Origin of the sequence: Mycobacterium sp. ENV421 (genome assembly GCF_002887815.1) — a bacterium.
Lineage (GTDB): Bacteria > Actinomycetota > Actinomycetes > Mycobacteriales > Mycobacteriaceae > Mycobacterium.
Genome location: NZ_PDHO01000015.1, coordinates 56928 through 114598 on the forward strand (window position 1 = coordinate 56928; position 57671 = coordinate 114598).

Annotated in this window: 50 protein-coding genes (2 of these 50 cut by a window edge); 20 read left to right on the forward strand and 30 right to left on the reverse strand. The window is 67.1% G+C overall.

Going from position 1 to position 57671, the window contains the following annotated elements; translation table 11 throughout:
- Positions 1-248: the 5' portion of a hypothetical protein gene (locus CRM90_RS18215; protein WP_102808347.1), read on the reverse strand. 493 nt of this gene lie to the left of the window's left edge; the window shows 248 of its 741 coding nt (coding positions 1-248); it begins with the start codon at positions 246-248; the stop codon falls past the left edge of the window.
- A 138-nt stretch (positions 249-386) separates the two neighbouring features.
- On the opposite strand from CRM90_RS18215, the gene CRM90_RS18220 reads away from it, so the two are divergent.
- The 3 genes from CRM90_RS18220 to CRM90_RS18230 all read left to right on the forward strand — a co-directional run bounded on the left by CRM90_RS18220 (position 387) and on the right by CRM90_RS18230 (position 4574).
- Positions 387-1646 carry a multidrug effflux MFS transporter gene (locus CRM90_RS18220; protein ID WP_102808415.1) on the forward strand — a complete coding sequence of 420 codons (1260 nt, stop codon included), beginning with the start codon at positions 387-389 and terminating at the stop codon, positions 1644-1646.
- A gap of 268 nt (positions 1647-1914) precedes the next feature.
- Positions 1915-3657 (forward strand): MFS transporter, encoded by a 1743-nt coding sequence (locus CRM90_RS18225; RefSeq protein ID WP_233209388.1) that lies wholly within the window; start codon positions 1915-1917, stop codon positions 3655-3657.
- Between the two features lie 86 nt (positions 3658-3743).
- A complete protein-coding gene (locus CRM90_RS18230; protein WP_502693287.1) occupies positions 3744-4574 on the forward strand; it encodes an SDR family oxidoreductase in 831 nt (276 codons plus the stop codon).
- A gap of 4 nt (positions 4575-4578) precedes the next feature.
- On the opposite strand, the gene CRM90_RS18235 is transcribed toward CRM90_RS18230, so the two are convergent.
- The 6 genes from CRM90_RS18235 to CRM90_RS18260 are packed head-to-tail and all read right to left on the reverse strand — an operon-like array spanning position 4579 to position 10018.
- Positions 4579-5142: a hypothetical protein gene (locus tag CRM90_RS18235; RefSeq protein ID WP_102808350.1), complete on the reverse strand. Its 564-nt coding sequence runs from the start codon at positions 5140-5142 to the stop codon at positions 4579-4581.
- 38 nt (positions 5143-5180) lie between these two features.
- Positions 5181-6107: an alpha/beta hydrolase gene (locus tag CRM90_RS18240; RefSeq protein ID WP_102808351.1), complete on the reverse strand. Its 927-nt coding sequence runs from the start codon at positions 6105-6107 to the stop codon at positions 5181-5183.
- Between the two features lie 2 nt (positions 6108-6109).
- Positions 6110-7588 carry a flavin-containing monooxygenase gene (locus tag CRM90_RS18245; protein ID WP_102808352.1) on the reverse strand — a complete coding sequence of 493 codons (1479 nt, stop codon included), beginning with the start codon at positions 7586-7588 and terminating at the stop codon, positions 6110-6112.
- Positions 7570-8298 carry an SDR family NAD(P)-dependent oxidoreductase gene (locus tag CRM90_RS18250; RefSeq protein ID WP_102808353.1) on the reverse strand — a complete coding sequence of 243 codons (729 nt, stop codon included), beginning with the start codon at positions 8296-8298 and terminating at the stop codon, positions 7570-7572. The genes CRM90_RS18245 and CRM90_RS18250 overlap by 19 nt, the downstream gene beginning before the upstream one ends.
- The gene (locus CRM90_RS18255; RefSeq protein ID WP_102808354.1) at positions 8295-9050 is read right to left on the reverse strand and encodes an HpcH/HpaI aldolase family protein; all 756 of its coding nucleotides are present in this window, start codon (positions 9048-9050) and stop codon (positions 8295-8297) included. The genes CRM90_RS18250 and CRM90_RS18255 overlap by 4 nt, the downstream gene beginning before the upstream one ends.
- A complete protein-coding gene (locus CRM90_RS18260; protein WP_102808355.1) occupies positions 9047-10018 on the reverse strand; it encodes a zinc-binding dehydrogenase in 972 nt (323 codons plus the stop codon). Before CRM90_RS18260 ends, CRM90_RS18255 begins: the two co-directional genes overlap by 4 nt.
- A gap of 86 nt (positions 10019-10104) precedes the next feature.
- Between CRM90_RS18260 and CRM90_RS18265 the strand changes: the two genes are divergently transcribed.
- A complete protein-coding gene (locus tag CRM90_RS18265) occupies positions 10105-10953 on the forward strand; it encodes an SMP-30/gluconolactonase/LRE family protein (RefSeq protein WP_102808356.1) in 849 nt (282 codons plus the stop codon).
- 2 nt (positions 10954-10955) lie between these two features.
- A complete protein-coding gene (locus CRM90_RS18270; RefSeq protein ID WP_102808357.1) occupies positions 10956-11762 on the forward strand; it encodes a thioesterase family protein in 807 nt (268 codons plus the stop codon).
- A gap of 82 nt (positions 11763-11844) precedes the next feature.
- On the opposite strand, the gene CRM90_RS18275 is transcribed toward CRM90_RS18270, so the two are convergent.
- Complete coding sequence (locus CRM90_RS18275) at positions 11845-13197, reverse strand: FAD-binding oxidoreductase (RefSeq protein WP_102808358.1); 1353 nt, start codon at positions 13195-13197, stop codon at positions 11845-11847.
- Complete coding sequence (locus CRM90_RS18280) at positions 13194-16583, reverse strand: TM0106 family RecB-like putative nuclease (RefSeq protein WP_102808359.1); 3390 nt, start codon at positions 16581-16583, stop codon at positions 13194-13196. The genes CRM90_RS18275 and CRM90_RS18280 overlap by 4 nt, the downstream gene beginning before the upstream one ends.
- 158 nt (positions 16584-16741) lie before the next feature.
- Between CRM90_RS18280 and CRM90_RS18285 the strand changes: the two genes are divergently transcribed.
- Positions 16742-17143, forward strand: a complete 402-nt coding sequence (locus CRM90_RS18285; protein ID WP_102808416.1) for a cupredoxin domain-containing protein — start codon at positions 16742-16744, stop codon at positions 17141-17143.
- Positions 17144-17161: 18 nt separating this feature from the next.
- Here the strand turns inward: CRM90_RS18285 and CRM90_RS18290 are convergent, their stop codons facing one another.
- On the reverse strand, positions 17162-17710 hold the full coding sequence (locus CRM90_RS18290; protein ID WP_199189940.1) for an LppP/LprE family lipoprotein: 549 nt from the start codon (positions 17708-17710) through the stop codon (positions 17162-17164).
- A 71-nt stretch (positions 17711-17781) separates the two neighbouring features.
- Between CRM90_RS18290 and CRM90_RS18295 the strand changes: the two genes are divergently transcribed.
- Positions 17782-19476: a DEAD/DEAH box helicase gene (locus CRM90_RS18295; protein WP_102808360.1), complete on the forward strand. Its 1695-nt coding sequence runs from the start codon at positions 17782-17784 to the stop codon at positions 19474-19476.
- Positions 19473-20612, forward strand: coding sequence for an acyltransferase family protein (locus CRM90_RS18300; protein ID WP_102808361.1), 1140 nt, complete (start codon positions 19473-19475; stop codon positions 20610-20612). The genes CRM90_RS18295 and CRM90_RS18300 overlap by 4 nt, the downstream gene beginning before the upstream one ends.
- A 51-nt stretch (positions 20613-20663) precedes the next feature.
- Here the strand turns inward: CRM90_RS18300 and CRM90_RS18305 are convergent, their stop codons facing one another.
- From CRM90_RS18305 to CRM90_RS18325, 5 genes are all read right to left on the reverse strand, one after another.
- The gene (locus CRM90_RS18305; RefSeq protein WP_102808418.1) at positions 20664-21257 is read right to left on the reverse strand and encodes a TetR/AcrR family transcriptional regulator; all 594 of its coding nucleotides are present in this window, start codon (positions 21255-21257) and stop codon (positions 20664-20666) included.
- Complete coding sequence (locus tag CRM90_RS18310) at positions 21257-22486, reverse strand: cytochrome P450 (protein WP_102808362.1); 1230 nt, start codon at positions 22484-22486, stop codon at positions 21257-21259. The genes CRM90_RS18305 and CRM90_RS18310 overlap by 1 nt, the downstream gene beginning before the upstream one ends.
- A 189-nt stretch (positions 22487-22675) precedes the next feature.
- On the reverse strand, positions 22676-23203 hold the full coding sequence (locus CRM90_RS18315; protein WP_102808363.1) for a DUF8737 domain-containing protein: 528 nt from the start codon (positions 23201-23203) through the stop codon (positions 22676-22678).
- Complete coding sequence (locus tag CRM90_RS18320) at positions 23188-24369, reverse strand: oxidoreductase (RefSeq protein WP_102808364.1); 1182 nt, start codon at positions 24367-24369, stop codon at positions 23188-23190. The genes CRM90_RS18315 and CRM90_RS18320 overlap by 16 nt, the downstream gene beginning before the upstream one ends.
- 132 nt (positions 24370-24501) lie before the next feature.
- A complete protein-coding gene (locus CRM90_RS18325; RefSeq protein ID WP_199189941.1) occupies positions 24502-25008 on the reverse strand; it encodes a DoxX family protein in 507 nt (168 codons plus the stop codon).
- 320 nt (positions 25009-25328) lie between these two features.
- Between CRM90_RS18325 and CRM90_RS18330 the strand changes: the two genes are divergently transcribed.
- Positions 25329-25970 carry a TetR/AcrR family transcriptional regulator gene (locus CRM90_RS18330; RefSeq protein WP_199189942.1) on the forward strand — a complete coding sequence of 214 codons (642 nt, stop codon included), beginning with the start codon at positions 25329-25331 and terminating at the stop codon, positions 25968-25970.
- 200 nt (positions 25971-26170) lie between these two features.
- On the opposite strand, the gene CRM90_RS18335 is transcribed toward CRM90_RS18330, so the two are convergent.
- Together CRM90_RS18335 and CRM90_RS18340 are read right to left on the reverse strand one after the other, a co-directional pair.
- Positions 26171-26800, reverse strand: coding sequence for a TetR/AcrR family transcriptional regulator (locus CRM90_RS18335; protein WP_233209382.1), 630 nt, complete (start codon positions 26798-26800; stop codon positions 26171-26173).
- Positions 26784-28106, reverse strand: coding sequence for an aromatic ring-hydroxylating oxygenase subunit alpha (locus CRM90_RS18340; protein ID WP_102808366.1), 1323 nt, complete (start codon positions 28104-28106; stop codon positions 26784-26786). Before CRM90_RS18340 ends, CRM90_RS18335 begins: the two co-directional genes overlap by 17 nt.
- Before the next feature lie 103 nt (positions 28107-28209).
- Here CRM90_RS18340 and CRM90_RS18345 point away from each other — a divergent pair, with 103 nt between their 5' ends.
- The gene (locus tag CRM90_RS18345) at positions 28210-29970 is read left to right on the forward strand and encodes an N-acyl-D-amino-acid deacylase family protein (RefSeq protein WP_102808367.1); all 1761 of its coding nucleotides are present in this window, start codon (positions 28210-28212) and stop codon (positions 29968-29970) included.
- Positions 29971-29974: 4 nt separating this feature from the next.
- Here the strand turns inward: CRM90_RS18345 and CRM90_RS18350 are convergent, their stop codons facing one another.
- Genes CRM90_RS18350 through tap form a run of 3 tightly spaced genes read right to left on the reverse strand, consistent with a single transcriptional unit; the run spans position 29975 to position 33760 of the window.
- Positions 29975-31114, reverse strand: a complete 1140-nt coding sequence (locus tag CRM90_RS18350; RefSeq protein ID WP_102808420.1) for an epoxide hydrolase family protein — start codon at positions 31112-31114, stop codon at positions 29975-29977.
- Between the two features lie 46 nt (positions 31115-31160).
- The gene (locus CRM90_RS18355) at positions 31161-32528 is read right to left on the reverse strand and encodes an FAD-binding oxidoreductase (protein ID WP_102808368.1); all 1368 of its coding nucleotides are present in this window, start codon (positions 32526-32528) and stop codon (positions 31161-31163) included.
- On the reverse strand, positions 32519-33760 hold the full coding sequence (gene tap / locus CRM90_RS18360) for a multidrug efflux MFS transporter Tap (RefSeq protein ID WP_102808369.1): 1242 nt from the start codon (positions 33758-33760) through the stop codon (positions 32519-32521). The genes CRM90_RS18355 and tap overlap by 10 nt, the downstream gene beginning before the upstream one ends.
- 52 nt (positions 33761-33812) lie before the next feature.
- Here tap and CRM90_RS18365 point away from each other — a divergent pair, with 52 nt between their 5' ends.
- Together CRM90_RS18365 and CRM90_RS18375 are read left to right on the forward strand one after the other, a co-directional pair.
- The gene (locus CRM90_RS18365) at positions 33813-34640 is read left to right on the forward strand and encodes a uracil-DNA glycosylase (RefSeq protein WP_102808370.1); all 828 of its coding nucleotides are present in this window, start codon (positions 33813-33815) and stop codon (positions 34638-34640) included.
- Between the two features lie 255 nt (positions 34641-34895).
- Complete coding sequence (locus CRM90_RS18375) at positions 34896-35927, forward strand: LLM class flavin-dependent oxidoreductase (protein WP_102808371.1); 1032 nt, start codon at positions 34896-34898, stop codon at positions 35925-35927.
- A gap of 230 nt (positions 35928-36157) precedes the next feature.
- On the opposite strand, the gene CRM90_RS18380 is transcribed toward CRM90_RS18375, so the two are convergent.
- Together CRM90_RS18380 and CRM90_RS18385 are read right to left on the reverse strand one after the other, a co-directional pair.
- The gene (locus CRM90_RS18380; protein ID WP_102808372.1) at positions 36158-36586 is read right to left on the reverse strand and encodes a nitroreductase family deazaflavin-dependent oxidoreductase; all 429 of its coding nucleotides are present in this window, start codon (positions 36584-36586) and stop codon (positions 36158-36160) included.
- A gap of 7 nt (positions 36587-36593) precedes the next feature.
- Positions 36594-37025 carry an HIT family protein gene (locus CRM90_RS18385; protein WP_102808373.1) on the reverse strand — a complete coding sequence of 144 codons (432 nt, stop codon included), beginning with the start codon at positions 37023-37025 and terminating at the stop codon, positions 36594-36596.
- Between the two features lie 36 nt (positions 37026-37061).
- Here CRM90_RS18385 and CRM90_RS18390 point away from each other — a divergent pair, with 36 nt between their 5' ends.
- Entirely contained in the window at positions 37062-38453 is a 1392-nt protein-coding gene (locus CRM90_RS18390; protein WP_102808374.1) for an amidase, read from the forward strand.
- Here CRM90_RS18390 and CRM90_RS18395 read toward each other — a convergent pair.
- Positions 38450-38947: a DNA-deoxyinosine glycosylase gene (locus CRM90_RS18395; RefSeq protein ID WP_102808375.1), complete on the reverse strand. Its 498-nt coding sequence runs from the start codon at positions 38945-38947 to the stop codon at positions 38450-38452. The two genes, CRM90_RS18390 and CRM90_RS18395, sit on opposite strands and share 4 nt — an antisense overlap.
- A 26-nt stretch (positions 38948-38973) precedes the next feature.
- On the opposite strand from CRM90_RS18395, the gene CRM90_RS18400 reads away from it, so the two are divergent.
- On the forward strand, positions 38974-40098 hold the full coding sequence (locus CRM90_RS18400) for an adenylate/guanylate cyclase domain-containing protein (protein ID WP_102808376.1): 1125 nt from the start codon (positions 38974-38976) through the stop codon (positions 40096-40098).
- 196 nt (positions 40099-40294) lie between these two features.
- A complete protein-coding gene (gene abmR / locus CRM90_RS18405) occupies positions 40295-40867 on the forward strand; it encodes an ATP-binding transcription factor AbmR (RefSeq protein ID WP_102808377.1) in 573 nt (190 codons plus the stop codon).
- A 15-nt stretch (positions 40868-40882) separates the two neighbouring features.
- Here the strand turns inward: abmR and CRM90_RS18410 are convergent, their stop codons facing one another.
- The 3 genes from CRM90_RS18410 to CRM90_RS18420 all read right to left on the reverse strand — a co-directional run bounded on the left by CRM90_RS18410 (position 40883) and on the right by CRM90_RS18420 (position 45824).
- The gene (locus CRM90_RS18410; protein ID WP_102808378.1) at positions 40883-42049 is read right to left on the reverse strand and encodes a hypothetical protein; all 1167 of its coding nucleotides are present in this window, start codon (positions 42047-42049) and stop codon (positions 40883-40885) included.
- A gap of 116 nt (positions 42050-42165) precedes the next feature.
- Positions 42166-44073 (reverse strand): ABC transporter ATP-binding protein, encoded by a 1908-nt coding sequence (locus CRM90_RS18415; protein WP_102808379.1) that lies wholly within the window; start codon positions 44071-44073, stop codon positions 42166-42168.
- Entirely contained in the window at positions 44070-45824 is a 1755-nt protein-coding gene (locus tag CRM90_RS18420) for an ABC transporter ATP-binding protein (protein WP_102808380.1), read from the reverse strand. The genes CRM90_RS18415 and CRM90_RS18420 overlap by 4 nt, the downstream gene beginning before the upstream one ends.
- A gap of 163 nt (positions 45825-45987) precedes the next feature.
- On the opposite strand from CRM90_RS18420, the gene CRM90_RS18425 reads away from it, so the two are divergent.
- Both CRM90_RS18425 and CRM90_RS18430 read left to right on the forward strand, forming a co-directional pair.
- Complete coding sequence (locus tag CRM90_RS18425; RefSeq protein WP_102808381.1) at positions 45988-46545, forward strand: DUF3558 domain-containing protein; 558 nt, start codon at positions 45988-45990, stop codon at positions 46543-46545.
- Positions 46546-46595: 50 nt separating this feature from the next.
- Positions 46596-47090, forward strand: a complete 495-nt coding sequence (locus CRM90_RS18430; RefSeq protein WP_370506439.1) for a DUF3558 domain-containing protein — start codon at positions 46596-46598, stop codon at positions 47088-47090.
- On the opposite strand, the gene CRM90_RS18435 is transcribed toward CRM90_RS18430, so the two are convergent.
- The gene (locus CRM90_RS18435) at positions 47087-47563 is read right to left on the reverse strand and encodes a SixA phosphatase family protein (RefSeq protein WP_102808383.1); all 477 of its coding nucleotides are present in this window, start codon (positions 47561-47563) and stop codon (positions 47087-47089) included. The two genes, CRM90_RS18430 and CRM90_RS18435, sit on opposite strands and share 4 nt — an antisense overlap.
- Positions 47564-47704: 141 nt before the next feature.
- Here CRM90_RS18435 and CRM90_RS18440 point away from each other — a divergent pair, with 141 nt between their 5' ends.
- Complete coding sequence (locus CRM90_RS18440; RefSeq protein ID WP_102808384.1) at positions 47705-48856, forward strand: metallophosphoesterase family protein; 1152 nt, start codon at positions 47705-47707, stop codon at positions 48854-48856.
- Positions 48853-51474, forward strand: coding sequence for an AAA family ATPase (locus CRM90_RS18445; protein ID WP_102808385.1), 2622 nt, complete (start codon positions 48853-48855; stop codon positions 51472-51474). Before CRM90_RS18440 ends, CRM90_RS18445 begins: the two co-directional genes overlap by 4 nt.
- Positions 51475-51479: 5 nt before the next feature.
- Here the strand turns inward: CRM90_RS18445 and CRM90_RS18450 are convergent, their stop codons facing one another.
- Positions 51480-52844 (reverse strand): wax ester/triacylglycerol synthase domain-containing protein, encoded by a 1365-nt coding sequence (locus CRM90_RS18450; RefSeq protein WP_102808386.1) that lies wholly within the window; start codon positions 52842-52844, stop codon positions 51480-51482.
- 205 nt (positions 52845-53049) lie between these two features.
- Between CRM90_RS18450 and CRM90_RS18455 the strand changes: the two genes are divergently transcribed.
- Positions 53050-54321: an alpha/beta hydrolase gene (locus CRM90_RS18455; RefSeq protein ID WP_102808387.1), complete on the forward strand. Its 1272-nt coding sequence runs from the start codon at positions 53050-53052 to the stop codon at positions 54319-54321.
- Here CRM90_RS18455 and CRM90_RS18460 read toward each other — a convergent pair.
- Together CRM90_RS18460 and CRM90_RS18465 are read right to left on the reverse strand one after the other, a co-directional pair.
- On the reverse strand, positions 54311-55957 hold the full coding sequence (locus CRM90_RS18460) for an ABC transporter family substrate-binding protein (protein ID WP_502693290.1): 1647 nt from the start codon (positions 55955-55957) through the stop codon (positions 54311-54313). The two genes, CRM90_RS18455 and CRM90_RS18460, sit on opposite strands and share 11 nt — an antisense overlap.
- 49 nt (positions 55958-56006) lie before the next feature.
- Positions 56007-57671, reverse strand: partial view of a dipeptide ABC transporter ATP-binding protein gene (locus tag CRM90_RS18465; RefSeq protein WP_102808388.1) — the 3' portion only. 186 nt of this gene lie beyond the right edge of the window; only the last 1665 of its 1851 coding nucleotides appear in the window; the start codon falls outside the window, past its right edge — the gene reads right to left on this strand; it ends in the stop codon at positions 56007-56009.

Here is a 57671-nt window from a genome sequence, read left to right on the forward strand (position 1 = left end):
GGGAACGCCGCCGCCGATCCGACGGCGGCACCGCTGGCCATCACCGCGGCCAAGTAGCGCTTCTCGAGCTTGGTCACGATCTCGGCCGGGGTCGCTTCGGGGTTGGACCGGCGCAGCCGCGCAACGTAGGCGCGGACGGCGGGCGCCTGGGCGCGCGTGCTGCGCTCGAGGATCTGGGAGAGCACCCGCGCGGACATGGTCGCGTCGTCCTCGACCTTGGCCGGCAATTGCTCGCGACGGAGCTTCATGGGTGTGCCTTCCTGATAGGCGTAACACCAGGCTAACGAACGACTACCAGGGAAAGGTGCCTCGCGGTGATCCCGGTCACCGTGGGTCGGATAGCCGCAGGAGGAACAAACAATCGGCTGGGCGTGCTGTGGTTCGGCATGGCAACATCGCGAACTGTGACGGCCACCGATAACGCGACGTCCGACGTCGCGGAGGTGGCAGCGCCGAGCCGGCTGCGGATGATCGTGGTGTTGGGCGCGCTGGTCGCGCTGGGACCGCTGACCATCGACATGTATCTGCCCGCGCTTCCGCGGATTGCCGACGAGCTCGGGGTGTCCTCGTCGGTGGCGCAGTTGACGCTGACCGGAACGCTGGCCGGATTGGCTCTCGGGCAGCTGATCGTCGGTCCGCTGTCGGATTCGCTGGGCCGCCGCCGCCCGCTGATGGCCGGGATGGCGTTGCACATGCTGGCGTCACTGCTGTGCTTGTTCGCGCCCGACGTTGCCGTGCTGAGCCTGGCCCGCGGTCTGCAGGGGATGGGCGCGGCCGCCGCGATGGTGGTAGCGGTCGCCGTCGTGGGTGACCTGTTCGACGACAGCGCGGCGGCAACCGTGATGTCACGGCTGATGCTGATCCTCGGGGTTGCGCCGATCGTCGCGCCGTCGCTCGGGGCGGCGGTGCTGCTCAAGGCGTCCTGGCACTGGATATTCGCGGTGTTGATCGTGCTGGCGGGCGCACTGCTGGTGGTGGCCGCGCTCGCGCTGCCGGAGACCCTCCCGGTCGGCAGCCGTCGACCGCTGCGGATCCGCTCGATCGTCGCGACCTACGGAAGTCTGCTGCGCGACCTGAAGTTCGTCATCCTGGTGATCGTCGGCGCGCTCGGGATGGCCGGGCTGTTCGCCTATATCGCCGGTGCGGCCTTCGTCCTGCAGGGCCGTCACGGTTTGGATCAGCAGACCTTCGCGTTGGTGTTCGGGGCGGGGGCGATCGCGTTCGTCGTCGCCACCCAACTCAATGTCGTTCTGCTGCGCCGATTGTCCCCGCAACGCATCCTGGTGATCGCGCTGACCGTGGCGACCGGGGTCGGTGCGGTGTTCGTCGCGCTGTCGGTGACCCACACCGGCGGTATCTACGGCTTCCTGGTCCCGGTCTGGGCTGTGCTGGCGATGATGGGCTTCGTCATCCCCAACGCTCCCGCGGTCGCGCTGTCGCGCCACCATGAAGCGTCCGGAACCGCGGCCGCCCTGCTGGGTGCCGCCCAGTTCAGTGTCGGCGCAGTGATCGCACCCGTCGTCGGCTTGATGGGAAACGACGAGATCGCGCTGTCGGTGGTGATGACCGCCGGTGTGGCGATCGCATTGGTGGCGCTGCTGTTCGTGGGTGGCACCGACGAGTCAGGCGCCGAGTCAGACACCTGAGCGATGATTCCGGCCGCGGACTCGCTCTCAGGTCTGACTCGACGGGTCGATAGGCTCGATCCGGCGGCGTGACGGCATGAGGCGCGGGGGCCCACCAAACGTTCGGCGGGGGTTTGACGGGGGCGCGCGCCGACACCATCGCAGTAGCCGAAACGAGGTAGTGGATATGACCAGGAACATGGCCGGCCCGGCGCCGGACGTGGACTTGGACCCCGATCCGGTCGCGGTGCCCGACGTGCCGGCCAACCCGTGGCCCGCCCTGTGGGCCATGCTGGTCGGCTTCTTCATGATCCTGGTCGATTCGACGATCGTCGCCGTCGCGAATCCCAGCATCATGGACGGGCTGCAGATCACCGACTACGACACCGTGATCTGGGTGACCAGTGCGTACCTGCTGGCCTACGCCGTGCCGTTGCTGTTGGCCGGCCGCCTCGGCGACCGCTTCGGACCCAAGAACCTCTACATCGTCGGGTTGGCCATCTTCACCGCGTCGTCGTTGTGGTGCGGTCTGGCCGGGTCCATCGACACGCTGATCGCCGCCCGCGTGGTGCAAGGGCTCGGCGCCGCGCTGCTGACACCGCAGACCCTGTCGACGATCACCCGGATCTTCCCGCCCGAGCGCCGCGGCGTGGCGATGAGCCTGTGGGGTGCGACGGCCGGGGTGGCCACCCTGGTCGGTCCGCTGGCCGGCGGCGTGCTCGTCGGCCGGCTGGGCTGTGAGTGGATCTTCTTCGTCAACGTGCCCGTCGGCGTGATCGGCCTCGGGTTGGCGGTCTGGCTGATTCCGGCGCTGCCCACCTGCAAACACCGGTTCGACATCATCGGGGTGGCGCTGTCCGGGATCGGCATGTTCCTGGTGGTGTTCGGTCTGCAGGAGGGCCAAGGCCATCATTGGGCGGCGTGGATCTGGGCCGTGATCGTCGCCGGCATCGGGTTCTTCACGGCATTTGTGTACTGGCAGTCGATCAACCGCAACGAGCCGCTGATCCCGCTGCAGATGTTCGCCGACCGGGATTTCAGCCTGTCCAACATCGGTGTTGCCGTGATCGGTTTCGTCGTCACCGCGATGATGCTGCCGGTGATGTTCTACGCCCAGGTGGTGTGTGGGTTGTCGCCGACGCGTTCGGCGCTGCTGATCGCGCCGATGGCGGTGTCCAGCGGGGTTCTCGCCCCGTTCGTGGGCCAGTTGACCGATCGGGTTCACCCTCGCCCGATCCTCGGGTTCGGTTTCTCGGTGGTGGCGATCGCGCTGACGTGGCTGTCGATCGACATGACGCCGACGACGCCGATCTGGCGGCTGGTGCTGGCGCTGACCGCGATGGGGGTCGGGATGGCGTTCATCTGGGCGCCACTGGCCGCCACCGCCACCCGCAACCTGCCCGCGCACCTGGCCGGCGCCGGGTCAGGTGTGTACAACGCGACTCGTCAGGTGGGCTCGGTGCTGGGTAGCGCCGGGATGGCCGCGTTCATGGCGTCCCGGATCAGCGACGAGATGCCGGCCGCACCGGCCGATGCCGCACCGAGTGATCTTGCGGTGCTGCAGCTTCCGTCGTTCCTGCGGGAACCGTTCTCCGCCGCCCTGTCGCAGTCGATGCTGCTGCCGGCGTTCGGGGCGCTGTTCGGGATCGTGGCCGCCCTGTTCGTCGTCGGCGGTTTCGGTGCACCGCGCCCGGTCCGCGACGACGATGAGATCACCGACGAGATCCCCGTCTACGACGACGGCTATGACGACGACGATTACCTGGAGTACGTGGTGGACCGGGAACCGGTCACCCCGCCGGTGCGCGACGAGCGCGACGACGAGACCGAGGTGATCAGCTGGCAGCCGCCGATCGCGCCACCCGAGCCGGCTGTTGAGCCGATTGGCCCGGTGCACAACGGTTTCGCGCTGGATGGCGACGGGTCACGTCACCGCCTCAGCGAGCCGGGCGAGCCGCGTCGGGCCCGCCACTACCGCGACGAGCCCGCGGAGGTCCAGAGCTACGGCCGTCACTCGCGGCCGGGTGACTGACCCCGGTCGCGACCCTCCGATTCATTCTTCCCGACTGAGTACTATGCTCGCTGAAAAAGAGAATGCAATTTTCAGCGAGGAGAATGATGGCCGAGAAGCATTCGCTCACCGACCGCACGCTGGTCGTCTCGGGCGGTAGCCGGGGTATCGGTCTGGCCATCGCGCTGGGCGCGGCCCGGCACGGCGCCAACGTCGTCTTGCTGGCCAAAACCGCCGAGCCACACCCGAAGTTGCCGGGCACGGTCTACACCGCGGCGGCCGAGATCGAAGCGGCCGGGGGCAAGGCCATCGCCGTCGTCGGTGACGTACGCAGCGAAGAGGACGTCGCGCGCGCCGTCGACGCCGCGGTGACGGAGTTCGGCGGGGTCGACATCTGCGTCAACAACGCCAGCGCCATCGCCACCGACCCCACTGAGACGCTCTCGGCCAAAAAGTTCGATCTGATGCAGCAGATCAACATTCGCGGCACATTCCTGTTGACCAAGGCGTGCCTGCCACATCTGCGCACATCAACCAACGGCCACGTCGTCACCATCGCCCCGCCGCTCAACCTCAACCCGCACTGGCTGGGTGCGCACCCGGCCTATACGCTGTCCAAGTACGGGATGACGCTGCTGTCACTGGGTTGGGCGGCCGAATACGCCGACACCGGAATCGGTTTCACCTGCCTGTGGCCGGAGACCTATATCGCGACCTCTGCGGTGGCCAACTCGGCCGACTTCGAGGATGCGCTGGCGTCCTCGCGCAGTCCCGAGATCATGGCCGACGCGGCGGTCGAGATCATCACCTCGCCGGGTTCGAAGGTCAACGGCGGCTGCTTGATCGACTCCGAAGTCCTGCGTGCCGCCGGGGTCGAGGACCTGTCCCGCTACGGCGGTGGCGACAACCCCATCATCGACATCTTCGTCGACCGCTAGTCGCTCAGCCGACGGGCAGCAGGTCCGGGTACTCGGTGCGAACACCCCGGCCGTAGCTGCGGAACGCCTCGAAGGAGGCGACCTCAGCGTCCAGCCCGGCCGCGACCGCCGCCTGCGCCTTGAACACCGTTGCCGCAGCGCTCAGTTGGTGGCGGACCTCGAATCCGCGGCGACCCACGCTGGGCAGCCACACATCACCCCAGACGGTGACCTCGGTGCGTGCCGAGCGGACCGACGCCGCCAACGCGTCGCGGACCCGGTCGTCCTCCCCGCACATCGCGCCGGCCAGCGCGAGCGCGGTGGGCGCGTCTGCCCCGTCGAACATTGCGCGCAGCTCGATGGGCTGGACGCCGAGGATGCGAAGAGCGGCGAGGTCGCCGGCGTCGGCGACCGCGACTCGTACATCCCAGCCGGCCATCACCCGGTCGAACAGCCAGCCGCCGGCCGAGTCGACAACGTCGGCGACGTGGGCGCCGACGACATCGAGTTGGTAGCGGGCCAGCCGGGCTGTCCGCTGGCGCGACCTGGCCACCTCGTGCTGCCGGTCTCGTTGGTCGAGTTCATGCACGCCACACAGCGTGACACTTGAAGGCTAATCTGTAAAGGTCATTGCAGTTCGAAGAATCGCCTGAGTGCCGCGGCCTGCATGGCCAGCAACGTCTGACTGACCTCCCAGTCCGGACACAGCGAGTCGAAACCGTGACAGGTACCGCCGAAGACATGCAGATCGGTGCGGACGCCGGCGCTCATCAGCCTGCCGGCGTAGTCCAGCGCCTCGTCACGAAGCGGATCCAATTCCGAGCAGGTGATGAATGTGCTTGCCGCCCCGATTATTTGGTGACTGCGTGCAGGGACTGCGGCGGCGCTCGGGCCGGTCGCGCCGAGGTAGTGTCGCCACATCGCTTCGGTGGCGGCACCGTCGAATCCGGGCGTCGAGTCGAACTCCGTCTTCGATGCCGTGGGGCGATCGTCGAGCACCGGCTGGTGCAGCAACACGCCCGCGATCGGCGGAGTCTGGCCGGCCGCGGCTCGCTGCGCCAGACCTGCGGCCAGCGCCGCGCCCGCGCTGTTCCCCGCGAGCGCCAGGCGGTCGCGGTCGAGTCCGAGGTCCGGCCCGGCCGTCCAGGTCCACTGCAGCACGGTCATCGCGTCGTCCAGCGCGGCGGGGAAGGGGTGTTCAGGAGCCAGCCGGTAGTCGACGGACACCACTGTGCAACCGCCCCGCCGGGCCAGTTCGACGCATTGGCGGTGATCGGTGTCGAGATTGCCGAGCATGAATGCGCCTGCGTGGCAATAGATCACCGTGGGCGACGGAGACGGCGCACCGCGGTAGAAGCGCACCGGAACTCCCGCGGCATCGTCGTCGACGATATCGACTCCGGTCGCGTCGATCTCGGCGATGGCCTCGGCGCGCCGAACGTCGAGCGAGTCACGCACGGCGGCAAGGCTGTTCAGCGACAGGTCAGTGCGTGCGGCGGCGAACGGATGCAGAACGGGATCCAGCCGCCGGAGAAGCTCGGGGTCCGGTTCCATGGCTAGGCGCCCGGCGGGGCGAACGCGTAGTCGCGTGCGCGGAACCGGCGGGTCATGGCCCAGAACGCGCCTGCACTGCGCGGCCACTGGGTGACCACCCGGCCGTTGGGCGCCCGGAAATAGTTGCTGCACCGCGTCGTCCACACGGTGCCTTCCATCCACCGGTCGACGTCGGCCAAGAACGAAGACATGGTGTCGGGTCGCACCGCGATGTAGCGTCTCCCGTTGCGGCGCAGATGCTTCAGGGTTCGCACGATGTAGCGGGCCTGCGCCTCGAGCACGAAGATCACGCTGTTTGATCCGACGTTGGTGTTGGGCCCGTACAGCATGAAGAAGTTCGGGAAGCCCGGAACGGCCATGCCCAGGTACGCGAAGGCACCGTCGCGCCAGGTGTCGTGCAGCGATCGGCCATCCTCACCGCGGACCTCGATCTGGCCCAGATAGTCGGTGGCGGCGTACCCGGTGGCACACAGCACCACATCCACGTCCAGTTCCGAGCCGTCCTCGGTGACCAGTGTGCGCGTCCGCAGTGAGCGGGCCGGGCTGGACACCACCTCGACATGCGGTTGGGTCAACGTGGACAGGTAGTCGGCGGCAAACACCAGCCGCTTGCAGCCCAGCGGGTGGTCCGGGGTGAGCTTCGCCCGCAGTTCGGGGTCGGCGACCGAGGATTCCAGGTATCGCAGCGAAATATCCTTGAATTCTTGCGTTTTGTCGCTGCCGTTCTCGATCACGGAGATGTTGCGTTCGCTGCGCAGCCACAGCCGGGTCCGGTAGAACTTCTTGGCGAACGGAATCCACCGGAAGACCCAGCGCTCCCGGTCGCTGTAGGGGCGGTCCGGCTTGGGCAGGATCCAGGTGGGGGAGCGCTGCACCGAGTACACCTTGTCGGCAACCTTGGCGACTTCGGGCAGGAGCTGCGAGGCGGTGGAGCCGGTGCCCAGCACGGCCACCCGGGCGCCGGTGAGGTCCACCGAATGATCCCAGCGTGCCGTGTGCATCAGCGTCCCGGTGAACGGCTCCTGCTCACGCAACTCGGGCAGCAGTGGGCGGGTGAACATCCCTACCGCCGAGACCACGATGTCGAAGGTGTGCCGGGAGCCGGACGAGTCGCTCAGCGTCCAGGTCTGAGTGTCCGAATCCCACTGTGCCGAGGTGATTTCGGTGTTCAGTCTCAGGTGCGGTCGCAGGCCGTGGCGGTCGGTCGAGCGTTCGAAGTACTGCAGCAGTTCGGGCTGCCCGGGCCACATTCGGCTCCACTGCGAGTTCAGGTCGAACGAGTACGAGTACAAGTGCGATTTCACATCGCACGCCAGGCCCGGATAGGTGTTGATGCGCCAGGTGCCGCCGACACCGTCCTCGCGGTCGAAGATGGTGAAGTCCCGAAAGCCGGCCTTGGACAGGAAGATCCCGAGCGCCAGACCGCCTGGACCGGCGCCGATGATACCGACCGACAGGGTGGTCACCCGATCCGCAGACATTGGCCACCGTCGACGACGAGCTCTGCTCCGGTGATGAACGCCGCATGCTCGGACACCAGGAAGGCGACCGCATCCGCGACCTCCATCGGCTGACCGAGGCGGCCGCTGTAGGACCGTTCGATCAGTCGCTGCCGCGCGGTGTCGTCGAGCATCGGGGTGTCGATCGGCCCGGGGAACACCGCGTTGACCCGGATGCCGTCACCGGCGAGCTCGGCTGCCGCGATCTGGGTGAGGCCACGCAACGCCCATTTCGACGATCCGTACGCCGCGTGGAACGGGAACGGCCGGATCGCGCCGGTGCTGCACGTGTTGACGACCGCCGCGCCCTCGGCCTCCCGGAGATGGGGAAGCGACGCCCTGATACCCAGGAACGGGCCCAAAGTGTTGAACCGCCAGCTGCTTTCGAAACCCTCCGCGGTCTCCTCGGACAGCGGCGCGCGGTGCAGTACGCCGGCATTGTTCACCAGTGTGCTCAGCCCGCCGAACCGATCGACCACCTCGGCCACCGCTGCCGCCCACAGCTGCTCGGAGGTGACGTCCAGTTCGACGGCGATCACCCCCGGGTCGTCGAGCTCCTCGATCTGGTTGCGCAGATCGTCGATCAGCCGGTCAGCGGCGGCGACCTGGAAGCCGTCGGTGCGCAGCCGTCTGACCAGCGCTGCGCCCTGGCCGCGCGCGGCCCCGGTGACCAGTGCGACTTTGTCACTCATTCGTGCCCCTGAGCCTCGGCGAGGTGCGCGACCGCCCCGCGGCGTAAGGCCTGTGACTCCGGGGCCAAGGTGATCAGCTGAAAGCCCAACGCGGCCAGTTCCTTTCCTGTGGTTCCATCACCGGCGTGGATGCCCGCCACGATGCCCGCCGCGGTCGCGGCCTGCTGGACACGGATGACCGCATCCCTCACCCTGGGCCGGGTGGTCGCCTTGACCACCTCGTCGCCCAAGGAGATGGCCAGGTCCGCCGGACCGACGTAGACACCGGACAGACCGGGCACCGCACAGATGTCGGAAACCGCGTCCAGTCCGGCGGCGGTCTCGATCATCGCGAACACGCTGACTCGATCGGCCAGCGCGACGGGGTCGATCCCCAGGCTGGCGCGCAGTGGCCCGAAGCTCCGGATTCCGCTGGGCGCGTGGCGGGTTGCAGCCACCGCCTCAGCGGCCTGGTCGGGACGATCGACCATCGCGACGATGATCGCATCGGCGCCGGCGTCGAGCACCCGCCCGATCGGTGCGGCAGCGGCCGAGGGCACCCGCACCGCGGTGGCGATCGGGACGTGCTCCATTCGGCGCAGGACCTGCGCCACGTCAGCGTCGTCGAGGTAGCCGTGCTGGATGTCGAAACCGACGTAGTCGTAACCGGCGTGCGCGAATACGTCCGGACCGAGGAAACTGGGACCGGTGATCCAGCCACCCCACACCTGCGGTTTGTCGGCCAGCGCCTGCTGCAGTCTGCTGGCGGTCATGAGGCCACGATCGAAATCTTGACCCGTCCCGGGGTCGGGCGGCAGGCGAATTCGAACGCCTCCTGCACGTCGGCGATGTCGAAGGTGTGCGTGACGTAGTTGCCGAGCAGGTCGGGATGCTTGCGGGCGAACGCGTACGCGGCGTCGAGCACTCGCCGGCGCTCCAGTGTCACACCGGATTTCAGCGTGAGGTTGTTGCGCAACATGGTGCGCATACTGATCGGGTAGCTGTCGTCGTCGGGCACACCGAAATAGAACACGGTGCCGCCGAAGCCGGCCGCTTCGACCGCGTTGTTGAGGGTGGCGACCTGATGACCGACGGCCTCGATGACGACGTCGGGTTTGGCGTGCGGTGCCAGGTGCGCCACCCAGCGGTCGCTGGTGGACCGCACCACGGTGTCCACACCGAACGCCGCGCCGACGTCGTCGCGGTAGATCGGGTCTACCCCGGTGACATGCTCGGCGCCGGCGGCTTTGGCGGCAAACGAGAACAACAATCCGATCGATCCCTGCCCGATCACTGCCACCCGCTTGCCGTCCAGCGGTGGAAGTTGTTCGAGCGCATACAGAATGCAGGCCAGCGGCTGTAGGCCCACCGCGTGAGCCGGGCTCAGAGAGGGGTCGTAGGGGGCCAGCCCGTTGCCGTCGGAGATCACGAATTCCATCAGGCCGTCGAAGCCGGACGCCCAGCCGACCACGCGGTCACCGGGCTGATGCTCAGGGTGGTTGCTCGCCAGCACCTCGCCGACGATCTCGTGGACCGGGAAGCCCGCCATTTCGGCCGCGAGCGCTCCGGTGTCACCGGGCAGGCGGCCCTGCACGCCTTTGAATCCGGGGATGTCGCTGCCGCAGATGCCGGCGGCCAGGAACTTCAGTAGCACCTGTCCGTCGCGCAGACGGTCATGCGGCGGATCCGGCACCGTGAGCCGTTCGAACGTGTACGGCGCGACAAGCCGATAACACCACACAGCTTCAGGCCTCCGATAACGCGTGGGTCGTTGACAGTGCCACGTACGGAGCGTGACATTTGTGCGATGTTTTGTAAAGGTAGGGCATGACCGTTCTCGGCTCCTTGTCTCGCGCTCAGCTTGCCAGCGGATTCTGCTTCGGTGAAGGCCCACGCTGGTTTGAAGGCCTGCTGTGGCTCTCGGACATGCTCGGCGACGCCGTGCACACGATCAGCATCGACGGGTCGGTGACCACGGTGGAGCTGCCCGGCCACGCGCCCGCCGGTCTGGGGTTCCGTCCCGACGGCACGCTGTTGATCGTGTCCACCGAACGGCGGCTGCTGCTGGGCTATGACGGGGAAGCCGTCACCGAGATCGCCGACCTGTCCGGTATCGCACCGGCCGGTCTCGGCGACATGGTGGTCGACGCACACGGCCGGGCCTATATCGGATCGCAGGCCCGCGAGGGCGGCATCATCGCCCGGGTCGATCCCGACGATTCGGTGACCGTGGTAGCCGGTGACCTTGATTTCCCCAACGGGATGGCGATCACGCCGGATGGTGGCACGTTGATCGTCGCGGAATCGATCGGGCGACGGCTGACCGCTTACGACATCAACGCGGACGGGTCCCTGTCCGGGCGTCGGGTCTTCGCCGACGGGCTCGACGGTCCACCGGACGGAATCGCCCTGGACGAGGCCGGCGGGGTGTGGACGTCGATGACGTTGGCGCATCAGTTCGAGCGGGTGGTGGCCGGTGGCGAGGTCACCGATCGCATCGACATCGGCGACCGCGCGGCCATCGCCTGCATCCTGGGCGGTCCGGACCGGCGCACCCTGTTCCTGGTGTCGGCCCCCGACGCCTATCCACAGCGGCTCGTCGGCACCCGCGGGTCGGGCGTCGAGATGGTCAGGGTCGAGATCCCCGGCGCGGGCTTTCCGTCAATCGAGAGGTGACCATGACCGACAGCTACTACGAACTCGTCGACGCCGACGATCCCCGCGGGGAGAGGTTCCGGGCCACCGACATGGTTCGCAGCACCTGGACGTCGCACATCCAGCACGGCGGCCCGGTGTCGGCACTGTTGGTCCGCGCCGTGCAGCGTTGTCAGCGCCGCGACGACACGCGGCTCAGCAGGGTGGTCGTGGACCTACTGGGCCCGGTTCCCGCAGACGGTGATCTGTGGATGACCGCGACCGTCGAACGACGCGGCAAGCAAATCGAATTGGTGTCCGCCCAGATGCTCGGTACAGGTCCGGACGGGCAGCCCCGTCCGGTCGCCAGCGCGAGCGGATGGCGGATGCTGACGCTGGACACCGGAGCGCTGCTGTCGGCGCCGGTCGCTCCGCTGTCACCGCGCTCGGCGGGGGTGAACCGCAACCTTGCCGACAACTTCGACCCCAATTACGTGCACAGCCTGGAGTGGCTGTGGCTGACTGACCACATGGCACCGGGTCCGGGCGAATCGTGGCTGCGGCCCCAGGTCGATCTGGTGCAGGGCGAGGAGATCACGCCGCTAGAGCGGTTGTTCGCGGTCGCCGACTGCGCCAATGGCATCGGCTCGAAGATCGACATCAGGAAGTACACGTTCCTCAACACCGATCTGGTGGTGCATCTTCACCGGGTTCCGGTCGGCGAATGGACGGGTATTCGATCGGAGACGATGTACGGGCCTGACGGCGTGGGGACTACGGTCGGGACCCTGTTCGACGACGACGGGGCCGTCGGCGTCATCGCGCAGTCGGTGTTGGTGCGCCCGCGGTAGCTCCAGGCTTAGCTCGCCGAGCGTAACGTCACGGCGCCAGAAACCGGATTCTGCCGCCCTGGCGTTACGTTCGAGGCCATACCTAGTCGAACAGCACGGCGGGATTCAGGTAGCCCGTCGGGTCGAAGGCCGCCTTGATGATGCGCATCGCGGCGATGTCTTCCGCGGTGCGGGCCATCGACAGGTAGGCACGCTTGCGGCTGCCCACGCCGTGCTCCGAGCTGACGTTTCCGCCATGTGCGGCGATCAGATTCATCATCGCGGCGTACAGGTGGGCCTCCTGTTCGGCTCCGCAGCGCAGCACATTCAGGTGCAGATTGCCCTCACCGATATGGCCGAACAGCACCGGGATCGCGTCGGGCGCATGCTCGGCGACCAGCGCGGCGGAGTCTGCGGCAAAGGACGGGATCGCCGACAAGGGCAGGGAGACATCGAATTTCAGCGGTGGCCCGAACAGTCCGACCACCTCGGCGGTGGACTCCCGAACCAGCCAGAGCCGCTGCTGGGCGGTGCTGTCGACGCCGACGGCAGGCTCACCGGCCAGCTCGGCGTCCTCGAGCGCATCGGCCAGTCGCTCGGTCAGATCGGTCTCACCGGCCAGCTCGATCAGCAGCAGCCACCCGCCGCCGGTGGGCACCGGTACGTCGAGGTGCTCTGCCGCGAGTGCCGCCGTTCGTCCGTCGATGAGTTCAAGGGCCGCAATCGATTCGGTGTCACGCAGCGCGCGCCCCGCGCTCACCAAGGCCTCCAGGTCACGGAATCCGCATACCGCCGTCACACGATGCGCGGGCGCCGGGTGCAGCCGAAGGTCCAGCGCCGTGAGGACGCCCAAAGTGCCCTCGGCGCCGATGAACAGCGAGGCCAGGTCGTAACCGGTGTTGTCGGCTCGCACCTGGCTGTGCCGGTGTACCACCGATCCGTCGGGCAGTGCGATGTCCAGGCCGAGCACCTGTTCGCCCATGTTGCCGTAACGGACGGTGCGCAGGCCGCCGGCGTTGGTGGATGCCATCCCGCCGGCGGTGGCCGAATCCCGCGCGGCGAGGTCGACACCGAACAGCAGGCCGGCCGCAGCTGCCGCGCGCTGGACGGCCGCCGCGGTCACGCCGGCGCCGACCCGGATCCGCCGCTCGACGACGTCGACATCGCCGATCTGCGTGAGCCGTTCGGTGGACAGCAACACGTCGTCATGCTCGGGAACGGTTCCGGCCACCAGCGACGTGCGGCCGCCCTGGACCGTCACGCACACCCCGGACTCGCGGCACTCCCGCAGCACCGCGGCGACCTCGTCGGCCGAGCCGGGCCGCACCAGCGCGCTGGCCCTGCCGCGGTAACGCCCGGTGTAATCGACGCTGCGGCCGCCCAGGACGTCGGCGTCGGTGACGACGTGCGCCTCACCCACGATGGCCCGGAGCCGTTCGGCCAGCGAAGAACTCATGCCGTGGGTTTACCACACATGGCCAGGAATGCTCCCAACTCCACCAACCCCGCCGGCGTGGACGGCAGATAGTCGGTCAACAGTGCCGAACGCACAATCACCGCCGCATACTTGGCCCGGCTCACCGCGACGTTGAGCCGATTGCGGTTGAGCAGGAACGAGATTCCGCGTGGCACCTCGGCGATCGAGGAGGCCACCAGCGACACGAACACCACGGGGGCCTGCCGGCCCTGGAATTTGTCCACCGTCCCTGCCTGGACGTCCGAGAGCCCGGCCGCGTCGAGCAGCCGCCGCAGCAGCACCACCTGCGCGTTGTACGGCGTCACGATGAGCACGTCGGCGGCGGTCAGTGGCCGGGTGCCCTCTTCGTCGGTCCAGGCCGATCCCAGCATGTCCCCGATCGCGGCGACGATCGCCTCGGCCTCTTCGCGGCTGTCCGTCGAATTGCCGTCGTGGTCGACGGTCATTACCTGGACACCGGGCTCGACACCGTCGAGGTGGCGGGCCGCGGTGCGCTCCTCGACCGAGTGCAGTCGATTGTCGTAGGACAGCCGTGACACCGCGGCACACACCGTCGGATGCATTCGGTAGGAGCGATCCAGGAAGTAGCCGAGATCCTCAGGCAGCGTGTGCTGCCCGTCGACCAGCCAGCCGAGCGCCGAGGCGTCCACCGGTTCAGGGTGGGTGCCCTGGCTGACCTGGGGGAGTTGCTGTGGATCGCCGAGCAGCAGCAGGTTGGTCGCGGATTGCGCGACGGCGATCGTGTTGGCCAGGCAGAATTGGCCGGCCTCCTCGATGACCAGCAGGTCCAGGCTGGCCGGGGGTACCCGCGACGAGTTCGCGAAATCCCATGCCGTTCCGCCGATCACGCAGCCGTCGTTGTCGGTGATGAACGCGGGATAGGTCTTCTCGTCGATATCGGTCCACGGCCCCTCGCCGCTGGGTTTCTTGGCCACCAGGGCCGGGTCCACGCCGGCGCCGATGATGTCGCGAAACAGGTTCTCCACCACGGCATGTGACTGCGCGACAACGCCGATGCGCCAGTGGTGCTCGTTGACCAGGGCGGCGATGACCCGGGCGGCGGTGTGCGTCTTGCCGGTGCCGGGCGGCCCGTGCACCGCCACGTACGACGAATCCAGCGCCAGCAGCGCGGCGGTGATGTTCGCGACGCAGTCCTCGGAACGCGGCAGTGGCCCACCGGTACGGGGTGGGCGTCGCAGCAGGATATCGACCACCGCCGACTGCGGCAGCGCGGGCAGTCCGGCCGCGATCCGGCCGGCCGCCGCGTCGATCGATTCGCGCAGTGCCTTCGTCGGAAACGGCGGACCCGGCGTCAGCGCGAATGGGACAGCATCGAAAACGCCACCGCTCTTCGGTTCTCGTTCCATCACCAGCACCTCGGTCGGTGCGGCCGGGTCGTCGCACCCGAGCACGGTGACCGAGGAGTACGCCCGTCGCTCCGGGTCGTCGGACAGCCCGGGCGGGCTGGGCGGCTGGTACATGGCGTACATGTCGCGGTCGAGCTCGCCGGCCGCGATCGAGCCGGTCAATACCAGCCGGCGCTGCTGTTTGCGGGCCCGCGGCGGCACGTTCCAGTCGGTGTCGACAGTCACGCCCTCGGCGAGGAAAACGCCGGGGGTGTCCGACCATTCGTCGACGGGACTGTTGAGCCGGTCGAAGTGGCCCCACCAGAACGGCTTGTCCTCGCGGCGGTGATACCCGCGGGCCGCGGCGATCATCGCCACCGCCCGCTGCTCGGGACTGCGCGCGGTGACGTCGTCGCCGGCGAACGCGCCCAGTGCACGGGACAGATCATCGTCGACGTCGAGGTGCTCGCCGTCGGCCACCGGTTGTGCGCCCAGCGGCGGGACGCCGGCCTCAAAGGCGCGCTGCAGCAACCAGTCCCGCAATATCCGGGTGGACCGGCAGTCGTAGAGGTTGTAGTCCTCGATCTGCTTGAGTACCGTTGCGGCCTCGTCGGCTTGGCCGTCGGCAAGCAGTTCGCAGTAGCGGGCGTACTCGGTGATCGAGTCGGTGGCGGTGGTGACATCACCGGCCCGAAGCTCGGCTCCCATGTACAGCGGCTCGAGTGACTTCAGGCTGTAGTTCTCGGTGCCGACCCGAATGCTCTTGCGCACCAACGGATACAGGTCCACCAACACGCCGTTGCGTAACAGATCGTCGACCTCGTTCTCGCCCTCTCCGTAGCGTCCGGCCAGCCGCAGCAAGGCTGTCCGTTCGTATGCCGCGTAGTGGTAGATGTGCATCTTCGGGTACCGCTTGCGGCGCTTGCGCACCATGTCCAGGAAAGCCTTGAGCGCCTTGCGTTCTTCGCGTCGGTTATGGGCCCACAGCGGCCGGAAGTCCCCGCGCGCGCCGAGCACCCCGAACATGTACTCCAAACCCCAGTCGGTGCCGTCGGCCGTCCACAGCGGGTCGCCCTCGAAATCGAAGAACAGGTCACCCCTGTCCGGATCCGGAAGCAGCATCAGCGGCTGCGGATCGGCGATCTCGTACGGCGGTTTGCCGGCCGTCCGCGGGGCGCTCTGCAGCCGGGCTTGGCCTCTCAGAGTGTCGACCATCCGGGCCGGCATGTCCGGCACCGGACCGCTGTGCTGGGCCAGCTGGTGCAGCGTGGTGATGCCGGCCTCGAGCAGGCGTGCGCGCTGGCTGACCCGGATACCCGCCACCAGCAGCAGGTCGTCGGACTCGCGCACCTGCGTCTCGCATTCCGGACAGCGCATGCACGCTCGCACGGTGTCGTCGGACCAGCTGACCGCGGTATCGCCGGCCAGGTGGCGATCCAGCAGCCCCTGCAGCTCGGCGCGACGGGAACGGTAGACCGGCAGCAGTTCGTCGACGCGGTAGGAAGTCGTCGACCCGTTCCCCAGGACCAACTCGACCTCGTCGTGGACGGGCACGCCGGCCGCCGCGAGTGTCTCGGCGTACGCGGCGAGCTGCAGCAGCGCCTCGACCTTGACCGACCGGGCGAGTTTGGTGTCGCGCAACCGGTACCGGTCACCGTCGAGCACCAGGAAGTCCGCGAATCCGACGAAACGGCCGTCGAACATTGCGGCCTGGTAGATGACGGGTGCGCGCCGTTCGACCGCGCGCATCGTGGCCTCGGCGGCCGCGGTCAGTCCGGCGACCGAGTAGGACGGCCTGCCGATGACGGCGACATCGGCCAGTGAGCGCAGCTCGTCGAGATGGCGCTGCTCATGTTGGTCGCCGAGCTCCGCGGTGCGGGCCAGCAGCTCGTCTTCGACCGACACCGCGGGGCCGCGGCCGAGCTTGGCGTCGAAGGCGCGCAGCAGCGCGTACTCGCATCGCGCGGCGGCGGCGAGGTCGGAGGCGCTGTAGACGACCCGGTCGTCGGCGACGAACACAGACTCACTGTAGGCCTGGCGACCGACGGCCTCGGGCGTGGCGAGTATGAGCGTTTCAGAACCGTGCCGTGCGGGGACTCGTACCGTGTATTCGTGCGGCTGTTCGCGGATTTTGACGTTGACGGCCGGCCGGACGCATACCGGTGGGAGGAAAGATCATGGGGCGCACAGCGATACTGATGTCGACATCGCTGCTTGCCGCGGCGTTGCTGAGCGGGTGTGGCGGCAACTCGCAACCGGCGCCTCAGTCTGCGGAGCCGGTTACGTCGGCGGAGTCGGCACCAATCTCGTCGACCGTCGCCCCGGCCGCCGCGGGCGACATCGTCATCTCGAACATGAGCTACACGGTGCCGCCGTCAGTGAAACCGGGCCAACAGTTGACGATCGTCAACAACGACTCCGAGAACCACACCGTCACCGCCGACGCGAACGATCTCTTCGACGTCCGAATCTCGGGTGGCGGCGGCAGGGAGACTCTGACGGCCCCGACGACGCCGGGCACCTATCCCTTTCACTGCAAGTACCACGCCAACATGCAGGGCGTTCTGACCGTCGCGTAGTGGGAGCGCAACGACTGCTCAGCCGTTGCCGATGAGCTCCACGCCGTTGCCGTTCCAGCGGAATTTCACCACGCTCTGCATGCCCAAGCCGTTGACGTAGGACAGCGCGACGGTGTCGCCGGTGCTCTGCGTGGTGTCGACCCCGTTGAAGCCGTAGGTGTCGGGCACCCCGGTCGGGATGAACTTGCCGAGATGGAACATCACCGCCCGGGTGTTCGGATTGGCGGCGTTGGTGTTGGCCTTGATGATGATGGCCGACAGTTGCGCACACTCGTTGTAGTTGCCGGCGATCGGGACCGGGTACCAGCCCTGGTTGCTGTTCGGGTCGCGGGGGAGTTCGGAGACGGTCTGCGCGATGGCCGGCGCTGCCAGATTCACGGCGCACGGGTCCGGCGGCGGCGTTGTGGTCGTCGTCGGCGGTGGTGGCGGCGGGGGCGCCTCGGTGGTGGTCACCGCGCTCGTCGTCGGCTGCGGAGTCTTGGCCACCGTCGAGTCACCGGAGCTACAGCCCGCGAGTGCCGCGGTCAGCGCGACTGCCGCCGCAGCTATCGGTAGGCGATCCCACACACCGGCGACGGTACCGGCCTTCTGGAGCAGAAGCGGGTTACGGCACGCTGCGGCAGTAGACTGCAGATCCGATGACAACCCCGGACGACGCCCCCCAGACCTTCGCCGACCTGCAGATCCACCCCGCGGTGCTGCAGGCCGTTTCCGATGTCGGCTACGAAACCCCCTCCGCGATCCAAGCCGCCACCATCCCGGCATTGCTGGCCGGCTCCGACGTGGTGGGCCTGGCGCAGACCGGCACCGGCAAGACGGCGGCATTCGCGATCCCGATCCTGTCCAAGATCGACCCCGCCAGCCGCACCACTCAGGCGCTGGTGCTGGCGCCGACCCGTGAGCTGGCCCTGCAGGTGGCCGAGGCGTTCAGCCGCTACGGCGCCCATCTCAAGGTCAATGTGCTGCCGATTTACGGCGGCTCCTCCTACGTGCCGCAGCTGGCCGGCCTCAAACGCGGTGCACAGATCGTCGTCGGGACGCCGGGACGCGTCATCGACCACCTGGAGAAGGGCAGCCTCGACCTGTCGCACCTGGACTATCTGGTGCTCGACGAGGCCGACGAGATGCTGCAGATGGGGTTCGCCGAGGACGTCGAGCGCATCCTGGCCGACACCCCCGAGTACAAGCAGGTCGCGCTGTTCTCGGCGACCATGCCGCCGGGCATCAAGAAGATCACCACGAAATACCTGCACGATCCGGTCGAGGTCACGGTCAAGTCGAAGACCCAGACCGCCGAGAACATCACCCAGCGCTATTTCCAGGTGTCGTATCCGCGCAAGATGGACGCGCTGACCCGGCTGCTCGAGGTCGAGCAGGGTGACGGGATGATCGTCTTCGTCCGCACCAAGCAGGCCACCGAGGAGGTTGCCGAGAAGCTGCGGGCTCGCGGGTTCGCCGCGGCGGCCATCAACGGCGACATCCCGCAGGCCGTGCGTGAGCGCACGATCAGCCAGCTGAAGGACGGTTCGATCGACATCCTGGTCGCCACCGATGTGGCCGCCCGCGGATTGGACGTCGAGCGCATCTCGCATGTGGTGAATTTCGACATCCCGCACGACCCCGAGTCGTACGTGCACCGCATCGGCCGCACCGGCCGCGCCGGCCGCTCTGGCACGGCGCTGCTGTTCGTCACCCCGCGGGAACGCCACTTGCTGAGCTCGATCGAGCGGGTCACCCGGCAGAAGCTGGTCGAGGGCCAGTTGCCGTCGGTCGAAGACGTCAACGCCCAGCGGGTGGAGAAGTTCCGCGACTCGATCGCTGAGGCGCTGAACGCACCTGGGTTCGAAATGTTCCGCAGGCTGATCGAGGATTACGAACGCGACAACGACGTGCCGATGGTTGATATCGCCGCTGCGCTGGCGCTGCAGAGCCGCGACGGCGCGGAATTCCTGATGACCGAGCCGCCGCCGGAGAAGCGGCGGGAAAAGCCCGACCGTCCCGAACGCGGCGACCGCGATCGCCCGCCACGAAAGACCCGCGACGACCTGGCGACCTACCGCATTGCCGTTGGCAAGAGGCACAAGGTCGGGCCGGGATCGATCGTCGGGGCGCTGGCCAACGAGGGTGGCTTGCACCGGAGCGATTTCGGGCACATCACGATCAAGCCCGATTTCTCGCTGGTGGAGCTGCCCGCCACGCTGTCCAAAGAGACTCTGAAAGCCCTTGAGAAGACCCGGATTTCCGGGATTCTGATCGATTTGAAGCCGGATCGCGGCAACCCCAGGTACGACTCGCGGCCCTCCGGCGGGAAGCCTCGGCGCACGAGCCGATGATCGCGTCCAGCCAGGTCGACCAAGGCGGACTGGAAGCAGTCTCGGGTGTCGACCGGGTCGCCTCTCTGACCGGTGTCCGGGCGGTGGCGGCGTTGCTGGTGCTGGGCACGCACGCCGCCTACACGACCGGAAAGTACACGCACGGCTTTGTGGGCGTGGTGTATTCGCGCCTGGAGATCGGCGTTCCGATCTTCTTCGTGCTGTCGGGCTACCTGCTGTTCGGCCCGTGGGTGCGCGCCGCCGCGGCCGGCCAGGCGGCACCGTCAGTGCGCCGGTATGCCTGGCACCGGGTACGGCGCATCATGCCGGCCTACGTGATCACCGTGCTGGCCGCCTACCTGATCTACCACTTTCGGTCCGCCGGGCCGAATCCCGGCCACACCTGGATCGGCCTGCTGCGCAATCTCACGCTGACCCAGATCTACACCGACAACTACATGTTCAACGGCTATCTGCACCAAGGGCTCACGCAGATGTGGAGCCTGGCGGTCGAGGTCGCGTTCTACGTCGCGCTGCCTGTCCTTGCGTGGTTGCTGTTGGTCGTGGTGTGCCGTCGGCGGTGGCGTCCCGGACTGCTCCTGGCCGGGCTTGCGGTGTTGGCGCTGATGAGCCCGGCCTGGATGGTGCTGGTGCACACCACCGAGTTTCTGCCCAGTGGTGCTCGGTTGTGGTTGCCCGGTTATTTGGCGTGGTTTATCGGCGGCATGCTGCTGACGGTGTTGCAGGCCATCGGAGTTCGGGTGTTCGGGTTCATCGCTGTGCCGCTGGCCGTCGTCTGCTTCCTGATCGTGTCCACCCCGATCGCCGGGGAGCCGACCACGTCACCGACCGGTATCGCCGAGGCGTTGGTGAAAACCGTGTTCTACGCCGTGATCGCGACGTTGATCGTCGCGCCGCTGGCGCTGGGCAACCGCGGCTGGTACGCCCGCGCGCTGGCCACCCGGCCGATGGTCTGGCTGGGCGAGATCTCCTACGAGATCTTCCTGGTCCACCTGGTGGTGATGGAGATCGCGATGGTCGAGGTGCTCCGCTGGCCGGTCTACACCGGTTCCGCGCCTGCGCTGTTCGTGGTCACGCTGATCATGACGATCCCGGTGGCGTGGCTGCTGCACCGGTTCACCCGCGTGCGCACCTAGTCCTTGCGTTGAGATCGCATCCAGAGCGAAGAATCTGCGAGATTCTCGCTCTCAGTGCGGTCTCAACGAGGAGCCAGAGTCGCTGGGGCACACCATCGGAACAACGAACTCCTCGAGGATCGCCCGCTCGTCCTCGGCGTCGCGGCCGGGGAAGATCAGCAAGGACGTCAGCACCCGAACCAGCCAGCGGGCGCGACGATGGACGACCTCGGGGTCGTCGGGCCGAAGCGACAGCAGAAAGCCTGACGTCAGCGCTTGAATGACCTCGGACTGCTCGGCGATCTCCGCGCCGATGGGGGAGTCGGCGGTGGCGAACCACGATGACAGCGCGGGACTGTCGCGCACCAGCGTCATGGATGTGGTGAGCCCGGTCAGTAGCCGCTCGCGCGGATCGGGGATGCCGTCGATCAGTTCGGTCAGCTGCTCGTAGAGCCGGTAGGCCTCGCGGTGCACGTACGCGGTGTACAGCACCTCCCGGTTCTCGAAGTAGCGATACAGCGTGGCTCGCGAACACCCTGCGGCACGGGCGATGTCATTCATCCCGACATTGCGGACATCGTTGCTTGCGAACAGCTCACCGGCGGCGTCGAGGATGCGATCGGTGGCCACCTCTGCCCGCCGTGAACTCAGCCAGTCGCCCGCCATCAGCCGCGCACCCGGAACGGCACCGACAGCGGCCGCCGCACATATCCGCCGCCCGCCCACACGATGCCCGCCTCGTCGATTTCGAAATCCGGGCAACGCGAGAGCAATTCGGTCAGGGTCACCCGCGCCTGCATGCGCGCGGCCGCGGCACCGAGGCAGTGATGTGCGCCGTGGCTGAAGGTGAGGATATTGCGCGGACACCGGGTGACGTCGAGTTCGCCGGCGTCCGGGCCGTATTGGCGTTCGTCGCGATTCGCCGACCCGTACAGCAGCAGCACTTTGCGTCCGGCCGGAATGGTCTTGCCGTGCAGTTCCACGTCGCACGTGGTGGTTCTGGCCAGTCCCTGCACCGGGGAGGTCAGTCGCAGCAGTTCGTCGACGGTGTCGGGGATCAGCTCCGGTTGCTCGACGAGCAGCCGGCGTTGGTCGGGACGCTGGTGCAGCAGCGGCATCGAACCGCCGAGCATGCCGGTGGTGGTGTCGTTGCCGCCGGTGACCATCGTGAAGGTGAAGGCGAGCACCGACAGCGTCCCGGCGATGTCGCCGTCTGCACCGACACCGGCTGCCACCAGATGCGACACCGTGTCGTCTTCGGGTTCGCGCCTGCGCCGTTCGATCAGCTCGGCAAAATAGCCCATCATCGAACCGACGGCGTCGCCGACCGATCCCAGCGCACTCAGTCCGCTGGCATTGGCGGCGACGATCGCCTCGGTCCAGCCGTCGAACTGGTCGCGATCCTGCTCGGGAACGCCGAGGTAGTGCGCGACGACCATCGACGGCAGGGGCTTGAACAGTTCGGTGACGATGTCCCCGCCGCCGTCGGCGCGTAGCCGTTCGATGCGTTCGACGACGAACTCGCGCACCTTGGGTTCGACGGCCTCGACCTGCCGTGGGGTGAAGCCACGCGACACCAGTCTGCGGAACTCGGTGTGCACCGGCGGGTCTTGCATCACCATCGGCGGGTTGTCCTGCAGCCCAATCAGTTCCAGCTCGTTGTAGGTGACGGTCAGGCCCTGGGCCGAGGAGAACGTTTCGTGGTCGCGGGCGGCGGCGAAGATGTCGGCATGCCGGGACAGCACCCAGTAATCGTGGTCGGGGTTCTCCGGGACGACGTGGTGCACGGGATCGAGGTCACGCAGGGCCCGGTACATCGGCCAGCGGTCACCCCAGGTCTCGGCGGTGGCCAACTCGAAGCGGGCCTCGGCGTCGTGAGACACAACAGCGGTCATGTCTTATGATTACGACAAGTCCGCAGTTGTGTCAAGAGCGGGCCGGGATCCCAAGAGATTCGTTCTCGGCATTCCGACTGCCGGGACGGAAGGCTGCATCACGTCACTGTGTGAGCGACGCGCCGCTCAGTCGCGTCTCCAGGGGAATGCCGCGAGCTGCACTGGTCGGTGTCGGCGACGCCAACAGCGTCACGTTTCGCGGTGATCGTTGTTGTCGTTATTCCACGATTTAGATTTCAACAAAATCCAGAAGATCATCAGATGTGCGACAACCACCGTCGGGGCGTAGAACGTGTAGATGAAGTAGGCGGCACCGAGGTTGAAGTTGGGTAGGTCTGTCTGTATTACACCGCGCACTGTGTTCAACAGGTCGCCGAATCCCCATGCGCTGAACACCCACACCAGTGGAATGGCGAAACGCCACGCTGCCCGCAGCGCGAAGATACAGGCCAGGGCCAGCGCTGCAGCTAAGAGATCACCGTAGGCGGAAGCGGTCAGTGCTTCTCGGGGCAGCCTCGGATCAACCATGCCCGTAACCAACAAGACCATTCCCACGTAGCGGAAAACGTGGACGAAGATCAGTGGAATGAGAGCAGAATTGAGGGATAGTTTGGTCAGTCTCGGCCAGACGTACCATTTCGCGATCAGGGCGCATACGGCACAGCTCACGAGAACCTGCAGCCAGAATATCGTGACGCTGTCTATCGCAAGTCGCATGTGCCGTCTTCCTTCGTGGGCGATATTCGGGGTATTTCGTGATGGGGCGCGGGGTCGGCGACTTCCCAGTCTTTGACAGTCGCGAGCGGCCTCAATAGATCGGCTGGGGGGGCAAGTGAGAGCGATTGGCCGGCTTGGACGCGGCGCGGCCAGTCCCGGTTGGCCAGCGCGGATTTGGCCAGAGCAACGACCTCGGCGGCGCCGGAGTCGATTATCGTGCCGGCGTCATTTGGGTCATCCAGGTGACCGTTGGCGATGATTGCCAGCCCGCTGTAGTGCTTGGCAAGTGCTGCCAGCGTCTTATTGGTGTCGTCGAAAGCGGCTGCCAGTGCGCGGTATTCGGTGGTGTGGATGTAGTCGATGCCGGTGTCGGATAGCGCGGTGAAGATAGCGGCTGCGTCGTCTTCGCCGCCGGCCCATCGATGATCGTTGTCGGAAACCTTGCCCTGGGAAATACGGATACCGACGGCGATGTCGTTCCCGACAGCGGCTGCAACGTCACCGCAGACCTCGGTGGCACATCGGACGCGGTTGGTGACGGTGCCGCCGTAGTCGTCGGTGCGGGTGTTGAGGTAGCCGGTGAGGAATTCGTCGAGCAAGTAGCCGTTGGCGCCGTGGATCTCGACACCATCGAATCCGGCGTCGCGTGCGTGTAGGGCGGCGTTGATGAACGCCCCACGGACCTGCTGGATGTGCTCAGCGGACATCGTCTCGGGAATCTGAAACGGCCCCGACCCGCGATACATCGCCAGCTGCGCGCCTTTGGGTCGCACGGCTGAAGGCGCCCAGGTGGTGGCTGTGTGGGGGTTGCCTTGCGATTGGCTGCCGGCGTGCATGAGTTGGGCGAAGAACTTCGCGCCGAAGGCATGAACGCGGTCGACGACCGGCTTCCACGCTGCGGCCTGCACGGTGTTGGCGATACCGGGTTGGAAGAGGTACCCCTGGCTGGTCTGGTCATCGATGTAGAGACCTTCAGTGATCAACAGGCCGAATCCGCCCTGCGCAAACCTCTGGTAGTAGCCGCCAATTCGATCGGTGGGGACGCCCTCGGCTGTCGCACTGACTCGGGTCATCGGCGCCAGAGCGACGCGGTTGGGCAGGTCCACCCCTCCGATGGATACCGAGCGGAAGAGGGCGTCTTGCGGGGGATGCTGCTGCGGAGACATCGGGGTCGTCACCTTCGTCGAGGACCGTTGGTAGACAGAAGATTTACTGGTGTCTCCTGTGCTCGTCACCTTCTCGGTTCGCGCCGACGACTCGGGGCCCAGCCTGCCGCGTGCGCTCGTCACGGCGGTCGTTCACTTGGCCTGGCGCGCCGTCTTCGATCTGCTCCTGCTCGCGCCGAAGAGCCGGTACAGGTTCAATGCCGCCAAGACCATGACAAACAACGGGATGAACGGAGGCTTGATCCCGAGGGGCAGCACGCTGGCCGGGACATTCGGCTGCAGATGGACGTACGTCGCGACCGCCATGTTGGCAACCAGGCCGGCAGACGCAGCGAAGACCACAGGGCCATACAGATCAACGATCTTCTGCCTGAAGCAAGCGGGTAGAAGCAGTCCAAGGCCGATAGCCATTTCCGCGACTTTCCCGAAGGGAATGCTGATCGGTGGCAGGTCGCTCTTGGCGATCTGGACATCAAACATGGTCCGAAAAGGTTCGAAGAACTTCAAGAAACCGAACAACAACATGAACACACCCAAAAACATTGAGTTGTAGGCCAAGACCCGGTCGTCTTGTAGTCGCTTCACGAGTTCCTCTCTTGTTGTCTGCCGATCGGCTGACGTGTCGGTACGTTCTTGCACGGCTTTTTGCCTTTCACGAAACTACCTATGCGCCAACAATTTTCGCTTACGGCCGTTCGATCATCTCGACGTGCTCCGTGCTGACATAGTCGGTCCACGCCTCGCATCAAAAGATCGCGCTGGATTGGTATTCCGCCGGTCCCCGGGGAGGCAGCCTGACAAGCTGGACGTGGTGTCATCGATGGTGAATGTCCGCCGGATGCAACAGCCGGCGTGTGTGACAAGCCGATATCGAGCTCCTTCAACAATATTGGTTGACTGATCGGCATTGTGCTGGCTGAAAAGTGGACCGACAATGCCAATTCGGATACTGTCCGGCCGTGGTGCCAAAAGCTGATCGTCCCTCGGCCCGACTCACGTCCCGCGGGGCGGCGACGAAAGCCCGCATCGTGGCCGAAGCGGCCTCTCTGATCCGGGAGCGCGGTGTCGCGGGAACAAGCCTCGACGCCGTCATGGCCGCCAGCCAGACCAGCAGATCGCAGCTCTATCACTACTTCGTCGACAAAGACGCTCTTATCAGCGAGGTGATCAAGACTCAGCTCGGCCGTGTCATCGCCGCGCAGGAGCCGCGTTTGCGCGAGGTCTCGTCGTGGGATGGTCTGCAGCGCTGGTGCGATCAGCTCGTAGCCACGACTCGGACGACGCAAGGCATCGGCGGCTGCCCGCTGGGGTCGCTGGTGAGCGAACTCGCCGACCGATCGGACTCGGCACGGCTGGAGCTCGCGCGGTCCTTCGCCACCTGGCAGTCATATCTGTCCACCGGCCTGGCGGCCATGCGCGACAACGGTGAACTCGCCCCTGAAGCCGACGTGGATGAACTCGCGTTGACCATGATGACCGCACTACAGGGCGGACTCCTCATGGCGCAGACCATGCGCAGCGCCCGGCCACTCGAACTGGCTCTTGACATGGCACTTAGGCACGTCGCCGGATACCGAGACAGTCCGACCTCAAACCCCTGAACTACCTGAGCTGAACGTTGGCGGGCCGCTGACAGCGGTGTCGCCGGCGAAGCGCACCGGAATGGACGGGACCTACCAACTATGGGGCACCGTTGTTCAGCGGTTCTGAAGCATTCGAAAAATAGCCAGGTGGGAGGTTGTTTTATGCCCCGGAATAGCTCCTCCGGCGTCCGCCCACGTGACCGGAATTTCGAAAAGACCTATGAATCGGTGGGATTCGCAGGCAAGGTCGCCAACAGCGCCGCCAGGCCGTATTCGAAGACCGCGTCGTAGTCGGTGGGGGACTGCAATGCCCGGACCAGCTCGCGGTCGGGCCAGTCGTCGGCCCACAGCGTCGGGTCTTCCTCGTCGTGCTTGGGACCGCGCACCGCGGAGAACTGCATGATGGCCGACGAGATGACGTGAACCTCGATGGCCCGCAGCACAAGCGCGCCGTGGGTACCGGTGACGCCGAGGCGGGCAAGTTCGGTGGCCAGGCGCTGCTGCACCGGCAGGAACAACGCCGGGGTGCGGTTACGTTCGTGTGCGATGCCGAGCAGATGCTGGCGGTCGATGAGCGCTCGGCGCTGTGCGCGGGCGAGGGCGGCGATGCGCTCAGCGGGCTCCTCGGCGTCCGCGGGCAACGCCGCCATGTCGCCGAGCAACCGCTCAACGAGACTGTCGAGCAGCTTGTCGCGGCCGCCGACATGCCAGTAGATCGAGGTGACCGCGACGCCCAGTTGCTCGGCGAGCCCGCGCATCGTGAACGCGTCGACGCCGTCGTGCTCGATCATCCTGGCTGCCGCGTCGAGGATGGAGTCCGCGGTGACCGGGTCAGGACTGCGGGCCACCGGGCTCACCCCCGGTCATGCGCTCAGCCTCCGGGAGGTCGAGGTAGCGCTCGAGGTTGCGGTGCAGGTTGATCACGCGCCGCTCCTCGTTGGACAGCGTCAGGTGGGTGAACCCCGGCTGACGCAGGCCGCGCTGCAGGCCGGCCAAGACCGAAATATCCTGCGTCAGAACCAGACCGGGATGAGCCTCCTCCGCTGTCATGCGCACGTCGACCGGACGGGCACGCGGTGCGCCCGGCGCCATCCGGGTCCACAGGTACATGACGAGCTCGCCGTGTTCGGGATCGGGGCCCGGGTGTGACGTCATGACGGTCAGGTGGTCGGCGTTGGTCAGCAACGTCAGGTTGGGGAACACGTTGTACTGGTGTAGCAACATGATCTGTTCGGTGCTGGCCCACCCGAGGTCGACCCCGCGACTGGCCGCGAACTCTCTTGTGCGACAGGCAATCGCATCAGGCACCGAGTCACCGCCCGGGTACGGTGTGCCCTCCTCGGCACCCATCAGCAAGCCCTGGGTAGTCACGTACGCGTCCCAGACGTCGTCGTCGGAGATGGGCTCCTTGAGGTGCGGGCTCGGCACTCCGTAGAACTGCTCCGACTTCCCGGTGTGACCCCAGATCTGTTGCGGTGCAAAGACGTCATCCATGCACCGGTGTAGCTCGGGGTGCAGCGTCTGAATGTGGTAGGTCTCGCTGTAGCCGTCGGCGATCGTCTTCCAGTTCGCGTCCACCTCGATCGTCATCGTGGCGTAGCAGTGAAAATCCTCGAGCCGGTTCCATGCGATGTCGGCGGGCATCGCCTCCAGATAGTCATCGAGCGGCATCGCGTCGGCGTCGAGGTTGACGAACACCAGCCCTGCCCAGACATCGACGGAGGCGGCGACCAGAGGGAAGTCCTCCATGTGCAGCGCACCGAATCCCTTGCGGTTGGGCACGCGCTTCAACACCCCGGCGAGGTCCCATGTCCAGCCGTGGTAGCCGCAGCGCAGCTCGCGCAGCTCCGAGCCGGCGCCCGTGCACAGCGAATTACCGCGGTGCCGGCAGACGTTCTGGAATGCCCGCAGTTGCGTGTCGTCGCGGACGATCAGGACCGAATGCGGCCCGCATCGGTATTCGAAGTAGTCACCTGGCTCGGCGACATGATCGAGCGTGCAGGCGACCTGCCAGACGCGCGGCCAGAGGTGTTCGCGCTCGAGGCGGGCGAACTCGGGGGAGTGGTAGCGCGCGGCGGGCACGCGGGTCGGGCTGGCCGGAGGCGGGCCGATCGCGTCCTCGCGTCGAACATCGTGCGCCGTGTGCGTCACCATGCGCCTCCTTGCGAAATCTTGTCCAAACGGTATTACACGCGGCCCTGTAACGGTGTTACATTGGCGACGGAATCCCATTGACATCGTGTGTCGAGGAGTAGCCATGTTCGACCTCAAGATCACCGGCGGGACCGTCGTCGACGGCACGGGCGCTGACCGTTACATCGCCGACGTGGCCGTCAAGGACGGGAAGATCGTGGAGGTGCGCCGCCGCAGCGCATCTGACGCGCCGCTGGCGGGCGAGGCAACCGAAACCATCGATGCCACAGGCAAAGTCGTGGCGCCCGGATTCGTCGACATCCACACGCACTACGACGGTCAGGTGAGCTGGGACAGCCTGCTCGAACCGTCCAGCAACCACGGCGTCACCACCATCGTCGCAGGCAACTGCGGCGTCGGTTTCGCACCGGTGCGGCCCGGTTCCGAACAGTGGCTCATCCAGATGATGGAGGGCGTCGAGGACATTCCCGGCAGCGCGCTCACCGAGGGCATGACGTGGGGTTGGGAAAGCTACCCCGAGTACCTCGACGTGATCGGCAAGGGAAACTACGCCGTCGACGTCGGCAGCCAGGTGGCGCACGGCTCGGTGCGGGCCTACGCGATGGGTGAGCGCGGCGCCAAGAACGAGCCCGCGACCCCCGACGACATCGAGGCGATGGGTCGGTTGGTCCGCGAGGCGATCGAAGCCGGAGCGCTCGGGTTCTCGACGTCCCGCACGCTCGGCCACCGCGCCATGGACGGTGAGCCCGTGCCGGGCACCTTCGCCGCCGAGGACGAACTGTTCGGCCTGGGCCGGGCGATGGCGGCCGGCGGTCAAGCGGTCTTCGAGCTGGCGCCGCAGGGTGTGGCCGGGGAGGACATCATCGCGCCGAAGAAGGAATTGGAGTGGATGCAGCGCCTGGGCGCCGAGATCGACCGGCCGATCTCCTTCGGGCTGATCCAGGTGGATGCCGCGCCCGACCTGTGGCGCGAACAGATGGACATTTCGGCGGCCGCGCACGCCGCAGGCGCCCGGCTGTACCCGCAGATCGCGGCGCGCCCGTTTGGCATGCTGTTCGGCTTCCCGGGCCACCATGCCTTCACTCATCGTCCGACCTTCCGAAAGCTGAAGGGGGAGTTGGGTCGTGAGGAGCTCGCGCACCGGCTCGCCGACCCGGCGGTGAAGGCCGCGATCCTCGGTGAGGACGACCTCCCGCCCGACCCCAACAAGCTGTTCGACAACATGAACATCCTGGTCCAGTACGCCCTGGGTCGGATCTACCACCTGGGCGACCCGCCGGACTACGAGCCCACCGACGAGCGGACGGTGGAGAAGATCGCCGCTGACCGTGGCGAGGACCCGCTGGCCACCCTGTACGACCTCATGCTGGAGGCCGACGCCACCAACATGCTGATGCTGCCGTTCTTCAACTATTCCTATGGAAACTGCGACGCCATCCATGAGATGCTGACCCATCCGGCCGGTGTCGTCGGGTTGTCCGACGGTGGTGCGCACTGCGGAATGATCTGCGACGCTTCCTATCCCACGTTCCTGCTGACCCACTGGGCCCGCGACCGGCATCGTGGTGCGAAGCTGCCGCTGGAGCATCTGATCCGCAAGCAGACCCACGACACGGCGCAGCTGTTCGGCCTCAGTGACCGCGGCGTCATCCAGGTCGGCAAGAAGGCGGACCTCAACGTCATCGACATGGATGCTCTGCGGTTGCATCCGCCGAAGATGGCCTACGACCTGCCGGCAGGCGGAAATCGTTTGGTGCAAGGCGCGTCCGGCTACGCCGCGACGATCGTCAGCGGCACCGTCACGCGCCGCGACGGGGTCGACACCGGCGCACGTCCGGGCCGGTTGGTCCGCGGGGCCCGCTGAACGGCTAGCTGAACACGTCCAACTCGTCGAGCACATCGGCGTAAGCCAGCACGTCCGCGGCGAACAGTTGCGGCTGCTCGAACGCCGCGAAGTGGCCACCACGGTCCTGGATCGAGTAGTGCACCAGGTGATAGTGCTTGTGCGCCCACACTTTCGGGATCCGTACCAGCTCTGCCGGGTAGACCGCGTAACCCGTCGGGACGTCGACGCGGCCCGACCACGGGCTGAGCGCACCGGTGCCGGCGTGGGCCGCCTCGTAGTACAGTCGCGCGGCCGAGGTCGCGGTACCGGTCAGCCAGTACATCATCAGATTGTCGATGAGCCGGTCGGTGCGGATCGGCATGCCGTCGCGGACGTCGCTCCAGGCGTGGAACTTCTCCAGGATCCAGCCGGCCAGACCCACCGGCGAGTCGTCGAGCCCGTAGCCGAGTGAATGTGGCCGGGTGCCTTGGATTTCCATGTAGGCGGTGCCTTCCGCCATCCGCTCGGCGGAGGCGATGAATGCGGCCAGCTCCTCCTCGGTGACACCGTCCATGGCGTCGGGTCCCTCGGCGGACGCGAAAAGCATGTTGGTGTGGATGGCGACCGCGCGATCCGGGTAGTGCTCACCGAGGTAGCGCACCACCAGGGCTCCCCAGTCGCCGCCCTGAGCCACAAAGCGTTGGTAACCCAGTTGCGTCATCACCTCGGCGACCGCCGCCGCGACGACCGAGGTGTCGACGCCGCGTTGGGTGGTCGGGCCGGAGAATCCGTATCCGGGCATCGAGATCACCACAACGTGGTAGCGCTCGTGCAGCAGCGGGAGGGCATCGAGGAATTCGATGATCGAACCCGGCCAGCCGTGCACGAGTACCAACGGGATTGCGGTGCTGTTGGGCGATTTCCGGTGCAGGAAGTGGACGCGCTGGCCGGCAGCCGTGGTGACAAAGGAGCCCACCGCGTTGAGCTCCGCTTCGGTTGCACGCCAGTCGTACTCGTCACGCCACCGGTCGACGAACGCCGTCAAGAACGACTGATCGGTGCCGTAATCCCAGCCACTGCCGGGCAGCTCGGCGGGAAGCCGGGCGGATTCAAGGCGGCGGCGCAGGTCGTCGAGATCGTATTGCGGAACGGCGATCTCGAACTGCGTGGGGGAGTGGGTCATCGCCGTCCACCCTAGCCAGCCGGCCACTGCCGCACGGCGGCTTGCGTCAAATGACCGCGCCGGGATTCAAAATTCCGGCCGGATCCAGCGCGGCCTTGATCCGGCGATTGAGTTCCATCGCCTCAGGGCCCAATTGACCTGCCAGCCATGGCTTCTTGAGCCGGCCGACGCCGTGTTCGCCGGTGATCGTCCCGCCCAGCGACACCGCCAGGTCCATGATCTCACCGAACGCCTTCTCGGCCCGCTCGGTCATCGCGGCGTCGGCGGGATCGAAGACGATCAGCGGATGGGTGTTGCCGTCGCCGGCGTGGGCGATGACCGAGATCGTCAGGTCGCGGTCGGCTGCGATCTTGGCCACCCCGCCCACCAGTTCGGCGAGCGCGGGCAGCGGTACCCCGACATCCTCGAGGAGAAGCGAACCCTTGGCCTCCACCGCGGGGATGGCGAACCTGCGGGCCGCGACGAACGCCTCACCCTCGGCCGGATCGGAGGTCGAAAAGCATTCTTTGGCACCGGCTTCGGTGAAAACGCGGGCCATGTACTCGGCGTCCTCGGCACCGGCCGGGCCTCGGTCGTCGGAGGCGGCCACCATCATCGCTGCCGCCGAGCGGTCCAGGCCCATCCGCAGCTTGTCCTCGACGGCGTTGATCGACACCGAGTCCATGAACTCCAGCATCGAGGGCCGGATGCGTCCGGTGATCGTCACCACCGCGCCGGCCGCAGCCTCCACCGAATCGAAGGTCGCCACCACCGTGCACGCCGACGGCTGGGGAGGCAGCAGCCGCAGCGTCACCTCGGTGACCACTCCGAGGGTGCCCTCACTGCCGACGAACAGCTTGGTCAGCGACAGCCCGGCAACATCTTTCAGGCGCGGGCCGCCGAGGCGCACCGCGGTGCCGTCGGCCAGCACCACCTGCATGCCCAACACGTAATCGGTTGTCACGCCGTACTTCACGCAGCACAGACCGCCCGCGTTGGTGGCGATGTTGCCGCCGATGCTGCAGATCTCGTACGACGACGGGTCGGGCGGGTACCACAGGCCGCGCTCCGCGACCGCCTTCTTGACCTCGGCGTTGAGCAGGCCGGGCTGGACGACGGCGGTGCGTGTCACCGGGTCGACGGTGATGTCGCGCATCTTCTCCGTCGACAGCACGATGCCGCCGTCCACGGCGGTCGCGCCACCCGAGAGTCCGGTGCCTGCTCCGCGCGGGACCACCGCGACGCGGTTCGCCGAAGCCCAGCGCAACACCGTCTGCACCTCTTCGGTACGGATGGGCCGCACCACGGCCAACGGCATCCCGGCCGCAGGGTCGGCGGCTCGGTCGTGGCGATAGGACGCCAGGATGTCGGGGTCGGTGACGACGACCCCGTCGGGAAGCTCAGCGGCCAGGTCGGCCAGAGCGCTCACGGCCATTGCGCCATCCTAGGCGCGTCGTCGTCCAGCTCCTTGAGGGCGGGCAGCCAGGGACACACGATGCCGATCACCAGGATCGGCACCGCGAGAACCAGGAACGTGACCGTGAGGCCGAACCCGTCGACCAGCGGGCCGGCCAGCGTGAACCCGATCGGGCCTGCGGCGTAGGTCATCGACGTCATCACCCCGACCACCCGTCCGCGCAGCTGTTCGGGGGTGCGGGTCTGCATGATCGAGTTGTAGATGGGCCCGATCGGCCCGTACACCAGACCGACCAGGGCGGCCAAGGACAAGATGACCGGCAGCGGCGGCAGGAATGCGATGACCGCCACGGCGATACCGAACGTCAGCACCGCCGTCAGTACCGTCGCCCGCTTGCTGGCCACCTTCGACAGCACCGTCCAGCTCAGCGCTCCGACCAGCCCGCCGATCGACAACGCCATCAGCACCCAGCCCAGCTGGGCCGGCTCATTGCGGTCGGTGAAGTACTTGGGGAACAGCACGCTTTCCATCGGCAGGTACAGCCCGGTGACGGCGAGGTCGACCAGGCCCAAGGTGCGAAGAACCCGGTTGCGCCAGACGAACTTCAACCCTTCGACAACCCCGGAAACCACGCTCTCCGGCAGCTTTTCGCGCGCCGGACGTCCGGTGCCCTCGAGCCGCAGCACCGCCATCGCCAGGATCGCCAACCCGAACAGCGCGGCGGTCACCCACATCGCGTTGACACCGCCGAGCGTTGCGATGAGCAGGCCGCCGACACCCGGGCCGGTGATGTAGGCCAGGTTGAACACAGCCTCATAGACGCTGTTGGTGTGATCGAGGGTCCAGCCGGCGCGGACCGCCGCCTCGGGCAGCATCGACTGCCGTGCGGTCATACCGGCCGGATCGAAGAACGCGCCGAGGGCGGCCAGTGCGGCCAGAACGAGGGTGGTCAGCACGTCGGTGCCGAACCCGATCGCCAAGACCGGGATCGCGGCCACTGCGATGGCCGACAGCGCGTCGGAGAGCATCGCCACCCGGCGTCGGCCGACGAAGTCGACGGCGGCGCCGGCGATGAGGGTGGCGAACAGCAGCGGCAGGGTCGCCGCGCCCGCGACGATCGAGGCGTCCACCGCACTGCCGGTGCGCTGGAGCACCAGCCACGGGAAGGCGACCATGGAGATGCCGTTGGCGCCCGCGGCCAGGAAGGTCGAGGACAGGATCAGCAGCGCGGGGACGCGCGTGATGGTCACCGGCAGAGCTTAAGTTCTCGCGCGCCGCGCGGGACCCGGGCACAGTGGACCGGTGACCCTCCTTCCACATCCGCGGACCCGGGTGCTGTTCTCCTCGCCCGTCCCGCCGGGTACGGGCTGGCCGGGGGACCCCGCCGTGCCCGAGACCCCGGTGGCTTCCGACGCCGCGCAGGTGGTGGCTCTGGCGGCGGGGGCCCGCGACATCGGAGAAGTGGATGCCCAGGTCAGCGTGTGCCGGGCATGTCCCAGGCTGGTCGCCTGGCGCGAAGAGGTGGCGGTCACCAAACGTCGCTCGTTCGCCGGTGAGCCGTATTGGGGCAGGCCGATCACCGGGTGGGGTTCGGCGCAGCCGAAGATCCTGGTGCTGGGCCTGGCCCCGGCCGCGCAAGGAGGCAACCGGACGGGGCGGGTTTTCACCGGAGATCGCTCGGGGGATCAGCTGTTCGCCGCGTTGCACCGGGCCGGCCTGGTGAACCAGCCGACCAGTGTGGATGCGGCAGACGGCTTGTCCACCAACGACATTCGGGTGATCGCCGCAGTTCGGTGCGCGCCGCCGGCCAACAAACCGGAGCCCGTCGAGCGGTCGACGTGTGAGCCGTGGCTGACCGCCGAGTGGCGGCTGATCGCGCCGTCGGTTCGGGTGATCGTCACCCTGGGCGGGTTCGGCTGGCAGGCCGCGCTGCGGTTGCTCGCCGACGACCTGCCTGCGCAGGCCAAACCCAAGTTCGGCCACGGCGTGGTCGTCGAGTTGCCGTCAGGCCGGCAGCTGTTGGGCTGCTATCACCCGAGCCAGCAGAACATGTTCACCGGGCGGCTCACGCCGGAGATGCTCGACGACGTGTTCACCGACGCTGCCGGACGGGCGGGCCTGCGGCGGTGACCCATTTCCCGGGTCGCTTCGCTCCTGCCCTCCGGTGTCAATTCCCGGGTCGCTTCGCTCCTGCCCTCCGGTGTCAATTCCCGGGTCGCTTCGCTCCTGCCCTCCGGTGTCAATTCCCGGGTCGCTTCGCTCCTGCCCTCCGGTGTCAATTCCCGGGTCGCTTCGCTCCTGCCCTCCGGTGTCAATTCCCGGGTCGCTTCGCTCCTGCCCTCCGGAGAGGGGAAGCATGCGCGCACTCGTATCGTTGAGGTGACTATGCGGCTTTCTGTCCTCGACCTCGTTCCGGTACGTACCGACCAGACCAGCGCCGACGCGCTGGCGGCCACCGTACGGCTGGCTCAGACCGCCGACCGCTTGGGATTCACCCGGTATTGGGTGGCTGAACACCACAACATGCCCGCGGTCGCGGCGACCAGCCCCCCGGTGATCCTCGCCTACCTGGCTGCCCAGACCACCCAGCTGCGCCTGGGTTCGGGCGGGGTGATGCTGCCCAACCATGCGCCGCTGGCCGTTGCCGAGCAGTTCGCGTTGCTGGAGGCTGCCGCTCCGGGGCGTATCGATCTCGGCATCGGCCGTGCGCCCGGCTCCGACCCGGTGACGTCGTACATGTTGCGGGGCAGTCGCGACGATTCTGATATCGAGAACTTCCCGCAGTACCTCGACGACGTCGCGGCGCTGATGAGCGCGCACGGGGTGCGGATCCCGGTCCGCAACCAGGACTACATCCTCAAAGCCACGCCGGCGGCGGTCGAGGAGCCGCGGCTGTGGCTGCTCGGCTCGTCGATGTACTCGGCGCACCTGGCCGCCGCCAAAGGCCTGCCGTACGTGTTCGCGCATCACTTCGCCGGGCAGGGCACCGTCGAGGCGCTGGCCACCTACCGGTCGGAATTCCGGCCCAGTGCGGTGGCCGCCGAGCCGGTGACGTTCATGACGGTCAACGCGGTGGTCGCGCCGACGCGTTCGGAGGCCGAGGCGTTGCTGCTACCCAACCTGCAGATGATGGCCCGGCTGCGCACCGGTCAGCCGCTCGGGCCGCTCGACCTGGTCGAGGACGCGGCGGCGCTGACCATGCACCCGCAGGCCGAGGCGATCATCGCGTCCGGGCGCAGCAAGGCCGTGGTCGGTTCACCGTCCGAGGCGGCCGACCAGGTTCGTGCGGTGGCCGCAGAGTTCGACGTCGACGAGGTGATGGTCAACCCCGTCGCATCCGCACATCGCGGGACCGACCCGGCGACCGCCCCGGACCGGGAGACCACGCTGGAGCTACTGGCGAAAGAGCTTTTCTAGCACGGACACTCGGGACTCAGGAACGATGTGCAGGGTTGCTGTCCGCCTCTGAGCGACAAATCTGGAGTCTGAAATGTTGTCGGTCATCGAGATCGACCTTAGCGTGACACCTACTCGGACTTCCCAGCGCCAGCGTCGATTTCGGCGTGACCGGCCGAATGATTGTCGCTCGGAGGCGGACAGCAACCCTATGTCTTGCGGGCGGGGACGCGTGTGGCGAGGACAAGCGCTCAGGGTGTCAGGCGTACGACCGGGATGGGCCGCGTGGTGCCACGCTGATACGAGCTGTAGCGGCCGCCGTTGTTCGAGTCGCAGATATGCCACAACCGTCCGTAGTCCGGGTCGTTCGGCATCACGATGTGTGCCGTCACCGCCAAACGCTTTCTGCCCAGGTTGATTTCGATCTTCGGATGTGCGCGCAGGTTGTGATACCAGGCCGGGTTGCGGTCCGCTCCGCCGTTGGACGCGACGATCAGATAGTCGTCCCCATCGCGGAAGTAGGCGAGCAGATTCGACCGGGGCTGGCCGGTCTTCGCCCCGATCGTGTGCAGCATCAGGGAGGACGGAGCCCCGGGCATCCGGTGCCCGATCCAGCCGTTGGTGCGCCGGTACACCCAGTCGTGCACCTTCACGAACGTCATCAGTGCGGAATCGGGCATGGCTCTCTCATCCGGTTGTGTCGAGCTGGGACAGGGCGGCGCGCAGGATTCGTCCGGTGCCCTCGCGGTCGGGGTCGCGGCGCAGCAGCATCCCCTTGGCGAACGACAGCTTGTCGCCGTCACGCCGTGGGATCACATGCAGGTGAATGTGAAACACCGTCTGCATGGCCGACTTGCCGTCGTTGATGGCAATGTTGTTGCCGGTCGCGCCCAGATCAGACGCACGAGTCGCCTGCGCGATCCGCTGCCCGACGGCGAGCATCCCGGCCAGCGTCTCGGCCGGGGTGTCGGTGAGATCGACCGTGTGCCGCTTCGGCACCACCAGGGTGTGGCCCCGGGTGAACGGGCGGATGTCCAGGATGCCGAGGAAATCGTCGTCCTCGTGAATGCGGATGGCGGGTGCCGTACCGGCGACGATCTCGCAGAACACGCATGCCATCTGGCCACCGTAGCGGGCAGCGTTAGGCTGCGGGAGATGGACTCCACCGACATTGCCTTCGCCGGCGCTGCCGAGCAGGCGCGCATGCTCGTCAACGGCACCATCACCGCGCCCGCCCTGCTGGAGTTGTACCTCGACCGGATAGCGCGCGTCGACCGGGAGCTGCGGGCCTATCGCGTGGTGCTCACCGACAGCGCGCGTCGGGAGGCCGCCGCCGCGCAGGAGTTGCTCGACGCCGGCGAACGCAGGCCGCTGCTGGGCGTCCCGATCGCGATCAAGGATGACGTCGACGTCGCCGACGAATTCACCTGCTACGGAAGCAGCGCCTACGGCCAGCCACCGACGAGTGACGCACTGGTGGTGCGCCGCCTGCGAGAGGCCGGCGCGGTGATCCTGGGCAAGACGTCGGTGCCGGAGATGATGCTGTGGCCGTTCACCGAGACGATCTCCTTCGGCGCCACCCACAATCCGTGGGATCTGGAGCGCGCACCGGGCGGCAGCAGCGGTGGCAGTGGTGCCGCCGTGGCCGCGGGGCTGGCACCCATGGCGTTGGGCTCCGACGGCGCCGGGTCCATCCGTATTCCGTCGACCTGGTGCGGGCTGTTCGGACTCAAGCCGCAGCGCGACCGGGTGCCGATGACTCCGCATGACGACGCGTGGTGCGGCTTGTCCGTCAACGGCCCGATGACGCGCACAGTGGAGGACGCCGCGCTGTTCCTCGACGCGACCTCGGCGCTGCCCGGTCCGTCGGGCGGGTTCGTCACTGCCGCGAACCGTGAGCCTGGCAGACTCCGAATTGCCCTGAGCGCCAAGCTTCCTCCCACCATGCTCGGCCGAGTCGGGAAGGCACAGCAGAAGGCACTCGACGGTGCCGAGATGCTGCTGCGCGATCTCGGCCACGAGGTGATCTGGCGCGACCCCGACTATCCGGCGTGGGCGGTGTACGGCCATGTGCTGCCGCGGATGTGGCGCGGCGCGTTCCAGGACGCCACCGCCCTGCCGCACCGGGAACGGCTCGAGCCGAGGACCAAAGGCATTGCCCGACTGGGCCGGATGATCTCCGACGCGCAGATCGCCAAGGTGCGCGCGGCCGAGCCGGCACTCGCGGCGCGGGTTCAGTCGATCTTCGACCACGTCGACGTGTTGATCACCCCCGGCACCGCGACCGGTCCGTCGCGCATCGGGCAGTACCAGCACCGCGGCGGGGTCGCGACGCTGGCGATGGTGTCGGCTCGGGTGCCGTTCAACGCCATGTTCAACGCGACTGGCCAGCCCGCCGCCGTCGTCCCGTGGGGCCTCGACGACGCCGGGGTGCCGATGTCGATCCAGCTGGTCGGCCGGCCCTCCGACGAGGCGACGCTGCTGTCGTTGAGCCACCAGATCGAGACCGCACGGCCATGGGCGAACCGGAGACCGCCGGTCTCTTAGCCGGTCAGCGCTGCGCTCCAGGCCGCCAGCTTGTCGGCATAGCCCATGGTCTGCGCGGGGCTGGTCGACGGTAGCCGCACGAACGTCGCAGGCACGTCGAGGTGGACGAGCCGGGTGAAGTTGCGTTCGGCGGCCGCGCCGTTGAAGAACACCCGCTCGATGCCTGGCCGGGCGGCGAAGTACGTCTCGAAGTCGTTGGGCACCATGCTGTCCGGCTCGACCGCCGAATCGAGGCTGCCGACTCGCCGGCAGTGCTTGAGGACGTCCCAGACGGCGACCCCGTGGCGGGCCAGGACCTCGGTACGATGCTGGTACGGAGCGTCCGGCTCGCATCCGAATATCTCACCGATGATGCGCCAGAACGCATTTCGTGGGTTTCTGTAGTACTGCCCACTCGCCAGCGAGAGCACGCTGGGCATGTTGCCGAGGATCAGCTGCCGCCCATCGGTCGAGCCGATGGGCGGCAGCCCCTCCAGGAGCGGGGATCGTGACATCGGGGTCGACGGTATACGTTGGGTCGGTGACCGAAACCGTCGACCCGGAGGCCGCCGGGCTGCTCGACGGGCTTACGGGCGATGCCCGCGCCCAACGGGCCGAACTGATTCCCTGGCTGGTGGAGCAGGGCATCACCGTGGACGAGATCCGGGGGGCGTTCGCGCCGATGCTGCTGCCCGGCCGCCGGATCCTCGGCGATGACGGAACGCGGCTCTCGGCTCGGCAGATCAGCGAGCAGACCGGGCTGGAACTGGATCTGCTCCGGCGCTTCCAGCGCGCCAGCGGGCTCGCGACGGTCGACGACCCGGATGCGGCAATGTTCCTCAAACCCGATGCCGAGACAGCCGTGCACGTCAAGCGACTTCTCGATCTGGGGTTCGACCCCGACCGGCTGCTGACCGTGTACCGCACTCTGGCAGAAGGCCTTTCGCGTGCAGCCGAGGCGATGCGCTACATCGCTGTCGCCACGACGATGCAACATCCCGGCACCACCGAACTCCAGATGGCCCAGGACGCAAAGGTGTTGGTCAGCGCTGTGGCCCCGCTGCTGGGCCCCATGGTGCAGGACATGCTGATGCTGCAGCTGCGCCACGCCATGGAGACCGAGGCGATCAACGCCAACGAAAGGGCGGTCGGCGCATCGATTCCCGGCGCCCGGGACATCGCGGTTGCTTTCGCCGACCTCGTCGGATTCACCAGACTGGGCGAGACGGTTCCGCCTGAGGAACTCGAACAGCTCGCCAACCGCCTCGCTGACGCCGCCCGCGACGTGGCTGTGCCACCGGTGCGGTTCATCAAGACGATCGGTGATGCGGTGATGATGGTATCCACGGACACCGCGGCGTTGCTCGACGCGATGTTGACTCTGGTGGAAGCCACCGAAGCCGACGACGCCCTGCCGCAACTGCGGGTGGGTCTGTCTCATGGGCAGGCCGTCAGCCGCGCGGGGGACTGGTTCGGTAGTCCGGTCAACCTGGCCAGCCGGGTGACCTCGGTGGCCCGACCCGGTGCGGTCCTGTTATCCGAAGCTGCCCGCGAACAGATCGGGGACGACCCATCCTTCAGTTGGTCGTTCGCGCGGGCTCGGCACCTCAAGGGGATCCAGGACGAGGTGAAACTCTTCCGGGCCCGCCGGGCCGAAAAGCCTTGATTCCTAACGGGTTTTAGTACTTACAGGGCTTCCGCAGCAACGACCAGCCGCCGAGGATGACCGCCGCGCGAGTCATCAGCACGGCCGTGCCCTTCCCCTGTCATGCGGCCATCATCCGATCCGGCCCTCTGGTTGTGTCCGTTCGCCCAGAGAGAATCCCTGGCGAATAGCTTGTAACGATGTAATCATGTAATTCATGAAGCATCAGCACACACATCGTCGGCCCGGCCGCCCCGGCGGCTGGCAACAGGCCGACCAGCCCGACGCCACCGATGCCGGCGAGTGGTTCGCCGGTCGTCTGCCCGACGGATGGTTCGCCGGAGACCCGACGGTGATCGTCGACCGTGAGGAGATCACCGTCATCGGGCGGCTGCCCGCGACGGACACACCCGACAGTGACGCGCGCGCAGCGGGCCGGGCGTCCCGGTTCCGGGAGGACACCCGCTCCGAGCGCATTCGGATCGCCGAGGAGGCTCAGGACAAGTACGGCCGCAAGGTGTCCTGGGGTTTGGACATCGCTGCAGAAGGCTCCGCCGAGCCGGAGCGAATCCTGTTCACGCACATCGCCGTTCCGGTGATGACCCGCCTCAAGCAACCCGAACGCCAGGTGCTCGACACCCTGGTCGACGCGGGCGTTGCCCGGTCGCGCTCGGATGCGCTGGCCTGGAGCGTGCGACTCGTCGGTGAGCATGCCGAGGAATGGCTGGCCAAACTGCGCTCGGCGATGGCCGAGGTCGACGATCTGCGCGCCGAGGGTCCCGGGCTGTAGCTGTAGCGGGGAGTGTCAGCCCCGACCCGATCGGCCGGTCTTGGCACCCTGCTTGGTGCCGGCCTTGGGGCTCTTGGTCGACGCGGTTCCCTTGCCGGTCGAAGACTTTCGTGACGTCGCGTTCGACGAGGCAGCCACCGACTTCACCTTGTCCTGCGCGGCGGCAGTCTGGGACTTGGGCACGGTGCTGGTTGCACTGGCTGCGGCTGCCGGCGGGACCTTGATGTTGATCGGGATGACGCCGCCCAGCTTCGTCGTTCCGATCGTGACGGTGCCGCCGATATTGCCGGTCACCGCAAGAGAGCCGGCTTTCAGTTCGACCGTCAGCGAGTCGGGGAAGTCAAAGCTGAGAACGTCTTTGCTGTTGATCGCCAGAAGAGCCCCGCCCAGCATGGCTGAGATCGACACCCCGGCAATCACACCGCCGCACGACGCGCCGGCCGAACCCAGGCACAGTTTGGTCTCGGCCTTGAACTGCCCGCTGGGCAGTGTCGTGCCAATCTTGGTCGTCCCCAACTGAATCGACCCACCGCCGCCGCCGAAATAGGGCGCGAAGCTCAGAGCTGCTTTCAGGCCGCCGGTGGGCAGCACCGACAGTTGGGCCTTGTATTCGCCGAGGGTGACGCTGCCCCCGAGCATCGTCACCGGTGACGTGGCGCCGCCCTGTAACCCGGCCTGGAGAAGCGTGCCGCTGACGCCGAAGCCGTATCCCTCGACTCCGCCTCGATATTCGATGAGGTGAATCTTCGAGGCGAGGTCGGGAGCAAAGTCGATCGTGGGACCGGCCGCGCCGAGCGGCGAGAACACGACCGAACTCTTCCACTCCGGTTCGAATCCGAGATCCACGAGCGGAGCGGTCTGGGCCACGGTGACAGGGAGAGTGAAGCTGCTCTTGACCTCGCCGGTTGGGCCGACGGCGGCATCCCACCACGTGTCGGCGGCACCGTCGAGGCTCACCAGCCCGGTCGGCGAAACACCGGAACCGATGGTGAGCTTGCGGGCGACCCGCAGCGGACCGAGTATCCAGTTGAAATCGATGATCGGGATCGTGGTCGCGGCCAACTCGACACCAGGCTGTGCCGAAGCGCTCTGCTCTCCTGCCGCATCAGAATCTGCGGTGATCAATCCTGCCGCCAGCACGCTCGTGGCCATCCCCGCCAGGAAGGTCTGCACTATCGGCATTTATTGAGTACCTCTCGCGCGATCAGCGCCGTTCGCGAAGTTGCGACCAGCGAGATCGCAGCGTATAGCAGGTTTGCTGGCATTGCGGGTTGCGGGGAAATTCCGCCGTCGGCTCCTTAAGCCTGCGTCATCGCGTAATAGGCGCCCCGGCGGGCGAGAAGCTCGGCATGGCTGCCGGTTTCGACGATCCGGCCGGCTTCCATGACCAGGATGCTGTCGGCGTCGCGGATGGTCGACAGCCGATGGGCGATGATGAAACTGGTTCGGTCCTGGCGCAATTTCGTCATCGCATGCTGAATCAGCAGCTCGGTGCGGGTGTCCACCGAACTGGTCGCCTCGTCGAGGATCAACAGCTGGGGGCGGGCCAGGAACGCCCGCGCGATGGTGATCAATTGCTTTTCGCCGGCACTGATGTTGCCGCCGTCATCGCTGACCCGGGTCTCGTAACCGTTGGGCAGCGTGTGGACGAACCGGTCGACGTACGCTGCCCGCGCCGCCTCGATGACCTCGTCCTCACCTGCGCCGGGCTTCCCGTAGGCGATGTTCTCGGCGATCGTGCCGCCGAACAGCCAGGTGTCCTGCAGAACCATCCCGATGCGCGAGCGCAACGACTCTCGGCTGACCTCTCTGATGTCGGTGCCGTCGAGCAGGATCCTGCCGGCGTCGACGTCGTAGAACCGCATCAGCAGGTTGACCAGAGTGGTCTTGCCGGCCCCGGTCGGACCGACGATCGCCACCGTGCTGCCCGGCTCGGCGACCAGCGACAGATCCTCGATCACCGGAGTGTCAGGTCGATAGCTGAACGACACGTTCTGGAATTCGACGCGCCCGCCGCCGTTGCCGGCCAACGCGATTAGCACGTCCGGGGCTTCCTCGGGCTCGTCGAGGAAGTCGAAGACCCGTTCGGCGCTGGCCACCCCGGACTGCAGTGTGTTGTACATGCCGGCGACCTGGGTCAGTGGCTGGTTGAACTGTCGGACGTACTGGATGAAGGCCTGGATGCTGCCCAACGTGATCTGGCCGGTGGCGACCTGATAACCGCCCACCACGGCAACCGCGACATAACTGAGGTTCCCGATGAACGTCGTTGCCGGGGACACCAGGCCGGAAAAGAACTGTGCGCCGAAACTTGCGTGGTAGACGTCCGCGTTGAATTCACGGAACTTCTCCTGCGCGGCGGCCCGGTGCCCGAAGGTCTTCACCACGGTGAAGCCGCTGTAGGTCTCCTCGATGTGAGCGTTCAGCCTGCCGGTGTTGGTCCACTGGGCGATGAACATCCGCTGCGAGCGTCGCGCGATCACCCGGGTCACCCACAGCGACAACGGAACCGTCACCACGGTGAGCAATGCCAGCAGCGGGGAGATGCTCAGCATCATCGCCAGCACCGCGAGCACGGTCAGCACCGACGTCAGCAATTGACTGATCGTCATCGACACCGAGGTCTGGATGTTGTCCACATCGTTGGTGACCCGGCTCAGCAACTCGCCGCGCTGCCGGGAGTCGAAGTAGGACAACGGTAACCGGTGGATCTTGTCCTCGACGTCGGCGCGCAGCGCGGTGATGGTGCGCTGCACGATCACGTTGAGCAGTCGGGCCTGCGCCCAGATCAACAGTGCGGCAACCACGTACAGCGCCAGCGCCAGTAGCAGGGTGCGGCCCACTGCGGTGAAATCGACTCCGCGGCCGGGCACCACATTGGTTCCGGACAGCAGGTCGGCGAACGTGGTGTCACCGCGCGCCCGGGCCGCGGCGACGGCCTGGTCCTTGGTGATGCCGGCCGGCAGCTGTCGGCCGATGACTCCGTTGAACAGCAGGTCGGTGGCATGCCCGAGGATGCGGGGACCGATCACGCCGAGCGCTATCCCGACGATGGACAACGCGATGACCGCCGCGGTCGGCCACCTATGTGGTGTCAGCCGCCGGATCAGCCGCAGCGCGGAACCGGTGAAGTCGCGCGATCGGGCCTGGCGAGGGTCTTGGCTCATCGCGCGCATGCCGCCGCCGCGGAACGCGGGCCCGGTCATCGGCCGCCCCCGACGCCTACGTCGAGCGACTGGGAGTCGGCGAACTGAGCATAGGTCTCGCAGCCGGCCAGCAGCGTGTCGTGGGTTCCCGTCCCGACCACCCGGCCGCCATCCATCACGACGATCGTGTCGGCGTGCATGACGGTCGAAATGCGCTGGGAGACAATGATCACCGTGGCATTGACGGATTCTTCCCGAAGCGCGGCCCGCACCCGGGCATCGGTGTGGACGTCGAGCGCGGAGAACGCGTCGTCGAACAGGTAGATCGCCGGACGCCGGATCACCGCGCGCGCGATCGCCAGTCGCTGGCGTTGTCCGCCGGAGAAGTTGATGCCCCCCTGCGCGACCCTCATCTCGAGACCGTCGGGATGGGCACGGACGAAGTCGTCGGCCGCGGCAACCCGCAGCGCCCGCCACATCTCCTCCTCGGTGGCTACCTGTCCTGGGGCCGCACCGAGCGCCAAATTGTCGGCGACGGTGCCGGAGAACAGATACCCCCGCTGCGGAACCAGACCCAGGGTCGCCCACAGGTGCTCGGGGTCGTAGTCGCGTACGTCGACGCCGTCGACCCGGATCGCGCCGTCGGTGACGTCGTAGAGCCGGCAGATCAGGGAGATCAGCGTCGACTTCCCGGACCCGGTGCTGCCGACGATCGCCGTCGTCGTCCCCGGCCGGGCGGTCAGCGAAACATCCTCGAGCACAGGGCGCTCCGCACCCGGGTAGCAGAACGTCGCGTTGTCGAGTGTGACCGCACCGCGGATGCCGCCGTCCGGCAGTTGTGGCGATGCGGGGCTGCTGATCGCCGGCTCGGTGTCCAGCACCTCGGTGATCCGTTCCGCGCAGACCGAGGCCCGGGGCAGCATCACCAGAATCAGGGTCGCCATCAGAACGGCCATCAGGATCTGCATGAAATACGACAGGAACGCGATCAGCGAGCCCACCTGCATGTGGCCGGAGTCGATGCGCAGGCCGCCGAACCAGATCAAGGCGACGCTGGAGATGTTGATGGTCAAGGTGGTCACCGGCAGCATCAGGGCCTGCCACCGCCCGGCGGCCAGCGCCGTGTTGGACACGGCCGCATTGGCGACCGCGAACCGGTCGCGTTCGAACGGTTCCCGGGCGAACGCGCGGATCACCCGGATGCCCGAGAGTTGTTCGCGCATCACCCGGTTGATGCCGTCGATCAGCCGCTGCATGCTGCGGAAGATCGGCAGCATCCGCGACACGATCCAGAAGTTGGACAGCGCCAGCACCGGAACGCTGACGAGTAGAAGCCAGGACAGCCCGGCGTCCTGATGGATCGCCATGATGATGCCGCCGACACACATGATCGGGGCCGTCACCAGGGTCGTCGTGGTCATCTGGATGAGGACCTGAATCTGCTGGACGTCATTGGTCGTCCGGGTCAGCAGCGACGGCGCCCCGAACCGCGCGGTCTCCCGTTCGGAGAACGTGGTGACGTGGTGAAACATCGCCGAGCGCAGGTCGCGGCCGAACCCCATGCCGGTGCGGGAACCGAAGTAGACCGCGACCACCGCGCACACCACCTGCAGCCCGGTGACGGCCAGCATGACCAGCCCGAGCTCGGTGATCAGTCCGGTGTCGCCCTTGGCCACGCCGTCGTCGATGATCGCGGCGTTGACGGTCGGCAGATACAAGGAGGCCAGGGTGCTGACGGTCTGCAGCGCCATCACCGCCGCGACCAGCCACCGGTACGGCCGGACATACTGTCTCAGCAGTTCCAGGAGCATTTCGCTACTGTTGCACACCGCTGCCGCAGCTTCGCCGACGTTGTCGGGCCGCGCCGTTTTTTGACGCCATGAATCGCGACAAAGCGGCAGGTCAAGCCGCCTGTCGGTGGTTGTGCCGAGGGGCTGCCGCTACAGTGCATGCTGTGACTTGCAGCAGGTGCGCATGACAGCGACGCGCAAACTCGCGTTGGCTGCCGGGGTTCTAGCCGTCGCGGCCTCTATCGCCGCATGCTCGGACTCGGGCAGCGGCCCCGGTCAGCCGCAGAGTTCGCAGGCGCCCGCGCCGCAGTCGGCCAACGCCAAACACGGTCCGATGTTCCCCGAATGCGGTGGCATCACCGACCAGACGATGGCCGAGCAGACGCGGGTGACCGGCTTGGTGAACACGGCGAAGAACTCCGTCGGCTGTCAGTGGCTGGCCGGCGGCGGCATCCTGGGCCCGCACTTCTCCTTCACCTGGTACCGGGGCAGCCCGATCGGGCGTGAACGCAAGACCGAAGAGCTGTCGCGCACCAGCGTCGAGGACATCAACATCGAGGGCCACAGCGGTTTCATCGCCGTCGGCACCGATCCGACTCTGGGGGACAACCTGTGCGAGGTCGGCATCCAGTTCAACGACGACTTCATCGAATGGTCGGTCAGCTTCAACGAGAAGCCCTTCCCGCCGGCCTGCGATGTGGCCAAGGAATTGACCCGCCAATCGATCGTGAATTCCAAATGAGCCCGCGTCGGGTAGCGACCGCTGTGGGTGCGGCGGCGTGCGCCCTGGTGATGGTCAGCGGCTGCGCCAAGACCGTGGACGGCACCGCGGCGAAGTCGGGCTCGGGCAGCGTGCCGCGCAACGACAACTCTGCCCAGCAGTACCCGAACCTGCTCAAGGAATGTGACGTCCTCACCACCGACATCTTGGCCAAGACCGTCGGCGCGGACCCGCTGGACATCCAGAGCACCTTCGTCGGTGCCGTCTGCCGCTGGCAGGCCGCCAACCCGGCAGGCCTGGTCGACATCACCCGCTTCTGGTACGAGCAGGGCAGCCTCGACAACGAGCGGTCGGTCGGTCAGTTCCTCAAGTACCAGATCGAGAACCGGTCGATCGCCGGTGTGCCGTCAATCGTCATGCGGACCACCGATCCCAATGGTGGCTGTGGCGTGGCCAGCGACGCCGCCGGTGTCGTCGGGTGGTGGATCAACCCGCAGGCCCCCGGCATCGACGCGTGCGGTCAGGCCATCAAGCTGATGGAACTGACGCTGGCCACCAACTCCTAGCGCGGCACGTGGAATGAGGTTAGTTCGGCGCCGTTGAGTTCCAGGGCGGCCCAGCCGACGCGCACCCGCAGCACGGCGATGGCCGACGTCGGGTACTTCATCGAGATGCCGTCGGCCGCGGCGCGATCCGAGCGGCCGGGATCGGCCAGGCCAAGGGACAGCTGGCTCATCGTCGGTTCGTGGCCGACCACCATCAAGGTCGCGACATCGTCGGGTACCTGGTTGATCTCGACGAGCATCGTTCCCGGGGTGGCGCCGTACAGACGTTGGGAGTAGGTGACCGGCGCGGTGATACCGGTGCGCTCGAGGGTCTGGCGGGTGCGGGTCGCCGAGGAGCACAGCACCAGATCGATCGCCGGGATGTTGGCCCGCAGCCAGTCACCGGCCAGGCCGCCCTCGCGGATACCGCGGGACGCCAGCGGCCGGTCGTGGTCGGGCACCCCGTTCGGATAGTCCGACTTGGCGTGGCGCATCAGGACGAGCGTGCGGTCTCCAGCAGTCACCGGCCCAGGCTAAACCCCGATCGGTACATGCCGGACGAGGTCCACGGACTTGTCGGCGCCGCGCCCTACACTCGCCGCAGCACCCACCGAGAACAGGAAGGACGCCCGCCAATGCGATTTCTGCACACCGCCGACTGGCAACTCGGCATGACGCGGCACTTCCTGGAAGGTGAAGCCCAGCCGCGGTACTCGGCGGCCCGGCGTGATGCGGTCGCCGGCCTCGGTGCGCTGGCGCGGCGGACCTCCGCGGAGTTCGTCGTCGTGGCCGGTGACGTGTTCGAGCACAACCAGCTTGCACCCAAGGTGGTCAGCCAGTCCCTGGAAGCGATGCGCGCCATCGGCGTTCCGGTGTACCTGCTGCCGGGTAACCACGATCCACTCGACGCGTCGTCGGTGTACACCAGTGCTCTCTTCCGGGCCGAATGCCCGGACAACGTCACCGTGCTGGACCGCGACGGGGTGTGGGAGGTGCGTCCCGGGGTTCAGCTGGTCGCGGCGCCGTGGCGCACCAAGGCACCGACCGCCGACCTGGCCGCCGCGGTGCTGGGGCACCTGCCGGCCGACGGCATCGCGCGCGTTCTGGTCGCCCACGGCGGGGTCGACGTGCTCGACCCCGATCCCGGCAAACCGTCGTTGATCCGGATGGCCGCCATAACCGATGCTGTCGAGCGTGGCGCGGTCCACTATGTCGCGTTGGGGGACAAGCACTCCCGCACCAGCGTCGGTGAGAGTCGCAGGGTGTGGTACTCCGGCTCGCCGGAAGTGACGAACTTCGATGACGTCGAGGCCGATCCGGGTCATGTCCTGCTGGTCGACATCGACGAGTCGGACCCCGCGCATCCGGTCACCGTCGAATCCCACCAGGTCGGACGGTGGCGGTTCGTCACGCTGCACCGCCAGGTCGACGACACCCGCGACATCGCCGATCTCGACCTCAACCTGGATCTGCTGGCAGATAAGGACCGCACGGTGGTGCGGTTGGGGTTGACCGGCTCGCTGACCGTCACCGACCGTGCGGCGCTGGATGCCTGCCTGGACAAGTACGCCCGGCTGTTCGCCTGGCTGGGCACCTGGGAACGACACACCACCATCGCGGTGATGCCTGCTGACGGCGAGTTCGATGACCTCGGCATCGGTGGGTTCGCCGCCGCCGCCGTCGACGAGCTGGTGACCACCGCCCGCTCGGGCGACGACGAAGCCGCCCAGGACGCCCAGAGCGCACTGGGGCTGCTGCTGCGGCTGGCCGGGGGGAGTGCGGCGTGAAACTGCACCGGCTGGCCCTGACCAATTATCGCGGAATCACTCACCGCGACATCCAATTTCCCGACCACGGTGTGGTCGTCGTGTGTGGTGCGAATGAAATCGGCAAGACGTCGATGATCGAGGCGCTCGACCTGCTGCTGGAATCGAAGGACCGCTCGACGAAGAAAGACGTCAAGCAGGTCAAGCCGACACACGCCGATGTCGGATCCGAGGTGCTCGCCGAAATCAGCACCGGTCCATACCGTTTCGTCTACCGGAAACGCTTCCACAAGAAGTGCGAGACCGAACTCACGATCTCGGCGCCCCGACGCGAACAGCTCACCGGGGACGAGGCGCACGAGCGGGTGCTGGCCATGCTCGGTGAGACGGTCGACACCGAGTTGTGGCATGCGCAGCGGGTTTTGCAGGCCGGCTCGACATCGGCGGTGGACCTGTCCGACTGCGACGCCCTCTCGCGGGCACTGGATTTGGCGGCAGGTGACGACGCGGCTCTCTCGGGCACCGAACCCCTGCTGATCGAACGGATCGACGCCGAATACGGCAAGTACTTCACGGCGACCGGCCGGCCGACCGGTGAGTGGGCGGCGGCGATCGCGCAGCTGCGTGCGGCCGTCGAGGACGTGGCCCGGTGCGCGGCCGCGGTCGCCGAAGTCGACGAACGGGTGCGCAGGCATGCCGACCTCGCCGCGCGGCAAGCCGCGCTGGCGGATCGTGGCCCGAGCGTCGCCGAGCGGCTGACCGCCGCCCAGACGGCGGCCACCGCACTCGCCGCGCTCGGCGACCAGCTGCGCCAAGCCGAGCTCATCGCGACTGCGGCGCAGGGTACCTGCGCCGCGTCGAGCGCCGCGCAGGCTGAACGGGCTCGCCTGCGCGACGAGGTGGCAGCGCGCACCGCCGCCGTTGCCGAGGTCCAATCGCGGCTGGCAGCTGCCATCGAGGCCGAACACACCGCCCGTGAAGTCGTCGAAATGGCTTGTGCCGCAGCAGCGGAATCGACAGCTGCCCTCGCCGCCGCCCAAGAGACGGTCGACGAGGCCCGTCGGGTGGTGGATGCGCTGGCCGCCGACGAGCAGGCCCAACGACTTGCCGCGCGGCTGGAGCGGATCGAGACGATCGAGCAGCAGCTGGCCACCCTGACCATGGACCTCTCCGCGATCACGCTGACCAGTGATGTGATGGCCGACATCGAGTCGGCCGCAGCACTCGTCGAGCGGATCGAAGCACAGCTCACCGCCACCGCGACGACGGTGGAGTTCACGGCGGTCGCCGACCTTGAGCTGACGGTCGGAGAGCAGACCATCCGGCTGGCTGCGGGGCAGAGCTGGGCGCCACCCACCTCATCGCCGACATCCGTCGAGCTGCCCGGACTGCTCGGTGTGCGGATCGATCCGGGCGCCACCACCTCCAGCGTCCAGGCCAAACTGGATGCGGCCCAGCTGGTTCTGGCCGAGGCGCTACGGCAGGGCGGTGTCGCTGATATCGAGGGTGCGCGGGATCTCGACCGGCGCCGCCGGGAACTCGTCAGCAATCGCGATCAGTTGGCCGCGACACTGGCCGGGTTGTGCGAAGACGAAGGGGTGGTGGAGATGCGTGCGCGGCTGGCATCTCTACGTGAGGCGATCTCGCCTGTCCTGCTGGCCGCGGGTGTCGACGGCGCCGCCGCGCGCGCGGCGTTCGTGAGTGCCATCGAGGCGCGTGAAACCGCACGTGCCGACGCCGATCTGCATCAACGCGCGATGGCCGGTGCCAACGTCCGGTTAACCGAAAGCAGTACAGCGGCAACGGTTCTGCGTGCGAAGGTGACCGACGCAAGTGCCGAGCTCGACGCGGCCCGGGAGCGGCTGGCAGTGTTGCGGGCCGGCAGTGACGACGAGCAGCTGGCCGTTCAGGCGGCTGCCGACATCGAGGCTCAACGGCAGGCCGACGCCGCGGTGGCCGAGCTGGCCGGCGCCTATGCCGCCTGCGACCCCGCTGCCGTACAAGTGGAACTCGCCGAGGCCAGCACCGCAGCCGCCGCGCTGGAGGGCGAGCACGCGCAGGTGGGCCAGGCGCTCAACGACATCACCGTCGAGCTCGGAATCATCGGCAACGAGGGGCGCCAGGGCAGCCTCGACACCGCCCAGATCGCGCGCGAACATGCCTTCGCCGAGCATTCGCGGGTGTCTCGCCGGGCTCGGGCCGCGCAGTTGTTGCGGTCGGTGATGGCCCGCCACCGGGACAACACCCGGCAGCGATATGTTGCACCGTTCCGCAGCGAAATCGAGCGGCTGGGCCGTCCGGTGTTCGGGCCGAGCTTCGAAGTCGAGATCGACAGCGATCTCCGAATCTGCAACCGCACCTTGGACGGTCGGACTGTTCCCTACGACTCGCTGTCCGGCGGGGCCAAAGAACAACTCGGCATTTTGGCCCGGCTGGCCGGTGCTGCGCTGGTCGCGAAGGAAGACTCCGTACCGGTGGTCATCGACGACGCACTGGGCTTCACCGACCCTGATCGGCTGACGAAGATGGGTGCGGTGTTCGACACCGTCGGAGACAATGGGCAGGTCATCGTGCTGACCTGCACACCGGCCCGCTACCTGGGCGTGCAGGACGCCCACGTCATCGAACTGATCGCCTGAGCCGGCTAGTCAGCCAGCGCGAGAACCTCGTCGAAGCTCTCGGCGAGGCAATCGCGGAACAGGTCGAAATCCGGGATCGCGCCCGCGTCGACGTCGATGCCCAGCGCGCAGGAGTCGACGTAGGTCAGCAAGGTCACGTTGACTGCCGAACCGATGGTCGGACCGAAGGCGTACTGCTTGAGCACCGCCGCGCCACCCAAATAGACCGGCACGGGAACCCCCGGCACGTCACTGCAGAGGAAGTCGACGTGCCGCAGGATCGAGCCGATGTACCAGCGCGGCATCGCGTTGAGTGCACCTGCGATCAATTGCGTATACGGAATCGACCTTTCGTTGCGCACCAGGCCGGTGCGCTCGTGAATGCTCCTGATTCGTCGCGCCGGATCGGTGATCCCGGCGTGAACGTCGAAGCGCATCAACGTGATCCGGTTGCCACCGGACTGGTCGTCTTCGGTACGCAGGTTGATCGGCATCGTCAGATGCAGATCGAACACGCCGACACCGTGTTTGTCGTGGTAGCGCCGCAGGCCGCCGGCCACCCCCGCAACGAACGCGTCGTTGAGCGCGCCACCGCTGCGGTGGGCGGCTTCACGCAGTCGCGGCATCGGAACATCGAGCACGCCGAGTTTGCGAACCAGCGTGCGGTTCGTCATCAGCGGAGAGCCTGGCTTGTTGACCGGCCGGACGGTCCGGTACACCGACGCGGCCAGCTCGCCCGCGGATTCAACGGTCTGCCGGGGCCGTCGAATGATGTTGAACAACAACCGCGGAGCGATCTTGAGCGACTCACCGACCAGCGTGCCGACCAAGCCGGCGTCGTAGCGCAGGGCATCACCGTAGCTCGCCAGGGGCTGGCGCTCCGCGACGGCGGGCGCCGCCGGCATCGCGTCGACGGCCTGAGTATCCGCACTCAGATCGAAGAGCCGCATCGCGATCTGAACACCACCGACACCATCGGTCAGAGAGTGGTGGAATTTGCACAGCACAGCGGCCGCACCGTCGTCGAGTCCCTCCACCAGGGTGACCTCCCACATCGGCCGGGCGCGATCGAAGTCGGCCATCGCGGCCAGTCGGGCCATCTCGAGCACGCCATCGAGGTCTCCCGGCTCCGGCGCCGCCACCCGGCGCATGTGATAGTCCAGATCGAAGTCGGGAGCATACTCCCAGCGCGGCGGAGTCGGCGGCGGCGAGTTCACCACCCGCTGCCGGAACATCGGCAGCTCGCGACTGACCAGATCGAACCGCTCCCGCACCAGATCCCAATCCGGGGACCGGTCGAGAAGCAGCACCGTCACCACCGTGGATCTCAGCCGCGGATCGGCTTCCATCGACCAGGTGAACGCATCTGTGTTACGCATGAATTCGGTCATGATCTGCTCCCACCATGAACGTACGACGCCGCGGCAGCGGGCAATACGTCACCGGGTCAGCTGGTGACTTTGTTCCCTAATACCGAGGCCCTCAGGCGAAATCGCGAGCCGGAAGTGGACGTTTGCCGGGATCGGCGCCGCGCGACGGCGCATTCCATTCCCGTCCCCGGCGAGGCAGAATCGACGGCATGACAGGCCGGCGGCGATGACTCTGAACGCGAAGCGCCGCCGCGCCCACGACAAACTCGCCGCGCTACCCGGGGTTCGGCCGATCCGCCGCCCGGTCACCGCGACCGGATCCGACGAGTTCGACCTGTACTACGTGCGCACCGGCCGCAAGACCAGGCATCCGCTGGTCATCATCCCCGGCGGGCCGGGTGCGGCGTCGATCGCGCTCTACCGGGGCCTGCGCCGCCGTGCCGCAGCCGAGGGCCTCGACGTGATCATGATCGAACACCGTGGCGTCGGGATGTCGCGTCACGACGACAACGGTGCAGACCTACCGCCCGAGGCGTTGACCATCGAGCAGGTGGTGGACGACGTCGCCGCGGTGCTCGACGACGCCCAGGTGGACAGCGCCATCATCTACGGGACGTCCTACGGCACCTATGTTGCCGCGGGGGTCGGGGTGCGTCACCCGTCGCGGGTGTTCGCGATGATCTTGGATTCGCCGCTGTTGGCCGGTGACGATATCGAGGTGGTCCGCCAGACCGTGCGCAGCGTGCTGTGGCACGGCCGGGAGCCCGACACCGAGGAACTGGCGGACAAGGTTCGACGGCTGGCCGACGAGGGCGTGATGACGCCGGCCGGGGCTCAGCTCGCCGCCACCGTGTACGGGTTCGGCGGTGCCCGGCTGCTGGACCGCCAGCTGGACCTCCTGCTCGGCGGCCGCAATCTGGTCTGGACCGCCATGGGGCACTTCGGCGAGTTGGTGGTGGGCCGAAAAGCGCCGTACCGCAACGAGGCTGACCTGGTCGGACGGATCGGCTACCGCGAGCTCAACTACGCGGCCGACCCGGACGGTCTGCCGTTGGACCCGGCCGTTGCCATGCACGAGTTCGCAGCCGGCGAGGCCACGCGGTTCGAGGCTGAGCCGTTCGACCTGGTTGCGGAGATGCCGAAGTTCACCTGGCCCACGGTGGTCGTCTCCGGCGGACGCGACCTGATCACGCCGCCCGCGGTCGCCGATCGGATCGCCGAGCTGATTCCCGGCTCGGTTCTGGTGCGACTACCGACCACCGGTCACAGCGTGCTCGACACCAAGGAGCGGGCGGCGCTGCGGATCGCCGAGGCGGCGGCCATCGGCCGGATCGACACTCTGCGGCCACAGGAGGCGGCGCTCGACGCGATGCCGAGCGTGCCCGCGGTGCGGCTGATGGTGTCGGCGTTGGCGGTCGCCGCGAGGGTCGAGGCGGTACTGCCAGCATCGCTCCCGCGCGTGGTGACCCGAACTCTTCCCAAGCCCGTTACTTCATGAACCCGATTGCGGTGTAATTCAAGTCGCCCAAGCCGGCCGGTCCGTAGTTGGCCAGGTTGCTGCGCACCGCGACGTTGCCCGCGGACTGGAACAGCGGCAGGCTGAACCCCTCGCCGAAGATCAGTTTGTCGACATCGTTGGCCAGGCCGCGCGCCTTGTCCGGGTCGAGTTCGTTGAGCACCAACTCGACCTTGGCGTCGATATCGGGGCTGCTGATCTTGCCGAAGTTGCTCTCGGCCCCGGTGGTGTAGATCTGGTTGAGGCAGCACAACGCGAAAGCGTCACCCACCCAAGAGAATTGAGCGATATCGAAGTCACCGGGGATGATGTGGTTGGTGAAGAACCCGTTGCCGGGCTTGGCGTCGATCTGCAGATTCACCCCGATCTGGGCAAGGCTGTTCTGCGCGACGAGCGCTACCTGCCTGGTGGTCTGCGCGTCGTAGAGAACGTCGCGAATGACCAGCTGTTTGCCGTCCTTCTCCCGGAACTGCCCGGTCTGCTTCCAGCCCAGGGCATCGAGTTCTTGTTTGGCCTTCTCCGGGTTGAAGGCGACGACTTCGCTGTTGTCCTGGTAGCCCTTCTGGCCCGCCACGAAGATGTGGTTGTTCAACGGAACAGGCTTGTCGACCAAACCGCGTTGGGTTACATCGGCGATTGCCTGCCGGTCGATGCCCTTGGAGATGGCCAGCCGCAGCGCCTTGTCCGACAGGATCGAGCCGGGTGCACCGTTGAAGGTGAAGTGATACCAGCTCAGGCCGGGCGACCGCCGGATCGAGATGCCCGCGGTACGCCGGGCGATCGTCAGTTCGTCCAGAGAGCCCAGACCGGTGGCATCGATCGTGTTGTTCTGCAGCGCAGGGAGTCTCGCCGCGTCATCGAGTACCAGGAAGGTGAACGAGTCGAGCAGCGGGGGGGTGCCCCACCACTTTGGATTGCGGCTCAGCACGATGCGCTGGGCGGTGCGATCCAGTGAGGAGATCAGGAACGGGCCCGCCGAGGGTCCGGGCCCGTTGAGTTGTCCCTTGTTGAACACGTCGGGGTTGGCGGTCATGGCCTTGGGCAGCAGCATGGTGTTGCCGGCGAACATCCCGCGCCATTCGGCGTAGTGCTTGGCGAAGGTGATGACGGCCTGGCGGTCATCGACACCCTTCGTGACCGATGCGACCCGGTCGCTGCCGTTGGGCGAGGCGATCGCGAAAGCCTTGTCCTTGCCGCTGGTGGCGTTGATCTGAGAGGCGATGTCCTCCCAGGTGATCGGTGTCCCGTCGGACCAGACGGCCTTGGGGTTGATCGTGTAGGTGACCACCTGTGGGTCGGTGCTGGTCAATTCGACGCTGGTGAAGTAGTCGGTGTTGACCTTCATCGAACCGTCGGCGGCGATCACGAAGGCCCGCGGCATGGTGGGTCGCAGTATCGCGCCGGTGTCGGCCTCGTTGCCGTCGATGTTCAGGGTGTTCCAGTTCGACGGGAACGACGACAACGCCAGCCGCAGGTTGCCGCCCTTTTGCAAGGTGGCCGGGTCCTGCGGGTTGATATCACTGGTGGACCCGAGCTCGGCGTTGCCGCCCGCGGACGGGACGTCGCGCTTGCTGCCTGAACAGCCCGCCACCACCAGACTTGCCACGACTGCCAGCACTGCAATTCGGCCGGCGCTCCGGCGGATCGATCGGGTCACGCCACTGATGCTAACGGCGAGTGGGATCCGGTTGCGGGATAGCGGCCAGCAACTTCCTGGTGTAGTCGTGCTGCGGGTTGGCGAATATGTCGTCGGCATCGCCGTACTCCACCATCGCCCCGCGGTACATCACGACGACGCGATGGGCGAGGTGCTTGACCACCGACAGGTCGTGCGAGACGAACAGATAGGACAGGTCGAACTCGCGCTGCAGGTCCAGGAGCAGATTGATGATGCCGGCCTGGATGGACACGTCCAGTGCCGACACCGGCTCGTCGAGGGCGAGGATCTTGGGCTGCAGCGCAAGCGCCCGGGCGATGCCGATCCGCTGCTTCTGGCCGCCGGAGAACTCTTGCGGATACCGGCTCGCGTCGGCGCGGCGCAGGCCGACGATCTCGAGCAGTTCGGCGACCCGCGTGTCACTGCTCGCCTTGTCGAAACCGTTGGCGCGCAACGGTTCAGCCAGCAGTTCGAATACCGGAAGCCGTGGGTCCAGAGATGCCACCGGATCCTGGAACACCACCTGCAGATCGCGGCGCAGTTCCCGCCGCCGGGCTGTTGTCAGGGTGCCGACATCGTTGCCCAGCACCTCGATGGAACCGGACTCCGGCGCCGCCAGGTCGAGGATCTGATGCAGCGTGGTGGATTTGCCGGAGCCGGATTCGCCGACGATGCCCAGGGTCTGCCCCCGCAGTAGATCGAAGCTGAGGCCGTCAACGGCGCGAACCTCACCGATCTGGCGGCGGAACACCACGCCCTTGGTCAGCCGGTAGGTCTTCACCAGGTCCCGCACGGTGATGACCGGCGCCGGTTCCGCGGGGTCGTCGACGGTCACCGGCTGGGTGGACACGCCATAGATCTGCGCGGCGGTGCGGCCCGTGACCTCTTCGGTGCGGATGCACGCCGCCAAGTGGCCTGCGGAGGTGGGGTCGACGGGCGCCAGTGCGGGTTCTTTTGTTCGGCACTCGTCGACGGCCAGCGGGCAGCGAGGGGTGAACGGGCAGCCGGGCGGCACATCCACCAGCGAAGGCGGTGCACCGGGAATCGGCACCAGTCGGGTGCCCTGGGGCGAATCCAGGCGTGGAACGGAGCCCAATAATCCTGCGGTGTAAGGCATTCGACGGTCGCGGTACAGCTCATCCACCGAGGCGACCTCGACGGGCCGCCCGGCGTACATCACGAGAGCCCGATCGGCGAACTCCGCGACCACGCCCAGGTCGTGGGTGATGATCAGCACGCCCGCACCGGTGACGTCGCGGGCGGTCTTGAGCACTTCCAGGATCTGGGCCTGAACGGTCACATCCAGTGCCGTCGTCGGCTCGTCGCAGATCAGCAGGTCCGGATCGTTGGCGATCGCGATCGCGATGACCACCCGCTGGCGCTCACCGCCGGACAACTCGTGCGGAAACGCGCGGGCCCGCCGCTCGGGCTGGGCGATGCCCACCAACTCGAGCAGTTCGACGGCGCGCTTGCGTGCCGCCTGCTTGCCGACGTCGCTGTGGTGCACGGTGATGGCCTCGGCGATCTGGTCGCCGACGGTGTAAACCGGGGTCAGCGCGGACATCGGGTCCTGGAACACCGTCCCGATGCGCCGACCCCGGATCTTCGACATTTCGCCGTCGGACAGCCCGAGCAGCTCCCGGCCGGACAGCCGCACCGAGCCTGACACGGCGGC

Bases quoted from the DNA above. Each gene is read 5' to 3' on its own strand.
- CRM90_RS18220 (WP_102808415.1), top strand. From the start codon at position 387: ATGGCAACATCGCGAACTGTGACGGCCACCGATAACGCGACGTCCGAC.
- CRM90_RS18225 (WP_233209388.1), top strand. From the start codon at position 1,915: ATGCTGGTCGGCTTCTTCATGATCCTGGTCGATTCGACGATCGTCGCC.
- CRM90_RS18230 (WP_502693287.1), top strand. From the start codon at position 3,744: ATGGCCGAGAAGCATTCGCTCACCGACCGCACGCTGGTCGTCTCGGGC.
- CRM90_RS18240 (WP_102808351.1), bottom strand. From the start codon at position 6,107: ATGGAACCGGACCCCGAGCTTCTCCGGCGGCTGGATCCCGTTCTGCAT.
- CRM90_RS18245 (WP_102808352.1), bottom strand. From the start codon at position 7,588: ATGTCTGCGGATCGGGTGACCACCCTGTCGGTCGGTATCATCGGCGCC.
- CRM90_RS18250 (WP_102808353.1), bottom strand. From the start codon at position 8,298: ATGAGTGACAAAGTCGCACTGGTCACCGGGGCCGCGCGCGGCCAGGGC.
- CRM90_RS18255 (WP_102808354.1), bottom strand. From the start codon at position 9,050: ATGACCGCCAGCAGACTGCAGCAGGCGCTGGCCGACAAACCGCAGGTG.
- CRM90_RS18265 (WP_102808356.1), top strand. From the start codon at position 10,105: ATGACCGTTCTCGGCTCCTTGTCTCGCGCTCAGCTTGCCAGCGGATTC.
- CRM90_RS18270 (WP_102808357.1), top strand. From the start codon at position 10,956: ATGACCGACAGCTACTACGAACTCGTCGACGCCGACGATCCCCGCGGG.
- CRM90_RS18275 (WP_102808358.1), bottom strand. From the start codon at position 13,197: ATGAGTTCTTCGCTGGCCGAACGGCTCCGGGCCATCGTGGGTGAGGCG.
- CRM90_RS18285 (WP_102808416.1), top strand. From the start codon at position 16,742: ATGGGGCGCACAGCGATACTGATGTCGACATCGCTGCTTGCCGCGGCG.
- CRM90_RS18295 (WP_102808360.1), top strand. From the start codon at position 17,782: ATGACAACCCCGGACGACGCCCCCCAGACCTTCGCCGACCTGCAGATC.
- CRM90_RS18300 (WP_102808361.1), top strand. From the start codon at position 19,473: ATGATCGCGTCCAGCCAGGTCGACCAAGGCGGACTGGAAGCAGTCTCG.
- CRM90_RS18305 (WP_102808418.1), bottom strand. From the start codon at position 21,257: ATGGCGGGCGACTGGCTGAGTTCACGGCGGGCAGAGGTGGCCACCGAT.
- CRM90_RS18310 (WP_102808362.1), bottom strand. From the start codon at position 22,486: ATGACCGCTGTTGTGTCTCACGACGCCGAGGCCCGCTTCGAGTTGGCC.
- CRM90_RS18315 (WP_102808363.1), bottom strand. From the start codon at position 23,203: ATGCGACTTGCGATAGACAGCGTCACGATATTCTGGCTGCAGGTTCTC.
- CRM90_RS18320 (WP_102808364.1), bottom strand. From the start codon at position 24,369: ATGTCTCCGCAGCAGCATCCCCCGCAAGACGCCCTCTTCCGCTCGGTA.
- CRM90_RS18340 (WP_102808366.1), bottom strand. From the start codon at position 28,106: ATGGTGACGCACACGGCGCACGATGTTCGACGCGAGGACGCGATCGGC.
- CRM90_RS18345 (WP_102808367.1), top strand. From the start codon at position 28,210: ATGTTCGACCTCAAGATCACCGGCGGGACCGTCGTCGACGGCACGGGC.
- CRM90_RS18350 (WP_102808420.1), bottom strand. From the start codon at position 31,114: ATGACCCACTCCCCCACGCAGTTCGAGATCGCCGTTCCGCAATACGAT.
- CRM90_RS18355 (WP_102808368.1), bottom strand. From the start codon at position 32,528: ATGGCCGTGAGCGCTCTGGCCGACCTGGCCGCTGAGCTTCCCGACGGG.
- CRM90_RS18375 (WP_102808371.1), top strand. From the start codon at position 34,896: ATGCGGCTTTCTGTCCTCGACCTCGTTCCGGTACGTACCGACCAGACC.
- CRM90_RS18380 (WP_102808372.1), bottom strand. From the start codon at position 36,586: ATGCCCGATTCCGCACTGATGACGTTCGTGAAGGTGCACGACTGGGTG.
- CRM90_RS18385 (WP_102808373.1), bottom strand. From the start codon at position 37,025: ATGGCATGCGTGTTCTGCGAGATCGTCGCCGGTACGGCACCCGCCATC.
- CRM90_RS18390 (WP_102808374.1), top strand. From the start codon at position 37,062: ATGGACTCCACCGACATTGCCTTCGCCGGCGCTGCCGAGCAGGCGCGC.
- CRM90_RS18395 (WP_102808375.1), bottom strand. From the start codon at position 38,947: ATGTCACGATCCCCGCTCCTGGAGGGGCTGCCGCCCATCGGCTCGACC.
- abmR (WP_102808377.1), top strand. From the start codon at position 40,295: ATGAAGCATCAGCACACACATCGTCGGCCCGGCCGCCCCGGCGGCTGG.
- CRM90_RS18410 (WP_102808378.1), bottom strand. From the start codon at position 42,049: ATGCCGATAGTGCAGACCTTCCTGGCGGGGATGGCCACGAGCGTGCTG.
- CRM90_RS18415 (WP_102808379.1), bottom strand. From the start codon at position 44,073: ATGACCGGGCCCGCGTTCCGCGGCGGCGGCATGCGCGCGATGAGCCAA.
- CRM90_RS18420 (WP_102808380.1), bottom strand. From the start codon at position 45,824: ATGCTCCTGGAACTGCTGAGACAGTATGTCCGGCCGTACCGGTGGCTG.
- CRM90_RS18425 (WP_102808381.1), top strand. From the start codon at position 45,988: ATGACAGCGACGCGCAAACTCGCGTTGGCTGCCGGGGTTCTAGCCGTC.
- CRM90_RS18430 (WP_370506439.1), top strand. From the start codon at position 46,596: ATGGTCAGCGGCTGCGCCAAGACCGTGGACGGCACCGCGGCGAAGTCG.
- CRM90_RS18435 (WP_102808383.1), bottom strand. From the start codon at position 47,563: ATGCGCCACGCCAAGTCGGACTATCCGAACGGGGTGCCCGACCACGAC.
- CRM90_RS18440 (WP_102808384.1), top strand. From the start codon at position 47,705: ATGCGATTTCTGCACACCGCCGACTGGCAACTCGGCATGACGCGGCAC.
- CRM90_RS18450 (WP_102808386.1), bottom strand. From the start codon at position 52,844: ATGACCGAATTCATGCGTAACACAGATGCGTTCACCTGGTCGATGGAA.
- CRM90_RS18455 (WP_102808387.1), top strand. From the start codon at position 53,050: ATGACTCTGAACGCGAAGCGCCGCCGCGCCCACGACAAACTCGCCGCG.